General features: G+C 68.9%; 47 protein-coding genes. 31 read left to right on the top strand and 16 right to left on the bottom strand.

Annotated features, from left to right (window positions below):
* Positions 1-46 precede the first annotated feature (46 nt).
* Positions 47-997 (bottom strand): phenylacetic acid degradation operon negative regulatory protein PaaX, encoded by a 951-nt coding sequence (paaX, locus tag C665_RS03205; protein ID WP_197068745.1) that lies wholly within the window; start codon positions 995-997, stop codon positions 47-49.
* A gap of 473 nt (positions 998-1,470) precedes the next feature.
* On the opposite strand from paaX, the gene paaN reads away from it, so the two are divergent.
* The 13 genes from paaN to C665_RS03135 all read left to right on the top strand — a co-directional run bounded on the left by paaN (position 1,471) and on the right by C665_RS03135 (position 16,027).
* The gene (gene paaN / locus C665_RS03195) at positions 1,471-3,138 is read left to right on the top strand and encodes a phenylacetic acid degradation protein PaaN (protein ID WP_004299889.1); all 1,668 of its coding nucleotides are present in this window, start codon (positions 1,471-1,473) and stop codon (positions 3,136-3,138) included.
* A 10-nt stretch (positions 3,139-3,148) separates the two neighbouring features.
* A complete protein-coding gene (gene paaG / locus C665_RS03190) occupies positions 3,149-3,943 on the top strand; it encodes a 2-(1,2-epoxy-1,2-dihydrophenyl)acetyl-CoA isomerase PaaG (RefSeq protein ID WP_004299887.1) in 795 nt (264 codons plus the stop codon).
* Positions 3,940-5,499 carry a 3-hydroxyacyl-CoA dehydrogenase PaaH gene (gene paaH / locus C665_RS03185; RefSeq protein ID WP_004299885.1) on the top strand — a complete coding sequence of 520 codons (1,560 nt, stop codon included), beginning with the start codon at positions 3,940-3,942 and terminating at the stop codon, positions 5,497-5,499. Before paaG ends, paaH begins: the two co-directional genes overlap by 4 nt.
* The gene (paaI, locus tag C665_RS03180) at positions 5,492-5,959 is read left to right on the top strand and encodes a hydroxyphenylacetyl-CoA thioesterase PaaI (protein ID WP_004299883.1); all 468 of its coding nucleotides are present in this window, start codon (positions 5,492-5,494) and stop codon (positions 5,957-5,959) included. The genes paaH and paaI overlap by 8 nt, the downstream gene beginning before the upstream one ends.
* A 51-nt stretch (positions 5,960-6,010) precedes the next feature.
* A complete protein-coding gene (gene paaK, locus C665_RS03175) occupies positions 6,011-7,336 on the top strand; it encodes a phenylacetate--CoA ligase PaaK (RefSeq protein ID WP_004299881.1) in 1,326 nt (441 codons plus the stop codon).
* 10 nt (positions 7,337-7,346) lie between these two features.
* Entirely contained in the window at positions 7,347-8,552 is a 1,206-nt protein-coding gene (pcaF, locus tag C665_RS03170; RefSeq protein WP_004299880.1) for a 3-oxoadipyl-CoA thiolase, read from the top strand.
* Between the two features lie 15 nt (positions 8,553-8,567).
* Positions 8,568-9,353 carry an enoyl-CoA hydratase/isomerase family protein gene (locus tag C665_RS03165; RefSeq protein WP_004299879.1) on the top strand — a complete coding sequence of 262 codons (786 nt, stop codon included), beginning with the start codon at positions 8,568-8,570 and terminating at the stop codon, positions 9,351-9,353.
* A 116-nt stretch (positions 9,354-9,469) separates the two neighbouring features.
* On the top strand, positions 9,470-10,477 hold the full coding sequence (paaA, locus tag C665_RS03160; protein WP_004299878.1) for a 1,2-phenylacetyl-CoA epoxidase subunit PaaA: 1,008 nt from the start codon (positions 9,470-9,472) through the stop codon (positions 10,475-10,477).
* Entirely contained in the window at positions 10,474-10,770 is a 297-nt protein-coding gene (gene paaB / locus C665_RS03155) for a 1,2-phenylacetyl-CoA epoxidase subunit PaaB (protein ID WP_004299876.1), read from the top strand. The genes paaA and paaB overlap by 4 nt, the downstream gene beginning before the upstream one ends.
* Positions 10,770-11,552 carry a 1,2-phenylacetyl-CoA epoxidase subunit PaaC gene (gene paaC / locus C665_RS03150; protein WP_004299874.1) on the top strand — a complete coding sequence of 261 codons (783 nt, stop codon included), beginning with the start codon at positions 10,770-10,772 and terminating at the stop codon, positions 11,550-11,552. The genes paaB and paaC overlap by 1 nt, the downstream gene beginning before the upstream one ends.
* A gap of 11 nt (positions 11,553-11,563) precedes the next feature.
* Positions 11,564-12,076 (top strand): 1,2-phenylacetyl-CoA epoxidase subunit PaaD, encoded by a 513-nt coding sequence (gene paaD, locus C665_RS03145; protein WP_004299873.1) that lies wholly within the window; start codon positions 11,564-11,566, stop codon positions 12,074-12,076.
* Between the two features lie 19 nt (positions 12,077-12,095).
* Positions 12,096-13,193, top strand: a complete 1,098-nt coding sequence (locus C665_RS03140; protein WP_004299872.1) for a 2Fe-2S iron-sulfur cluster-binding protein — start codon at positions 12,096-12,098, stop codon at positions 13,191-13,193.
* A 173-nt stretch (positions 13,194-13,366) separates the two neighbouring features.
* A complete protein-coding gene (locus tag C665_RS03135; RefSeq protein WP_004299871.1) occupies positions 13,367-16,027 on the top strand; it encodes a bifunctional acetate--CoA ligase family protein/GNAT family N-acetyltransferase in 2,661 nt (886 codons plus the stop codon).
* A 27-nt stretch (positions 16,028-16,054) separates the two neighbouring features.
* On the opposite strand, the gene C665_RS03130 is transcribed toward C665_RS03135, so the two are convergent.
* Complete coding sequence (locus C665_RS03130) at positions 16,055-16,777, bottom strand: 16S rRNA (uracil(1498)-N(3))-methyltransferase (protein ID WP_004299870.1); 723 nt, start codon at positions 16,775-16,777, stop codon at positions 16,055-16,057.
* A gap of 70 nt (positions 16,778-16,847) precedes the next feature.
* On the opposite strand from C665_RS03130, the gene C665_RS03125 reads away from it, so the two are divergent.
* The 5 genes from C665_RS03125 to C665_RS03105 all read left to right on the top strand — a co-directional run bounded on the left by C665_RS03125 (position 16,848) and on the right by C665_RS03105 (position 23,503).
* A complete protein-coding gene (locus tag C665_RS03125; RefSeq protein ID WP_004299867.1) occupies positions 16,848-17,657 on the top strand; it encodes an inositol monophosphatase family protein in 810 nt (269 codons plus the stop codon).
* Positions 17,658-17,727: 70 nt separating this feature from the next.
* Complete coding sequence (locus C665_RS03120; protein ID WP_004299865.1) at positions 17,728-18,603, top strand: phosphoribulokinase; 876 nt, start codon at positions 17,728-17,730, stop codon at positions 18,601-18,603.
* 445 nt (positions 18,604-19,048) lie between these two features.
* The gene (gene tkt, locus C665_RS03115) at positions 19,049-21,076 is read left to right on the top strand and encodes a transketolase (protein WP_004299863.1); all 2,028 of its coding nucleotides are present in this window, start codon (positions 19,049-19,051) and stop codon (positions 21,074-21,076) included.
* A 137-nt stretch (positions 21,077-21,213) separates the two neighbouring features.
* Complete coding sequence (gene gap, locus C665_RS03110; RefSeq protein WP_004299859.1) at positions 21,214-22,242, top strand: type I glyceraldehyde-3-phosphate dehydrogenase; 1,029 nt, start codon at positions 21,214-21,216, stop codon at positions 22,240-22,242.
* 76 nt (positions 22,243-22,318) lie between these two features.
* Positions 22,319-23,503 (top strand): phosphoglycerate kinase, encoded by a 1,185-nt coding sequence (locus C665_RS03105; protein ID WP_004299857.1) that lies wholly within the window; start codon positions 22,319-22,321, stop codon positions 23,501-23,503.
* Positions 23,504-23,856: 353 nt separating this feature from the next.
* On the opposite strand, the gene C665_RS03100 is transcribed toward C665_RS03105, so the two are convergent.
* From C665_RS03100 to C665_RS03085, 4 genes are all read right to left on the bottom strand, one after another.
* A complete protein-coding gene (locus tag C665_RS03100; protein ID WP_004299855.1) occupies positions 23,857-24,594 on the bottom strand; it encodes a fumarate reductase iron-sulfur subunit in 738 nt (245 codons plus the stop codon).
* Positions 24,591-26,594, bottom strand: a complete 2,004-nt coding sequence (locus C665_RS03095; RefSeq protein WP_004299853.1) for a fumarate reductase flavoprotein subunit — start codon at positions 26,592-26,594, stop codon at positions 24,591-24,593. The genes C665_RS03100 and C665_RS03095 overlap by 4 nt, the downstream gene beginning before the upstream one ends.
* Positions 26,591-27,355 carry a fumarate reductase cytochrome b subunit gene (locus C665_RS03090; RefSeq protein WP_004299852.1) on the bottom strand — a complete coding sequence of 255 codons (765 nt, stop codon included), beginning with the start codon at positions 27,353-27,355 and terminating at the stop codon, positions 26,591-26,593. Before C665_RS03090 ends, C665_RS03095 begins: the two co-directional genes overlap by 4 nt.
* A 186-nt stretch (positions 27,356-27,541) precedes the next feature.
* A complete protein-coding gene (locus C665_RS03085; protein WP_051021670.1) occupies positions 27,542-28,660 on the bottom strand; it encodes an SGNH/GDSL hydrolase family protein in 1,119 nt (372 codons plus the stop codon).
* A 177-nt stretch (positions 28,661-28,837) separates the two neighbouring features.
* Between C665_RS03085 and pyk the strand changes: the two genes are divergently transcribed.
* The 3 genes from pyk (at position 28,838) to C665_RS03070 (ending at position 32,899) form a co-directional block, all read left to right on the top strand.
* The gene (gene pyk / locus C665_RS03080) at positions 28,838-30,292 is read left to right on the top strand and encodes a pyruvate kinase (protein ID WP_004299849.1); all 1,455 of its coding nucleotides are present in this window, start codon (positions 28,838-28,840) and stop codon (positions 30,290-30,292) included.
* Between the two features lie 107 nt (positions 30,293-30,399).
* Complete coding sequence (fba, locus tag C665_RS03075; RefSeq protein WP_004299846.1) at positions 30,400-31,464, top strand: class II fructose-bisphosphate aldolase; 1,065 nt, start codon at positions 30,400-30,402, stop codon at positions 31,462-31,464.
* 133 nt (positions 31,465-31,597) lie between these two features.
* Positions 31,598-32,899, top strand: coding sequence for a DUF3422 family protein (locus C665_RS03070; protein WP_004299844.1), 1,302 nt, complete (start codon positions 31,598-31,600; stop codon positions 32,897-32,899).
* A 25-nt stretch (positions 32,900-32,924) separates the two neighbouring features.
* Here C665_RS03070 and C665_RS03065 read toward each other — a convergent pair whose 3' ends face one another.
* Complete coding sequence (locus C665_RS03065) at positions 32,925-34,031, bottom strand: Acg family FMN-binding oxidoreductase (RefSeq protein ID WP_004299842.1); 1,107 nt, start codon at positions 34,029-34,031, stop codon at positions 32,925-32,927.
* Between the two features lie 185 nt (positions 34,032-34,216).
* On the opposite strand from C665_RS03065, the gene C665_RS03060 reads away from it, so the two are divergent.
* On the top strand, positions 34,217-34,879 hold the full coding sequence (locus C665_RS03060; RefSeq protein WP_004299840.1) for a dioxygenase family protein: 663 nt from the start codon (positions 34,217-34,219) through the stop codon (positions 34,877-34,879).
* A gap of 115 nt (positions 34,880-34,994) precedes the next feature.
* On the opposite strand, the gene C665_RS03055 is transcribed toward C665_RS03060, so the two are convergent.
* On the bottom strand, positions 34,995-35,540 hold the full coding sequence (locus tag C665_RS03055; RefSeq protein WP_004299838.1) for a hypothetical protein: 546 nt from the start codon (positions 35,538-35,540) through the stop codon (positions 34,995-34,997).
* Between the two features lie 887 nt (positions 35,541-36,427).
* Here C665_RS03055 and C665_RS03050 point away from each other — a divergent pair.
* The 3 genes from C665_RS03050 (at position 36,428) to C665_RS03040 (ending at position 40,675) form a co-directional block, all read left to right on the top strand.
* Entirely contained in the window at positions 36,428-37,363 is a 936-nt protein-coding gene (locus C665_RS03050; RefSeq protein ID WP_004299836.1) for a phosphoribosylaminoimidazolesuccinocarboxamide synthase, read from the top strand.
* A gap of 301 nt (positions 37,364-37,664) precedes the next feature.
* The gene (locus tag C665_RS03045) at positions 37,665-38,438 is read left to right on the top strand and encodes a DUF2189 domain-containing protein (protein WP_004299834.1); all 774 of its coding nucleotides are present in this window, start codon (positions 37,665-37,667) and stop codon (positions 38,436-38,438) included.
* A 110-nt stretch (positions 38,439-38,548) separates the two neighbouring features.
* Entirely contained in the window at positions 38,549-40,675 is a 2,127-nt protein-coding gene (locus C665_RS03040) for a M3 family metallopeptidase (protein ID WP_004299833.1), read from the top strand.
* Positions 40,676-40,770: 95 nt separating this feature from the next.
* Here the strand turns inward: C665_RS03040 and C665_RS03035 are convergent, their stop codons facing one another.
* The 4 genes from C665_RS03035 to C665_RS03020 all read right to left on the bottom strand — a co-directional run bounded on the left by C665_RS03035 (position 40,771) and on the right by C665_RS03020 (position 46,070).
* Complete coding sequence (locus C665_RS03035) at positions 40,771-41,475, bottom strand: hypothetical protein (protein ID WP_004299832.1); 705 nt, start codon at positions 41,473-41,475, stop codon at positions 40,771-40,773.
* Between the two features lie 236 nt (positions 41,476-41,711).
* Positions 41,712-42,509, bottom strand: coding sequence for an IS21-like element helper ATPase IstB (istB, locus tag C665_RS03030; protein WP_004299831.1), 798 nt, complete (start codon positions 42,507-42,509; stop codon positions 41,712-41,714).
* The gene (gene istA, locus C665_RS03025; RefSeq protein WP_157277007.1) at positions 42,502-43,992 is read right to left on the bottom strand and encodes an IS21 family transposase; all 1,491 of its coding nucleotides are present in this window, start codon (positions 43,990-43,992) and stop codon (positions 42,502-42,504) included. The genes istB and istA overlap by 8 nt, the downstream gene beginning before the upstream one ends.
* A gap of 110 nt (positions 43,993-44,102) precedes the next feature.
* Complete coding sequence (locus C665_RS03020; RefSeq protein ID WP_051021668.1) at positions 44,103-46,070, bottom strand: histidine kinase dimerization/phospho-acceptor domain-containing protein; 1,968 nt, start codon at positions 46,068-46,070, stop codon at positions 44,103-44,105.
* A gap of 226 nt (positions 46,071-46,296) precedes the next feature.
* On the opposite strand from C665_RS03020, the gene C665_RS03015 reads away from it, so the two are divergent.
* The 6 genes from C665_RS03015 (at position 46,297) to C665_RS02990 (ending at position 49,889) form a co-directional block, all read left to right on the top strand.
* The gene (locus tag C665_RS03015; RefSeq protein ID WP_211207572.1) at positions 46,297-46,872 is read left to right on the top strand and encodes a YidH family protein; all 576 of its coding nucleotides are present in this window, start codon (positions 46,297-46,299) and stop codon (positions 46,870-46,872) included.
* A gap of 8 nt (positions 46,873-46,880) precedes the next feature.
* Positions 46,881-47,615 carry a hypothetical protein gene (locus tag C665_RS03010; protein ID WP_004299823.1) on the top strand — a complete coding sequence of 245 codons (735 nt, stop codon included), beginning with the start codon at positions 46,881-46,883 and terminating at the stop codon, positions 47,613-47,615.
* A gap of 32 nt (positions 47,616-47,647) precedes the next feature.
* On the top strand, positions 47,648-48,025 hold the full coding sequence (locus C665_RS03005) for a hypothetical protein (protein WP_004299822.1): 378 nt from the start codon (positions 47,648-47,650) through the stop codon (positions 48,023-48,025).
* 69 nt (positions 48,026-48,094) lie between these two features.
* A complete protein-coding gene (gene xth / locus C665_RS03000) occupies positions 48,095-48,859 on the top strand; it encodes an exodeoxyribonuclease III (RefSeq protein ID WP_004299821.1) in 765 nt (254 codons plus the stop codon).
* Between the two features lie 4 nt (positions 48,860-48,863).
* Complete coding sequence (locus C665_RS02995; RefSeq protein ID WP_004299820.1) at positions 48,864-49,550, top strand: Crp/Fnr family transcriptional regulator; 687 nt, start codon at positions 48,864-48,866, stop codon at positions 49,548-49,550.
* Positions 49,551-49,697: 147 nt separating this feature from the next.
* Positions 49,698-49,889 (top strand): YgaP family membrane protein, encoded by a 192-nt coding sequence (locus C665_RS02990; RefSeq protein ID WP_004299818.1) that lies wholly within the window; start codon positions 49,698-49,700, stop codon positions 49,887-49,889.
* A 67-nt stretch (positions 49,890-49,956) separates the two neighbouring features.
* On the opposite strand, the gene rsmA is transcribed toward C665_RS02990, so the two are convergent.
* From rsmA to C665_RS02970, 4 genes are all read right to left on the bottom strand, one after another.
* Positions 49,957-50,775 (bottom strand): 16S rRNA (adenine(1518)-N(6)/adenine(1519)-N(6))-dimethyltransferase RsmA, encoded by an 819-nt coding sequence (rsmA, locus tag C665_RS02985; RefSeq protein ID WP_004299816.1) that lies wholly within the window; start codon positions 50,773-50,775, stop codon positions 49,957-49,959.
* 43 nt (positions 50,776-50,818) lie between these two features.
* Positions 50,819-51,835: a 4-hydroxythreonine-4-phosphate dehydrogenase PdxA gene (gene pdxA / locus C665_RS02980; RefSeq protein WP_004299814.1), complete on the bottom strand. Its 1,017-nt coding sequence runs from the start codon at positions 51,833-51,835 to the stop codon at positions 50,819-50,821.
* Positions 51,832-53,148, bottom strand: coding sequence for a peptidylprolyl isomerase (locus C665_RS02975; RefSeq protein WP_004299811.1), 1,317 nt, complete (start codon positions 53,146-53,148; stop codon positions 51,832-51,834). Before C665_RS02975 ends, pdxA begins: the two co-directional genes overlap by 4 nt.
* 30 nt (positions 53,149-53,178) lie before the next feature.
* The coding region (locus C665_RS02970) for an LPS-assembly protein LptD (protein ID WP_004299810.1) at positions 53,179-55,463 on the bottom strand (2,285 nt) is incomplete at its 5' end.

Below are 55,463 nucleotides of genomic sequence, written 5' to 3'. Positions count from 1 at the left end.
CACCCCGGTCGCCGCGCGCCGACCGGCGGGAAGAGGCTGGCGGCGCTCAGGCGGCGCCGCGCAGCGGGTCGGCGTCCTGGAAGCGCGCGAGAAGGCGGGGCGACGCCTCGGGCGTGCGGCCGTCGGCGAGGCGGAGGTGAGCGTCGATATGGCGCTCGGACGGCACCAGCAGCCGACGGTAGAGTTCGCGGCACAGCAGCCGCGCACGCTGCCCCGGCCAGTCGCTCGCCAGCAGCACGTCGGGCAATCCGGGATCGCGCAGCAGCAGGCGGCGGTAGTCGTGGATCAGCAGCATCCGCATGAGGAAGGCGTTCTCATCCCCGGACTCGCTGGCGCCATCGCGGAGCTGGGCCAGCACGGGCTGGTAGCAGTCGACGAATTCGCGGTAGGTCTGCGCCAGGCGCTCGAGATTCCATGCCGCATGCACCAGGTCGGCGTCGCTGGCCGCCGCACCCAGGGCCGCATCCGCAGCCATCAGGGGCTTGAGCCGCGGCAGCAGCCCACCCAACCCCTCCCCGACGAGCGCGTCGAAGGCGGTGATGAGGTCCGCGCTCGGATGCACGAAGCAGTCCCCGTCGAGGGCGCCGAAGCCCTGCCAGAACAGCGCCCTGCGCAGGCGTTCGCGGTCCTTGGCCGCAAGCTCGCCGACGGCGAGGATCAGCCGCCAGCGACGATCCCAGCCCTGCGCAGCGGAAGCGTAGATGCGGCGCGACGCCTCCTCGATACGCTGCAGACCGGAAGGCGTCAGCATATAGTCCGTACGGCGGCCGCAAGGCTCGCTGACCAGCCATTCATCGCGCGCAAGCCGAAACACCGATGTGCGGACGAGACGCTCGTTGAGCCCAAGCGGCTCGAGCAAGCGGATCAGGCTGCCCAGCCAGATGCGTCCGCCTCGGGGCAGCACGGCGTCGCCGAAGACGGAAATGATCAGCGACCCGGCCTGCACGCGATCTTGCTTGCGGAACGCTTCAAGGCGATCTTGGATGGAAGTGGTCACGGACGAGCTTGTTCGCGCTGCGGTTGGGGGCCAGAAGTCTATCGATTCCGGGCAGATGCGCCTAGCGCCGGAGCGCGCTTTCGAGGCCGCCGCACTCGCGTACGCAAGGCTCGAGGACGAGCGCCACGCCGATTCCGCGGGCACGAAGCCTGGATGCGTGCGGGCGAGTGCGCGGGAGGGCAAGGCAGCAAGGAGATTAATACGATACTAATACTACATTTTTATATGTATTTTTGTATCACATAAAGCCCAAAGCAGCGGACGCCATGGGTTTTTCGACTGGCTACGGCTGCCGGAACACCCCGACAATTTTCACATATACCACTGTTTATAAACGACTTCCTTATATTTAAACGTGTTTCGCCTATCAAAACTTGAGGTGATCACCCCCTCAAGAATAGATACCTAGTATTGACATTTATCAAATCGATTTGTATCGTTTGAAGCACAAGACCACCCACTCGGAGAGACCCATGCCCCACCCCTTGCTCGAAAAGCACCGCGCCACCCTCGAAAGCGCCCTCGACGCCATCGCCACGCGCGGCTATTGGTCTGCCTTCCCCGAGATGCCGAGCCCCAAGCTCTATGGCGAGGCGGCGCCGGACGAGGGCAAGCGCGCCTTCGAGGCGCACCTGGGCAAGCCGTTCGAGCTCGGGCAGCCGGGCCAGACGGGCTGGCATGGCGGCGAGAGCTCGCCCTATGGCGTGGCGCTCGATGTGCGCTATCCGGTGTGCGACCCGGAGACGCTGATCGCCGCCGGGCTCGAGGCGATGAAGGGCTGGCAGGCGGTGGGCGCCGACGGCCGCACCGGCATCTGCCTGGAAATCCTCCAGCGCCTGAACAAGCAGAGCTTTGAGATCGCCCACGCGGTCATGATGACCACCGGCCAGGGCTGGATGATGGCCTTCCAGGCCGGCGGCCCGCACGCCCAGGATCGCGGCCTCGAGGCCGTGACCTACGCCTGGCGCGAGCAGAGCTTCGTGCCGGCCGAGACCACCTGGGAGAAGCCCCAGGGCAAGAACCCGGCGCTGGTCATGAAGAAGCACTTCCAGATCGTCGGCCGCGGCGTGGGCCTGGTGATCGGCTGCGGCACCTTCCCGACCTGGAACACCTACCCGGGCCTGTTCGCCGCGCTCGCCACCGGCAACGCGGTCATCGTCAAGGCGCACAGCAATGCCATCCTGCCGGCGGCGATCACCGTGCGCACGATCCGCACCGTGCTCGCCGAGAACGGCATCGACCCCAACCTGGTGAGCCTGTGCGTGGCCACCCAGCGCAGCGTCACCCAGGCGCTCGCCACCCACCCGGCGGTGCAGTCGGTCGACTTCACCGGCAGCAACGTGTTCGGCCAGTGGCTGATCGACAACTGCCGCCAGGCCCAGGTCTATGCAGAGCTCGCCGGCGTGAACAACATCGTCATCGACTCGACGGACTCCTACAAGGCGATGCTGGGCAACCTCGCCTTCACGCTCTCGCTGTATTCCGGCCAGATGTGCACCACCTCGCAGGCGATCTTCGTGCCCGCGGGCGGGATCGACACCGAGGACGGCCACAAGAGCTACGACGAGGTCTGCGCCGACCTCGCCCGTGCGGTCGAGCGCTTCCTGTCCAAACCCGAGGTCGCCCACGCCGTGCTCGGCGCGATCCAGTCCGCCGACACCGCCGAACGCATCGACATCGCCAACAGCGGCGCGCTGGGCAAGGTCGTGCTGGCCTCGCAGAAGCTCGACAACCCCGAGTTCCCGGGCGCCAAGGTGCGCACCCCGGTGCTGCTCGCCTGCGACGCCGCCGACGAGAAGGCCTACATGGAAGAGCGCTTCGGCCCGATCAGCTTCATCGTCAAGGTCGCCGACACCGCCGCAGGGATCGCGCTCTCCGAGCGTGTGGTCAGGACCCACGGCGCGCTCACCGTCGGGCTCTACTCCACGAGGCAGGACGTCATCGACGCGATGACCGAAGCCACCTGGCGCGGCAAGGTCGCGCTGTCGATCAACCTCACCGGCGGCGTGTTCGTGAACCAGTCGGCGGCCTTCTCCGATTACCACGGCACCGGCGGCAACCCGTCGGCCAACGCCTCGTATTCGGATTCCGCCTTCGTCGCCAACCGCTTCCGCGTCGTCCAGCGCCGCTACCACGTCTGAGGATCCGTCCGTGGAATACAACAACATCCAGTTTGCAGTGGAGGCGGGCGTCGCCCGCCTGACGCTGAACCGCCCCGACAAGCTCAACAGCTTCACCGGCGAGATGCACGCCGAGCTGCGCGACGCGCTCGACCGCGTCCACGCCGACAAGGCCGCGCGCGTGCTGGTGCTCACCGGCGCCGGCCGCGCCTTCTGCGCCGGCCAGGATCTGGCCGATCCCGACATGGCGTCGGTGGGCGGCAAGATGCCCGACATCGGCAACGTCGTCGAAAAGAACTACAAGCCGCTCGTGCTGCGCCTGCAGAACCTGCGCGTGCCCACCATCGCCGCGGTCAACGGCATCGCCGCCGGCGCCGGCGCCAGCGTGGCGCTCGCCTGCGATCTGGTGGTGGCGGCGAAGTCGGCCTCCTTCCTGCAGGCCTTCAGCAAGATCGGACTCGTACCCGACACCGGCGGCACCTGGTTCCTGCCGCAGCGCGTCGGCATGGCGCGCGCGATGGGCCTGGCGATGCTCGCCGACAAGCTGCCCGCCGAGAAGGCCGCCGACTGGGGCCTGATCTGGGCGGCGTACGACGATGCCGAGTTCGCTGCAAAGGTGGACGCGCTCGCCGCGCAGCTCGCCGCCATGCCGACCAAGGCCCTGGTGCGCACCCGCCAGGCCATGCACGCCGCGGCCGGCCATACGCTGGAGCAGCAGCTCTCCTTCGAGGGCGGCTTCATGCGCGAGCTGGGCTGGAGCCCCGACTACGCCGAAGGCGTCGCCGCCTTCATGGAAAAGCGCGCACCGAAGTTCACCGGGGAATGAGCGTGACCGACACCCAGATCTCCAAGTCCGCCGCGCAGCCGCTGCCCGCCTCGGCTGTCGTCGCCGTGGTCGGCACCGGCGCCATGGGCGCCGGCATCGCCCAGGTGGCGGCCGCGGCCGGCCACGTGGTCAAGCTGCTCGACAACCGTCCGGGCGCCGCCGCCAAGGCGATCGAAGGCATCCGTGCCCAGTTCGGCAAGCTCGCCGACAAGGGCAAGATGAGCACCGAAGCCGCGCAGGCGGCCGCTGAACGCCTGATCGCCGTCGACCAGCTGGCCGAGCTCGCCGACGCCGCACTGGTGGTCGAGGCCATCGTCGAGAACCTCGAAGCCAAGCAGAAGCTGTACGGCGACCTGGAGAACATCGTCGGCGCCGACTGCATCTTCGGCACCAACACCTCGTCGATCTCGGTGACCTCGATCGGCGCCGCCCTGCAGCGCCCCGAACGCCTGGCCGGCCTGCACTTCTTCAACCCGGCGCCGCTGATGAAGCTGGTCGAGATCGTCTCCGGCCTCGCCACCGCGCGCGTGGTCGCCGACACCCTGTTCGCCACCGCCGCGGCCTGGGGCAAGACGCCGGTGCATGCGCGCTCGACGCCGGGCTTCATCGTCAACCGCGTCGCCCGTCCCTACTACGCCGAGGCGCTGCGCATCCTCAACGAAGGCGGTGGCGACTGCGCCACACTCGACGCGATCATGCGCGACGCCGGCGGTTTCCGCATGGGGCCGTTCGAGCTGATGGACATGATCGGCCACGACGTCAATTTCGCCGTCACACGCTCGGTGTGGAACGCCTTCTACAACGATGCGCGCTTCACGCCCTCGCTGATCCAGCAGGAGCTGGTCGACGCCGGCTTTTTCGGTCGCAAGTCGGGCCGCGGCTTCTACGACTACCGCGAGGGCGCCGCGCGCCCCGCACCCCAGGTCGCGGTGGCGCAGCACGCACCGGACGAGATCGTGCTGCACGGCCATTCGGCCGCCGTGCATGCGCTCGCCGACCGCCTCTTCGAGCGCAACATCCCCCATACCTGGGGCGAAGCCAACGACGGTCGCATCGCCGAGACGGGGGGCGCGGTGATCTTCGTCACCGACGGCCGCACCGCCACGCAACGCGCCACCGAGATGGGCATCGCCAACGTGGTGCTGATCGACCTCGCACTGGACTACGCCACCGCCGGCCGCATCGCGGTCGGCGCCGCGATCAACTGCTTCGCGCCCGCGGTCGGCGCCGCGATCAGCCTGCTGCAGGCGGCCGGCTTCGAGGTCTGCCGCCTGGGCGACACCCCGGGACTGGCAGTGATGCGCACCGTCGCGATGCTCGCCAACGAAGCGGCCGACGCGGTCAACCAGGGGGTGTGCGATGCCGCCGGCGCCGATGCGGCGATGAAGCTCGGCGTCAATTACCCGCGCGGACCGCTGGAATGGGCCGACCGCGTCGGCCTGCCGGCGATCTGCGCCGTACTCGCCAACCTCGCCCGCTTCTACGGCGAGGACCGCTATCGCGTGTCCCCGCTGATCCAGCAGCGCGTGTTCGCCGGAAAGAAGATCCATGACTGATGCGCAGCCCATCCCGACCGATCCGCAGGCCCTGGCCGAGGCCGTGACCGCGGCGATGTGGTCGCGCGACCGTACCGCCCAGGCGCTCGGCATGCGCATCGAGCACGTCGGTCCCGGCCGCTCCAGGGTCAGCATGACGGTGCGCGGCGACATGGTGAACGGCCACCACATCTGCCACGGCGGCCTCATCTTCACCCTGGCCGACACCGCCTTCGCCTACGCCTGCAACGCCTACAACCGCAACACCGTGGCGTCCGGATGCAACATCGACTTCGTCGCCACCGGGCGCGAAGGCGACACCTTGCAGGCCGAGGCCGTGGAGCGCACGCTGGCCGGTCGCACCGGCGTCTATGACGTCACCGTGCGCGACAGCGCAGGCAACACCATCGCCCTGTTCCGGGGCAAGAGCTACCGTATCTCCGGCGAGGTGATCGCCGGACTCGCCGCAGAGAATGCCTAGACGGGTCCGCGCGGCCCCAAGCACACGTAGAGAGACAGAGGAGACCACACCATGCCCGTGAAGAGCCCCCGCCCCGGCGACCTCGACCCGATCGAGACCGCCAGCCGCGACGAAATTTCCGCCCTGCAGCTGCAGCGCCTGCAGTGGTCGGTGCGCCACACCTACGACAACGTCGCGCCCTACCGCAAGCGCTGCGAGGAAGCGGGCGTGCATCCCGACGACCTCCAGTCGCTGGCCGACCTCGCGAAGTTCCCCTTCATGACGAAGACGGACCTGCGCGACAACTACCCCTTCGGCCTGTTCGCCGTGCCGCGCGACAAGGTCGCCCGCCTGCACGCCTCCAGCGGCACCACCGGCAAGTCGGTCGTCGTCGGCTACACGAAGCGCGACCTCGACAACTGGGCCGACGTGGTCGCCCGCTCGCTGCGCGCGGCCGGCGTGCGTGCCGGCGACATGGTGCACAACGCCTACGGCTACGGCATGTTCACCGGCGGCCTCGGCGCCCACTACGGCATCGAGCGTGCCGGCTGCACGGCGGTGCCGATGTCCGGCGGCCAGACCGAGAAGCAGGTGCAGCAGATCATGGACTTCCGCCCCGACGCGATCATGGTCACGCCGTCCTACTCGCTGGTGATCGCCGAGGAGTTCGAGCGCCTGAACATCAAGCCCGAGGACATCTCGCTGAAGATCGGCATCTTCGGCGCCGAGCCCTGGGGCGAAGGCATGCGCAGCGAGATCGAGCGCAAGCTCGGCATCGACGCCATCGACATCTACGGCCTCACCGAGGTCATGGGCCCGGGCGTGGCCAGCGAGTGCATCGAGACCAAGGACGGCCCGGTGATCTGGGAAGACCACTTCTATCCCGAGATCATCGATCCCGACACCGGCGAAGTGCTGCCCGACGGCGAGGAAGGCGAGCTCGTGTTCACCTCGCTCACCAAGGAAGCCTTCCCGGTCATCCGCTACCGCACCCGCGACCTCACCCGCCTGCTGCCGCCGACCGCGCGCTCGTTCCGCCGCATCGGCAAGATCACCGGGCGCTCGGACGACATGCTGATCGTGCGCGGCGTGAACGTGTTCCCGACCCAGATCGAGGAGCAGATCATGCGCGACCGCCGCCTGTCGGGGAACTACCAGATCGTGCTCACGCGCGACGGCCATCTCGACAACGTCGAGATCCGCGTCGAGGTCCAGCGCGAACTCTCCGGCAAGCTCAGCCGCACCGAGACCGAGAACATCGCACGCGAGCTGCAGCACCACATCAAGACCATCATCGGCATCTCCACCAAGGTGAACGTGATGGAGTTCGAAGCCATTCCGCGCACGCTGACCGGCAAGGCCCGCCGCGTCATCGACCAGCGCCCGAAGCAACTGTAAGGAGCTGGCCATGACTCAAGCATTCATCTGCGACGCCATCCGCACCCCCATCGGCCGCTACGGCGGCACCCTGGCCTCCGTGCGTGCCGACGACCTCGGCGCCGTGCCGCTCAAGGCCCTGATGACCCGCAACCCCCAGGTCGACTGGACCGCGGTCGAAGACATCATCTACGGCTGCGCCAACCAGGCCGGCGAGGACAACCGCAACGTCGCGCGCATGTCCGGCCTGCTCGCCGGGCTGCCGATCGAGGTGCCCGGCACCACGGTCAACCGCCTGTGCGGCTCGGGCATGGACGCCATCGGCCTGGCCGCGCGCTCGATCAAGTCGGGCGAGACCGAGCTGATGATCGCCGGCGGCGTCGAGAGCATGTCGCGCGCGCCCTTCGTGATGGGCAAGGCCGAGTCGGCCTTCTCGCGCAGCGCCGCGATCTACGACACCACCATCGGCTGGCGCTTCATCAACCCGCTGATGAAGAAGCTGTACGAGACGCACTCGATGCCGCAGACCGCGGACAACGTCGCCGCCGACTTCGACATCTCGCGCGCCGATCAGGACGCCTTCGCGCTGCGCTCGCAGCAGCGCTGGGCCGCCGCCCACGCCGCCGGTCGCTTCAAGGACGAGCTGGTGCCGGTGGTGATCCCGCGCAAGAAGGGCGACCCGATCGTCTTCGACACCGACGAGCATCCGCGCCCCGAAACCACGCTGGAGATGCTGGCCAAGCTCAAGGGCGTCAATGGCCCCGAGCTCAGCGTCACCGCCGGCAACGCCTCGGGCGTCAATGACGGCGCCTGCGCGCTGCTGCTGGCCTCCGACGCCGCCGCCGCGAAGCATGGCCTGACCCCGCGCGCCCGCGTCGTCGCCATGGCCACCGCCGGCGTGGCGCCGCGCATCATGGGCTTCGGCCCCGCGCCCGCGGTGCGCAAGGTGCTCGCCAAGGCGGGCCTCACGCTCGATCAGATGGATGTGATCGAACTCAACGAGGCTTTCGCGGCACAAGGCCTCGCCGTGCTGCGCGACCTCGGCCTCGCCGACGACGAAGAACGCGTGAACCCCAATGGCGGCGCCATCGCCCTGGGCCACCCGCTGGGCATGAGCGGCGCCCGCCTGGTCACCACGGCGGCCTACGAGCTGCAGCGCCGCAATGGCCGCTACGCGCTGTGCACGATGTGCATCGGCGTCGGCCAGGGCATCGCGATGATCATCGAGCGCGTCTGAGGCACGGGACAGTCCATGAACTACGAAACCCTCGCCATCGAGCGCCGCGGCGCCGTCGCGACGATCTGGATGGATCGGCCGGCAGTGTTCAACGCCTTCAACGAGCAGCTCATCGCCGAGCTGGCGGCCGCCTGCGCCGAACTCGACGCCGATGCCGGCGTGCGCGTGGTGGTGCTGGCCGGGCGTGGCAAGCACTTCTCGGCCGGTGCCGACCTCAACTGGATGCGCCGCGCCTCGGACAGCACCGAGGCGGAGAACCTCGCCGACTCGCGCAAGTTCGCCGCCATGCTGCGCACGCTGTCGGGGATGTCGAAGCCGACCATCGCGCGCGTGCAGGGCGCGGCGCTCGGTGGCGGCACCGGCCTCACCGCCGCCTGCGACATGGCGATCGCCGCGGACGATGCCAGCTTCGCGACCTCCGAGGTCAAGTTCGGCATCATCCCCGCGGTGATCAGCCCCTACGTGCTGCGCGCCATCGGCCCGCGCCACGCCCTGCGCTACTTCCAGAGCGCCGAACGCTTCGGCGCCGCCGAGGCCAAGGCCATGGGCCTGGTCGGCGAGGTCGTCACGCTGGATGAACTCGACGCCGCGGTCGATCGCCTCGTGCAGGCCCTGCTCGCCTGCGGCCCGCAGGCCCAGCTTGCCGCCAAGCAGCTGATCGCCGCGCTGGCCGGGCGTCCGATCGACGACGCCGTCGCCGAGGAGACCGCCGGCCGCATCGCGCGCCAGCGCGCCACCGCCGAAGCCCGCGAAGGCTTCACGGCCTTCTTCGAGAAGCGCTCGCCGGCGTGGATGCAATGAACACCCGCCGCGCCCCGGGCGTGGCGGACCTTTGAGGAGGAGGCGGGGTCACAGCCATGCGCACCCCGCGTTCCGTGCCGGTATTTCCCGGTGCGGTGTTTGCTAGGAGGAAACACATGTACACCCAGGCAATGGACATTCCGGACGATTCCGGAAAGAAACTCGCAGCGGTCTCCAATGCGACGAGCGAGCAGGAAGCCGCCTTCGAGGCCCGCATCGACGCCGACGGGCGCATCGAGCCGCAGGACTGGATGCCCGAGGCCTACCGCAAGACGCTGGTGCGCCAGATCAGCCAGCACGCCCACAGCGAGATCGTCGGCATGCTGCCGGAGGGCAACTGGATCTCGCGCGCGCCCAGCCTCAAGCGCAAGGCCATCCTGATCGCCAAGGTCCAGGACGAGGGCGGCCACGGCCTCTACCTGTACTCCGCCGCCGAGACGCTGGGCACCAGCCGCGACCAGATGCTCGAAGGCCTGCACTCGGGCAAGGCCAAGTACAGCTCGATCTTCAATTACCCGACGCTCAACTGGGCCGACGTCGGCGTGATCGGCTGGCTGGTCGATGGCGCGGCGATCATGAACCAGGTCCCGCTGTGCCGCTGCTCCTACGGCCCCTACGCGCGCGCCATGGTGCGCGTGTGCAAGGAGGAATCCTTCCACCAGCGCCAGGGCTACGAGGCCCTGCTGGTGATGATGAAGGGCACCGACGAGCAGCGCGCGATGGTGCAGGACGCGGTCAACCGCTACTGGTGGAAGTGCCTGGCCATGTTCGGGCCGCCGGATGCCGACAGCCCGCACAGCGCGCAAGGCATGCGCTGGGGCATCAAGCGCATCAGCAACGACGACCTGCGCCAGAAGTTCATCGACGCCACCGTGCCGCAGGCCAAGGTGCTGGGCGTGACCCTGCCCGACCCCGACCTCAAGTGGAACGAGGCGCGCGGCCACTACGACTACGGCCAGATCGACTGGGCCGAGTTCTGGAACACCGTCGAAGGCAACGGACCGTGCAACAAGGAACGCCTGGCCACCCGGGTCAAGGCACACAACGATGGCCAGTGGGTCCGCGACGCGGCCCAGGCCTATGCCCGCAAGCAAAAAGAACGCGCACTGAAGGAGGCAGCATGAACACCCCCGCACTCAAGGATTGGCCCCTCTGGGAAGTCTTCGTCCGCAGCAAGCAAGGCCTCGAGCACAAGCACTGCGGCAGCCTGCACGCGGCCGACGCCGCCCAGGCCCTGCACATGGCGCGCGACGTGTACACCCGCCGCCAGGAAGGCGTGAGCATCTGGGTGGTGCCCTCGGTCGCCATCACCGCCAGCAACCCGGACGACAAGGGCGAGCTCTTCGACCCCGCGGCCGACAAGATCTACCGCCATCCGACCTTCTACGAGATCCCTGAAGAAGTGGGGCACATGTAATGAGCACGCCGATCGACTACCTGCTGCACCTGGCCGACAACGCCGTCGTGCTCGGCCAGCGCAACGCCGAATGGTGCGGGCACGGCCCCATCCTGGAAGAAGACATGGCGCTGGCCAACGTCAGCCTCGACCTCATCGGCCAGGCGCGCCTGCTGTACCAGCGCGCCGCCGAGCTGAAGGGCGGCGACGCCACCGAGGACAAGCTGGCCTATTTCCGCGGCCCGCACGAGTTCCGCAACTACACGCTGCTGGAGCTCCCGCACCACGGCGCGCTGGTCGGCTACGCCGCGGCCGACCGCGACTACGCCACCACGATCGTGCGCAACTTCCTGTATTCGGCGCTGATGGTGCACGTGTGGGACGGCCTGCAGCAGTCCGCCGACGCCAGCCTCGCCGCGATCGCCGCCAAGTCGCTGAAGGAAACCAGCTACCACCTGCACCACTCGCGTGACTGGCTGGTGCGCATGGGCGACGGCACCGAGGAGTCGCACGCCCGCGCGCAGGCGGCGGTGAACCACCTCATGCCCTACACCGAGGAGTTCTGGACCACCAGCCCGGCCGAAGGCGCCGCGGTGGCGGCCAAGATCGGCATCGACGTATGGGCGCTGCGCCCGGCCTGGGACGCGCTCGTCAACGAGGCGCTGGCCGAAGCCACCCTGACCCGCCCGAACTTCCACGGTTACGTGACCGAGGGCAAGATCGGCCTGCACTCCGAGCATCTGAGCTACCTGCTCGGCGAGATGCAGGGTCTGGCCCGCGCCCACCCGGGCGCCACCTGGTAAGGGCGAAGGCCATGAGCAGCGTCGTGGACAAGGTCTGGGCCACCCTGGAGCCCCTGACGGACCCGGAGATCCCGGTGGTGACCCTGCGCGAGCTGGGCATCCTGCGGGATGTGCGGGAGACGGCGGAGGGCATCGAGGTGGTCATCACCCCGACCTACAGCGGCTGCCCCGCCATGGGGCAGATCGAGGACGACGTGCGTGCGAGCCTGGAACAGGCCGGCATCGCGGCGCGGGTGATCACCCAGCTCGCGCCGGCCTGGACCACCGACTGGATGAGCGACGAGGCCAAGGAAAAGCTGCGCGCCTATGGCATCGCCCCGCCCCACCGCACCTGCGGCAGCAGCGGCGGCGCCGAGGTCAGCGTGCTGAAGTTCGTGCGCCGGCAGCCGACCGCGGCGGTCGCCTGTCCGCAGTGCGGCTCCACCCACACCGTCGTCACCTCCGAGTTCGGCTCCACGGCCTGCAAGGCGCTGTACAAGTGCCTCGACTGCCAGGAGCCCTTCGACTATTTCAAACCCTATTAAGAGCCGGAGCCCAGACGCCATGTCAGCCCCCCGTTTCCAAGAACTCGCCATCAAGCGCGTGAGCCCCGAGGCCGCCGGCGCGGTGGCGATCACCTTCGCCATCCCCGAGGCCGAGCGCGAGCGCTTCGCCTTCGAGCCGGGCCAGTTCCTCACCCTGCGCGCCACCATCGATGGCCAGGACGTGCGCCGCAACTACTCGATCAGCAGCCCGCGCAGCCGCCTGGCACGCGCGGGCGAGCTCGAGATCGGCATCCGCCCGGTGGAAGGCGGCCTGTTCTCGAACTGGGCCACGCGCGCCGTCAAGGCCGGCGACACCCTGCAGGTGATGCCGCCCGACGGCCGCTTCGTGGTCAAGAAGAAGCGCGCCATCCACCGCGTCGGCTTCGCCGCCGGCTCGGGCATCACCCCGATCCTGTCGATCGCCGCGAGCACGCTGGAAGAACAGCCGGACTCGAAGTTCACGCTGATCTACGGCAACCGTCGCATGTCCACGGTGATGTTCAACGAGGACCTGCAGGACCTCAAGGACCGCTACCGCGACCGCCTGACCATGATCCACGTGCTGTCGCGCCAGGCCCAGGAAGTGGACCTGCTGCAGGGGCGCATCGACGGTCCCAAGGTGCGCGCGATCATCGACGCCCTGCTGCCGGTGGGCAGCATGGACGAGGTCTTCATCTGCGGCCCCGACGAGATGATCACCGCCACCGAGACCGCGCTGGTCGAGGCCGGCGTGCCCGCCGACCGTATCCGCACCGAGCGCTTCACCGCCAACCTGCCCGCCGGCGCCCACCCGGTCGGCGCCTCGAGCACCGCCGAGGCCGTCGCGGCCGCGACCAAGGACATCACCATGGTCCTGGTGCTCGACGGCAAGGAGCACGAGATCGCGATCGGCCCCGACGAGCACCTGCTCGACGCCGGCCTCAATGCCGGCCTCGACCTCCCTTTCTCGTGCAAGGCCGGCGTGTGCTGCACCTGCCGCGCCAAGGTGACGGAGGGCGAAGTCGTGATGGACAAGAACTTCACCCTCGAGGCCGACGAAGTCGCGCAGGGCTACGTGCTGAGCTGCCAGGCGCGCGCCACCACCAAGCGCCTCAAGATCAGCTTCGACGAGCGCTGACACGATCTGCGGGCCGACGGCGTCCGCGCGCGCAGCAGCTTCCGACGGCCGTCTCGACGGCCGTTTTCCTTCGCGGACGGAGACGCGGCCGCGCGCCCCTGACGCAGGTCAACGCCGAAAGGGCGGCGGCCTGCTATCCCTTTAGACCTCATCCACTTTCCAGCGCGAAGATCATGGCCGGCTCCCACGCTCTCAGCACCGCCTTCGAACCGTCCTCGATCGCCGTCATCGGCGCGTCCGACGCACCCGGGTCCGTCGGCCGCGTCATCTTCCGCAACCTGGTCGAAGGCGGCTATCGCGGCACCCTGTACGCGGTCAACCCGAAGTACGGCAGCATCCAGGACCATCCCTGCCACCGCTCGGTCGAGGACATCGGCCGACCGGTCGATCTCGCCATCATCGCCACCCCCGCGCGCATGCTGCACAGCGTCACCGCGCAGTGCGGGCGCAGCGGCGTACGCAACGCGGTCATCATCAGCGCCAGCGGGAACGCACTCGAGCGCCGCATCGTCGAGACCGCGCGCGAGACCCGGCTGCGCCTGATCGGGCCCGGCAGCCTGGGCATCGCACGCCCCGGCAGCGGGATCAATGCCGCGCTCACCCGCATCGCCGTCAAGCCCGGCGAGATCGCCCTGATCTCGCAGTCGGGCGCGATGTGCTCGGTCGTGCTCGACTGGGCGTTGACCAACGACGTCGGCTTCTCTTCGGTCATCTCGCTCGGCGGCACGGTGGACATCGACTACGGGGAAACGCTGGAGTACCTGATCCACGACACGCAGACGCGCTACATCCTGCTGCACGTCGATCACATCCGCAACGCCCGCCAGTTCATGAGCGCACTGCGCTCGGCCGCGCGCGTCAAGCCGATCATCCTGCTCAAGGCCGGCCGCCACGGTCGCAGCGACAACAACGCCGCCGACGCGGACAACGCCGGCCTCGCCGACGTGGTCTTCGACGCGGCGATGCGCCGCGCCGGCGTGGTGCGGGTGCAGAACATCGACCAGCTCTTCTTCGCCGCCAAGGCCTTGTCCTGCGGCTTTCGACCGCGCGAGGACAGCCTCGCCATCGTCTCCAACGGCAGCGGCCCGGCCGATCTCGCCGCCGACCGCGCCAAGGACCTCGGCACCGGACTCGTCGGGCTGGGCTCGCCGACGGTCGCCACGCTCGAGCGCCTCGGCGGACGCGAGCGGCACTCCCACAACCCGCTCGACCTCGGCGGTGACGCCAGCGCGCAGCTGTACCGCGACGCCATCCTCGCCCTCTCCGAGGACGCCGCGGTTTCCAACGTGCTGGTGATCCTCTCGCCGCACGCGCTCGTCGATCCGGTCGAGGTGGCGCAGGACATCATCGACCTCGCCGCCCAGGTGCGGCTCCAGCTGTGCTGCTGCTGGATGGGCGGCGGCCAGGTCGCCGAGGCGCGCGCGCTGCTCGCCCGGGCCGGGCTGCCGGTGTTCAGTTCGCCCGAGGCGGCGATCGAGCTGTTCCACAACATCTCGCGCTTCCACCACAACCAGACCCTGCTGCTGCAGACCGCCGGCGGCGGCAGCGCCGCCGCCTACCGCCGCACGGGTGGTGCGCGCGTGCTGATCGAGACCCTGCTCAACCAGCGTCGCCATATCCTCTCGGCGATGGAGTCCAAGGCGCTGCTGCGCAGCTTCGGCATCCCGGTCACGCACACCACCGTCGCCCGCGACGCCACCGAGGCATTGTTCGTCGCCGAGCAGGCGGGTTTTCCGGTGGCGATGAAGGTCGACGCTCCCGAGCTGGCGAGCAAGTCCGAATCCGGCGGCGTGCGCCTCAACCTCAACACCGCCGAGTCGGTGTGGAGCGCCTTCCACGACATCGTCGACGCGGTGCGCCTGCGCCACCCCGAGGTGCAGATCAACGGCGTGTCGATAGAGCCCTATCTGTACCGGCCGCAGGCGCGCGCCTTCCGCATCCAGGTGCATCGCGACGCAATCTTCGGTCCGGTGATCAGCCTCGGCGCGCAGGACGCCTCCGCGCCGCGCACCTTCGCGCTGCCACCGCTGAACCCCGTGCTGGCCCGCGACCTCATCGACTCGGCCATCCCGGCGGCCGCACAGGGCCCGCGCAGCCAGGGCGGCGCGCTCAACCGCGCCGCCATCGAGCAGGTGCTGGTGTCGGTGTCCGACCTCGTGTGCGAGCTGCCCTGGGTGCGCGAGCTCGCGATCGACCCCTTGTTCATCGACGGCGACGGCGCCATCGCGGCCGATGCCCGCGTCGTCATCGACCAGGGCCTTCCCGCCGGCAGCGACCGCTACGCGCACATGGCGATCCACCCCTATCCGCTGCACCTCGTCCAGGACTGGAAGGTCGGCGACGGTCGTGCCGTGCGTACGCGTCCGGTGCGCCCGGAGGATGCCAACCTGGTGCTGGGCTTCTTCGACGGACTGAGCGCCGAGACCCGCTTCATGCGCTTCATGGAAGAGCTGCAGGAGCTCAGCCCGGCGCTGGTCGCGCGCTTCACGCAGATCGACTACGACCGCGAGATGGCGCTGATCGCCACCACCATCGACGACGCCGGCGCCGAGCACATGGTGGGCAGCGCCCGCTATTCCCTCGCCGCCGACGGCGAATCGGTCGAGTTCGCCCTGGTCGTGGCCGACGACTGGCAACGCCACGGACTGGGCCGCCGCCTCATGGGTGCCCTCATCGAGGTCGCGCGCGGCAAGGGCTATCGCAACATCTTCGGCGACGTGCTGGGCAAGAACGCCAAGATGCTGCGCCTGATGCACGGCCTCGGCTTCCTGGTGCAGCCCCACCCGGAAGAGAGCGCGTTGCGCCGGGTGGTGAAGGTGCTGCATGGCAAGTAGCGCGTCCGCAGCGGCGCAGACGGCCGCTCAATAATCGCCCCAGCGCGCCTGCAGCGCCGCCACGGCGGCGAGGCCCGCGGTCTCGGTGCGCAGCACGCGCGGCCCGAGCCGCACGCGCCGGCAACCGGCGGCGTCGAAGGCCGCCATCTCGCCCTCGCTCCAGCCACCCTCCGGCCCGACCAGCAGGTGCACCTCGTCCTTCGGCTCGGGTTCGTCGGCAAAGCCCTTGGCCCCGCCGGGCGCAAGCACGTAGCCGGGCGCAGCGCGATGCGCGCCCAGCCAGTGTGCGAGCGGCTGCAGGGGGCGGATCTCGGGGACGCGGTTGCGCCCGCACTGCTCGCAGGCCGCGACCGCGACCTGCTGCCAGTGCGCGACGCGCTTGTCGGCACGCTCGGCCGCCAGACGCAGCACCGAGCGCTCGGCCTGGACCGGCTGGATCGCATGCACGCCGAGCTCCACCGCCTTCTGCACCACCCAGTCCATCTTGTCGCCCGAGGCCAGCGCCTGCACCAGCACGATGCGCAAGGGCGACTCGCGTTCGACCGCACGCGCCTCGCCGAGCCGAGCGAACACCGCCTTGCCGCGCACGGCCAGGCGCGCATCGACCTCTCCGCCGCTGCCGTCGAACAGCACCACCGCCTCGCCATCGCGCAGGCGCAACACCCGCAGCGCATGGTGGGCGAGCGCCTCGGGGAGCGCCACCTCGCCGCCCGCGGGCAGGCGATCCGGAAAGTGGAATCGTGAAATCATCGTAAGATTATAGGCCCAGCTCCCCTCGCCCCCAGCCCCTCTCCCGCCGCCCGCCGGCAAGGAGCCCGCCATGCCCACCGCCGCCCACCGCCTCGCCCGTGCCCGCGCCCTCGAATCGATGGTGCGCGACATCGCGCGCGCCGAGATCCTTCCGCGCTACCTGAAGTCCGCGCGCAACCGCAAGGCCGACGGTTCGCTGTTCACCGAGGCCGACATGGCCTCGCAGCAGCGCTTCAGCGAGGCCCTGCCCGCCTTCCTGCCCGGCGCCGTGCTCGGCGAGGAGATGACCGCGGCCGAGCAGGCCGCGCTGTGGAAGGAAGGCGCGCGCGGCCTGTGGTGCATCGACCCGATCGACGGCACCACCAACTTCGCCAACGGCATCCCCCTGTTCGCGGTGTCGATCGCCTATCTGATCGACCACGAGCCGGTGATCGGCGTGGTGTACAACCCGATCACCGACGAATCCTTCTACGCCGCCCGCGGCGCCGGCGCCTTCCTCAACGGCACCGAGCTGCCGCTGCGCGCAGGCGCCACCGAGTTGCGCGACGCCGTCGCCGGCGTCGACTTCAAGCGCATCAGCCACCACCTCGGCGACGAGCTCGCGGTGCGTCCGCCCTACTACTCGCAGCGCAACTTCGGCTCCAGCGCCCTCGAATGGTGCTTTGTCGCCGCCGGCCGGCTCGACGTCTACCTGCACGGCGGGCAGATGCTGTGGGACTACGCCGCCGGCCGCCTGATCCTCGCCGAAGCCGGCGGCATCGCCGAGGCGCTCGACGGCGGCGTGCTGATGTCCGGCCCGGCGATCAAGCGCGGCGTCATCGCCGCCACCAGCCCGGCGCTGTTCGCCGAATGGTCGGCCTGGGTCAAGGCGCGCTCCTGATGGCTCGCACCGCGCTTTATTGCGGTGCAGAATCCGTGTCGAAACCGACTCGCCAGCGGCGGAACCCATCATGTCCATGAAGCACCCGATCATCGCCGTCACCGGCTCGTCCGGCGCCGGCACCACCACGGTCAAGCACACCTTCGAAGCGATCTTCCACCGCGAGAACGTCAACGCCGCCATCGTCGAGGGCGACAGCTTCCACCGCCACACCCGCGCCGAGATGAAGACGCTGATCGAGGAAGCCGAGCGTGCGGGCCTGCGCGGGATCAGCCACTTCGGGCCGGAAGCCAACCTGCTCTCCGAGCTCGAGAGCCTCTTCCGCGCCTACGGCGAGGCCGCCACCGGCCGCCGCCGCTACTACATCCACAACGAAGCCGAGGCGATGCGCTGGAACCTGCCGCTCGGCACCTTCACCGAGTGGGAAGATCTCCCGGTCGGCACCGACTGCCTGTTCTACGAGGGCCTGCACGGCGCACTCGTCACCGACGAGGCCGACATCGCCAGCCACGTCGACCTGCTGATCGGCGTCGTGCCCATCATCAACCTCGAGTGGATCCAGAAGCTGCACCGCGACACCAAGCTGCGCGGCTACACCGCCGAGGCCGTGCAGGACACCATCCTGCGCCGCATGCACGACTATGTGCACTACATCGTCCCGCAGTTCGCCCGCACCCACATCAACTTCCAGCGCGTGCCGGTCGTCGATACCTCCAACCCCTTCATCGCGCGCGACGTGCCCACCCAGGACGAGTCCATGGTGGTGATCCGCTTCAAGGACCCGCGCGGAGTCGACTTCCCCTACCTGCTGCGCATGATCCACGACGCCTTCATGAGCCGCGCCAACACCATCGTGATCCCCGGCGGCAAGCTCGACCTCGCCATGCAGCTGATCCTCACCCCGCTGATCTGGAAGCTGATGGAACGCCGCCGCCAGTGGGTGTGAGGCGCGACGGAATTCCCCGGCAGCCTGCCTCGGCAGCACACCGACCAGCCCCCCAGCCCCACTCCGCGCGAGGTCGCGGGGTCGGGGTGGTGTGGGCCAACTTCAGGAGCGCCGAGGTGGAGGGCGTCGCGGGGGAAACAAGGCGACGCATGTTTGAGGAGCGCAGCGACGAGTTTGCGTCGCCGCCCCCGCGGCGGCCTCCGCCGAGGGCAGCCCGGAGCGCAGCGAAGGGCCGCGAGTGCAGGCGGCGCACACCATCCCGACCCCGCGACCGAATCGACGCCGCCCCTCCTCGGACCCCGTGACCGATTCCAAGCCGCGCCCACCGCCCCGCGAAAGCCCCTCGCCCGGCGCAACATTGCCGCAACGCAACATTGGCATCCCCGGGGTCTTTTAAGGGATAATTCCGAACTTTCCCGATGGCGGCCTCCGGCCCGAAAACAGCATGCAGTCGACCCGCAACGTCCAGCCCCCGGTCTTCAACCCCATCACCGGCGCCATCCGCGCCCTCGCGATGGACGCGGTGCAGCAGGCCAACTCCGGCCATCCCGGCGCGCCGATGGGCATGGCCGAGATCGCCGAGGTGCTGTGGCGCCACCACCTGCGCCACAATCCGGCCAACCCCAAGTGGGCCGACCGCGACCGCTTCGTGCTCTCCAACGGCCACGGCTCGATGCTGATCTACGCGCTGCTCCACCTCACCGGCTATGACCTGCCGATCGAGGAGCTCAAGCGTTTCCGCCAGCTCCACAGCAAGACCCCCGGCCACCCCGAATACGGCTACGCCCCCGGCATCGAGACCACCACCGGTCCGCTCGGCCAGGGCATCACCAACGCCGTCGGCATGGCGCTCGCCGAGAAGATCCTCGCCGCCGAGTTCAACCGCCCCGGCCACGAGGTGGTCGACCACCACACCTATGTCTTCCTCGGCGACGGCTGCCTGATGGAAGGCATCTCGCACGAAGCCTGCTCGCTCGCCGGCACCTGGGGCCTGGGCAAGCTGGTCGCGTTCTACGACGACAACAACATCTCCATCGACGGCCATGTCGACGGCTGGTTCACCGACGACACCCCGAAGAGGTTCGAAGCCTACGGATGGCAGGTCATCCGCGACGTCCAGGGCCATGACCCGGTCGCCATCGAGGCCGCCCTCCAGCAGGCCAAGGCCAACACCGCCCAGCCCACGCTGATCTGCTGCAAGACCATCATCGGCGCCGGCGCGCCCAACAAGCAGGACAGCCACGACGTGCATGGCGCCCCGCTCGGTGCCGCCGAGATCGAGGCCGCGCGCGCCCACATCGGCTGGAACCACCCGCCCTTCCACATCCCGGCCGACGTCTACGCGGCCTGGGACGCGCGCACCAAGGGCGCCTCGCTCGAGGCGCAATGGAACGCCGCCTTCGCCGCCTACCGCGCCGCCCACCCCGAGCTCGCCGCCGAGTTCGAACGCCGCATGGCCGGCGAGCTGCCCGCCGACTGGGACGCCCACGTCGCCGCGGTGCTCGCCAAGGTCGTCGACAAGGCCGAGACCATCGCCACCCGCAAGGCCAGCCAGAACGCCATCGAGGCCTACGCACCCAGGCTGCCCGAACTCCTCGGCGGCTCGGCCGACCTCGCCGGCTCCAACCTCACGCTGTGGTCGGGCGCGAAGGGCGTCAGCAAGACCAGCGGCGGCAACTACGTCTATTACGGCGTGCGTGAATTCGGCATGGCGGCGATCGCCAACGGCATCAGCCTGCACGGCGGTCTCATCCCCTACACCGCCACCTTCCTGATGTTCAGCGAGTACGCGCGCAACGCCCTGCGCATGGCCGCACTGATGAAGGTGCGCCAGATCTTCGTGTTCACGCACGATTCGATCGGCCTCGGCGAGGACGGCCCCACCCACCAACCGGTGGAACAGACCGCCACGCTGCGCCTGATCCCCAACATGGACGTGTGGCGTCCCTGCGACACCACCGAGTCGGCCGTGGCGTGGGCGAACGCGATCGAGCGCAAGGATGGCCCGACCAGCCTGTGCTTCTCGCGCCAGAACCTTCCCTTCCAGGCACGCACTTCCGATCAGGTCGCGGCGATCCGCAAGGGTGGCTACGTGCTGTCGGAGGCCCCGGCCAGCGTGAATGGCGGCAAGCCGCAGGCGGTGATCCTCGCCACCGGCTCCGAGGTCGCGCTCGCCGTGGCCGCGCAGAAAACCCTCGCCGAGCAGGGTGTCGCGGTGCGCGTGGTGTCCATGCCCTCGACCAACGTCTTCGACCGCCAGGACGCGGCGTACAAGGCGAGCGTGCTGCCCGCCGGCCTGCCGCGCGTCGCGGTCGAGGCCGGCACGACCGACGGCTGGTACAAGTACGTCGGGCTCGAAGGCCGCGTGATCGGCATCGACCGCTTCGGCGAGTCGGCCCCGGCGGGCGAGCTCTTCAAGTATTTCGGCATCACCGCGGAGGCGGTGGTGCAGGCAGTGAAGTCGGTGCTCTGACGAGACCCTGGCGCGGGAGCGGTTCCGGAAACGGATCGCTCCCGCTGCACATCAGGACACGGTCCCGCACGGACCGGCAGGGCATCGGCAAACACAAATCACGCGGTTTTCCACCGTTATCTCAGGGAGAAGCAAGGATGAGCATCAAGGTCGCCATCAACGGTTTCGGTCGTATCGGTCGCTGCACGCTGCGCGCCATCTACGAGCAGGGCCTGCAGAACGAGTTCGAAGTGGTCGCCATCAACGCCTCGGGCGATCTGGCCACCAACGCCCACCTGCTCAAGTACGACACCACCCACGGCCGCTTCGCCACCTCGGTCGAGACCGAGGGCGAGAACGTCATCATCATCGACGGCAAGAAGATCCCCTTCTACTCCACCAAGGACCCCAAGGGCGTGAACTGGGGCAGCCACGGCGTGGACGTGCTGCTCGAATGCACCGGCGCCTACACCACCAAGGCCAAGGCCCAGGCCCTGCTCGACCAGGGCGCCCGCCGCGTGCTGATCTCCGCCCCGGGCGGCGACGACGTCGACACCACCATCGTCATGGGCGTGAACGAGGAAGTGCTGCGCGGCGACATGACCGTGGTCTCCAACGCCTCGTGCACCACCAACTGCCTGGCCCCGGTCGCCAAGATCCTGGCCGACAGCGTCGGCATCAAGCAGGGCCTGATGACCACCATCCACGCCTACACCAACGACCAGGTGACCGTGGACGTGCGCCACAAGGACCTGCGCCGCGCCCGCGCCGCCGCCGCCAACATCATCCCGACCAAGACCGGTGCCGCCAAGGCCGTCGGCCTGGTGCTGCCGCAACTGGTCGGCAAGGTCGATGGCTTCGCCCTGCGCGTGCCCACGATCAACGTCTCGCTGGTCGACCTCACCTTCACCGCCGAGCGCGCCACCACCAAGGAAGAGATCAACGCGCTGATGACCGCCGCGGCCAACGGCCCGCTCAAGGGCATTCTGGCGGTCAACACCGAGCCGCTGGTGTCCTCCGACTTCAACCACACCACCGTGTCCTCCACCTTCGACGCCACCCAGACCCGCGTCATCCAGGGCGAGGACGGCTCGGTGCTGGTCAAGGTGCTGGCCTGGTACGACAACGAGTGGGGCTACTCCTGCCGCATGCTCGACGCCGCGCGCGCCTTCTGCAACGCCAAGTAAGCGCCAGGCGACACACGGACATCCAGTCGAACCGACGCCCTGCCCCGCAGGGCGTTTTTCCGGGAACGAGCGAATCATGCAAGTCAAGAAACTCACCGAACTCGACGTGCGCGGCAAGAAGGTCTTCATCCGCGCCGACCTCAACGTGCCGCAGGACGACGCCGGCAACATCACCGAGGACACCCGCATCCGCGCCTCGCTGCCCTCGATCCAGTACTGCCTGGACAACGGCGCCGCGGTGATGGTCACCTCCCACCTCGGCCGCCCCACCGAAGGCACGGTCGGCCCCGACGACACCCTGGCCCCGGTCGCGGTGCGCCTCGGCCAGCTGCTGCACCGCCCGGTGCGCCTGGTGTCCGACTGGGTCGAGGGCGGCTTCGAGGTCAAGCCGGGCGAGGTCGTCCTGCTCGAGAACTGCCGCTGCAACAAGGGCGAGAAGAAGGACAACGAAGAGCTGGCCAGGAAGATGGCCGCGCTCTGCGACGTCTATGTCAATGACGCCTTCGGCACCGCCCACCGCGCCGAGGCCACCACCCACGGCATCGCCCGCTTCGCCCCGGTGGCCTGCGCCGGCATCCTGATGGGCGCCGAGATCGACGCGCTCGGCAAGGCCCTGCAATCCCCGCAGCGCCCGCTGGTGGCGATCGTGGGCGGCTCCAAGGTCTCGTCCAAGCTCACCATCCTGAAGTCGCTCGCCCACAAGGTGGACCAGCTCATCGTCGGCGGCGGCATCGCCAACACCTTCCTGCTCGCCTCCGGCAAGCGCATCGGCGAGTCGCTCGCCGAGCCCGAGCTGGTCAAGGAAGCGCAGGCGATCATGGACATGATGAAGGCGCGTGGCGCCGAGGTGCCGCTGCCGGTCGACGTCGTCGTCGCCGACGAGGTCTCCGCGCTGGCGCGTGCCAACCGCATTCCGGTGGAAGAGGTCGGCGCGCACGACCGCATCCTCGACGTCGGCCCGAAGACGGCCGCCAAGCTCTCCGAGATCATCGCCAACGCCGGCACCATCGTGTGGAACGGCCCGGTCGGCGTGTTCGAGCTGCCCCAGTTCGCCGGCGGCACCAAGATGATGGCCTCGGCGATCGCGCACTCCGAGGCCTTCTCGATCGCGGGTGGCGGCGACACCCTGGCGGCGATCGCCAAGTTCCACATCGCCGAGGACGTGGGCTACATCTCCACCGGCGGCGGCGCCTTCCTCGAGTTCCTCGAAGGCAAGACCTTGCCCGCGATCGCGGCGCTGGAAGCGCGCGTCAAGGACTGAGCCCCGATCCGGCACCGCCCGATCGCGACTTGCGTCGCGCCTGCAAGACCCGCGGCGTCTCAGGTGGGGTGCAGGAGCGACGCCAGTCGCGATTGCGGCGCCCGGAGTTCAGGCCGCGCTGGCCTATTGCGCCGGATCGCGACTGGCGTCGCTCCTACAAGCAATTCCAGGCGCTGGCCGGAGCGCGACGGTTGTCGTGGGAGCGACGCAAGTCGCGATCGGGCGCTCCGGCGGGCGACGCACGGCCTGCAAATACCGCGTGGCCGGGATCGCGACTGGCGTCGCTCCTGCAAGACCGGCGGCGTCTCGGGTGGGGTGTAGGAGCGACGCGAGTCGCGATTGCGGCGCTCGATTCATCCCCGCCGCAGCCAGCGTACCCCTTGCCCGGCCATCTTGCGGCGCAGCCAGGCGAGCTGGGTCTGCAGGGGCAGCTCCTTGGGACAGAGGTCGTTGCAGGCAAGCAGGCTCATGCAGCCGAAGATGCCCTCGTCGTTGCCGACGAGCTCGTAGAAGTCGGCGTCGTCGCGCGTATCCGCCGAGTCGAGGCGGAAGCGCGCGATCTTCACGAGACCGACCGCGCCGACGAAGCCCTCGCGCATCTGCGCGGTGGCGCAGGCGGCGATGCAGCAGCCGCATTCGATGCAGCGGTCGAGCTCGTAGACCGCCTCGGCCAGCGCCGGCTCCATGCGCGCCTCCAGGCGATCGAGATCGGGCTCCGCGTCGAGATGCACCCAGGTCTGCAGGCGCTCGGCGAGCTCGCGCATCCAGCTCCCGGTATCCACCGACAGGTCCGCCACGAGGCGGAACACCGGCAGCGGATAGAGGCTGAACGCCGCCGGCAGCGTGCTCGTCAGCGTGCGGCAGGCCAGCCCGGGGCGGCCGTCGATCACCATCGCGCACGCCCCGCACACGCCGGCGCGGCACACGAAGTCGAAGTTGAGGTCGGGCGCCTGCGTGTCGCGGATCGCGTTGAGCGCGATGAAGAGAGTCATGCCCGGCCGCTCGTCGAGCTCGTAGTCGACCAGGCGCGGCACGCTCCGGGGGTCGCGCGGGTTGTGGCGGAAGATCGAGATCTTCAGGCGGCGGCTCATCGCGGCGCTCCCTCTTCGATGTCGGCGATGCGTTCGTTGTCGCCTCGATAGCGTTCGGGCAGGCGTGCGCGGAAATCCAGCAGCGCGGCCTGCAGCGGGGCACCCCCCGCGCCTTCGAGACGGGCACGGATGGACTCGAGCTCGGCCTCGCGCAGCGCGGTGGCCGGATGCTCGACGATGTTGCGCGTGCCATAGCCGCGGAATCCGGGCGGCAGCTCCATGCTCTCGACCCGGATCGGCTCGTATTCCAGCACCGGCGTGGCGGCGCCCACCGGCCACCAGGCCAGCGTGCGCCGCAGCCAGTCGCGGTCGTTGCGTGCCGGGTAGTCTTCGCGCGCGTGCGCACCGCGGCTCTCGCGGCGCTCGAGCGCGCCCTGCGCGGCGCACAGCGCCAACGCCAGCATGCGCGGCAGCCGGTAGGCGGCCACCAGCTCCGGATTGGCGTCGAGGTGGCGGCTGGCGATGCCGACCCGCTGCGCGCGCGCGTGCAGGTCGACCAGCGTGGCGACCGCCGTGCGCAGCCCCGCCTCGTTACGGAACAGGCCGACGTGCTCGGTCATGGTCGCCTCCATCCCGCGCCGCAGCGAGGCGACGTTGTCCGCGCCCGGCGCGGGCGCCGGACGCGCCGTGATCGCCTCCAGGGCAGCGCGCTCGCGGCCGACGAAGTCGCGCGCCAGCCCGGGCGAGAACTGCAGCGCGCCGGCGTGCGACTCGACGAAGTCGGCGACGTGCTCGCCCACCAGCATGCCCGCCACCACCGTCTCGGCGAGCGAGTTGCCGCCCAGGCGGTTGAAGCCGTGCAGGTCCCAGCACGCCGCCTCGCCCACCGCGAACAGGCCGCGCAGCGCGGGCGACTCGCCGCGGTGGTCGGTGCGGATGCCGCCCATCGAGTAGTGCTGGGTCGGCCGCACCGGGATCCAGTCGCGCGCCGGGTCGATGCCGAGGAAGTGGCGGCAGATGTCCTTCACCTCGCGCAGCTTGTGGTCGATATGGGCGGCGCCGAGCACCGCGATGTCCAGCCACAGGTGCTCGCCGGCGGCCGACTTGACGCCCTTGCCGCGGCGCATGTGCTCGGCCATGCGCCGCGAGACCACGTCACGCGAGGCGAGCTCGGCCTTCTCCGGCTCGTAGTCGGGCATGAAGCGGTGGCCGTCGACGTCGCGCAGCAGGCCGCCGTCGCCGCGGCAGCCCTCGGTGACGAGAATGCCGGCGGGCACGATCGCGGTGGGGTGGAACTGCACCGCCTCCATGTTGCCCAGGCGCGCCACCCCGGTCTCGAGCGCGATCGCAGCCCCCATGCCCTCGTTGATGATCGCGTTGGTGGAGATGCCCCAGATGCGGCCGAAGCCGCCCGTGGCGATCACCGTGGCGGCGGCCAGGATGGCGTACAGCTCGCCCGTCTCCAGGTCGCGCACCACCGCGCCCTGGCAGCGCCCGCCGTCGTGGATCAGCGCCACCGCCTCGCTGCGGTCGCGCACCGGGATGCCCTCGGCGACCGCGCGGTCGCCGAGCGCGTAGAGCATGGTGTGGCCGGTGCCGTCGGCGGTGTAGCAGGTGCGCCACTTGCGCGTGCCGCCGAAGTCGCGCGCGGTGATGAGGCCGTGGGCCTCGTCGCGTTCGGTCAGCGTGACACGCTCACCGTTGATGACCACCTCGTGGGCGCCGCGCTGCACGCGGTTCCAGGGCACGCCCCAGGCCGCGAGCTCGCGCACCGCCTTGGGCGCCATGTGGGCGAACATGCGCGCGACGAGCTGGTCGCAGCCCCAGTCCGAGCCGCGCACGGTGTCGCCGAAGTGCACGTCCTCGTTGTCGCCCATGCCCTTGAAGGCGTTGCCCAGGCTCGCCTGCATGCCGCCCTGCGCCGCCACCGAGTGCGAGCGCTTGGCCGGCACCAGCGACAGCACCTCGACCCGCAGCCGGCGCCTTGCCGCGCCCACCGCGGTGCGCAGGCCGGCCAGGCCGCCGCCCACCACCAGCACGTCGGTGTATTCGATCCTCATCGCGCCTCCTCCACCGCAGTCGGGCTGCGCTGCCAGGTCGGCACGTAGCGCTCGCCGGCGCGTGGCGCATGCTCGATGCCCATGCGGATCTCCGCCAACAGCGTGGTCAGCCCCAGCGTGAGCAGGAAGGCGATCAGGCCCCACATCGCCAGCTTCAGCCGGCGCCGCGTCGTACGCGCGTCGCGGCCCTCGAACCAGCCCCACTTCACCGCCAGGCGGTACAGGCCCACGCTGCCATGCACCTCGACTGCGAACAGCAAGGCGAGATAGAGCGGCCAGAAGCCGCCGGTCCACACGCGATCGGCGGACTCGTAAGGGCCGATGAGGTCGGGATGCATGAACATGGCGTACAGATGCACCGGCGCGAGGAAGAACATCGCGAAGCCGGTCGCCACCTGCACGAACCACAGCATCGTGTCGCCATGGCGCAGACGGCTGCCGTGGCGCGCGGCGATGCGGTACTGGCGCCAGTCGGCGGGAAACCTGCGCAGCGCCAGCAGCGCATGCAGGGCGAACAGGAGCGCGATCGAAGCGACGAAGGCCGTCACCAGCCACGCCTGCGGACGCGGCAGGAAGAAGTAGCCCTCGAAGAAACGCGCCACCGCCCACGCGAAGTCCGCGCTGATCAGGATCGCGGACACGAAGCCCATGTGCAGCCACATGAAGAGGGCGAGGGCGAGGCCGGACAGGCTCTGGAGCAGATCCAGGCGTGCCGGCCAGGGCGAGGCGGCCGAAGCTGCGCAAGGTCGCGGGAGCGTCATGAATATGCGATGTGCAGGACAGGCAGCACACTATACAACGGATGCCGCAGTGCACAACCCAGATCGCCGCGCCCGACGCCGCGCAAAGTCTCATTCAGTGGATTAAGTCACGCCCCCCGTTGCCGCAATGCAACAGCCCGAAAGGCGAAGCGCGCCGCCGCGCACGAAGCTGCGCGCTCCCGACGTCTACAGCGGCCTGGTCAGCCGCAGGCGACGAAAGACGCCGAGGAACAACGCGCCCACCACGAGCAGCGCCGGCAGCGGGGGCTCGGGCACGAAGGCGGTGCGCACCTCGCGGTACATCTCGTCCGCGAGGATCACGTGGGCGGCCGCCGACGGATGCACCACGTCCCAGAACAGATGCTCGTCCGGATTCGAGCAGATCGTCGGCGCGGGCGCACCGGGCGTCGGCGCGATGTACAGCCCCTGCAGGCAGGCCGTGTCGATGTCGGTGAAGCCGTTCGCCGCGGGATCGCGGACGACCTCGTCGAGCAGCCCGAACGCATCGAAGCGCAGCACCTCGAGTGCGGGGATGCCGGCGAAGGACTGCAAGGCCTGGTCGATCGCCTGGTTGAACGCGATGCTGTACTGGCGGGCGATTCCCTGGGCCTGCGCACCGAAGGCGGCCACCACCGGCAGCGCGCCGATGTCCGGCACCGTGGGCACGAGGAGCTGGCGCGCGCCCAGGCCGACCAGCCCGCCGATCACGCCGGCCACATCGCCGACCGCCTCGGCCAGCCGCGCACCGGCCGCGGCGGGGCCGCTCAGCTGGGCGAGCCGGAGCACGTCCTGCAGGTCGTTCGCACCGGCCCAGACCAGATACAGCGCCGACGCGTCCGCAGCGCCACCGGCGAGCCCGTCGCGGTAGCCCTGGAACTGTCCGGTCAGGCTGAAGGACGCGAAGTTGGCGGGCCACACGAGCGGCGGCAGGCCGTCGGGGCCGACATCGAAGGAGTGGTAGCGCGAGCGCGCCCCGCCTACCGCATGGTTCGTGCCGCCCGGCAGCGCCGCCGGAGCGAGCTCCCCGGGAAGGCCGAGCCTGTCCCAAAGGCGCTCCGCGTATACCGGGCCATTGGTGAAGGTTCCCTGCTCATAGGGGGGCGACACCGGGATCGGCAAGCCGAAGGTCACCGGATTCGACGGATTCGAAGTCCAGGCATACAGGTTGCCGTTGTCCGAGAGGCTGTCGCCGAACACGTACAGGCTGGACGGCACGGCCGCCGCGCTTGCGGACAGCATGCACAACACGACGCTCGACACCGCCATCGCGGCTGTGCGACGGCTCGGTTTGCCGGGTAGGGCCATGACGCTCCTCCAGTGGGTGGCGAGGCTGGCTCCGGTACCCGGGCGCCATCCGCGAACAGACTTCATCCAATATATGCCATGCAGGCCGATCCGCAAGCCTCGCGTACGGTGCGCGCGAAGTCGCCGTCGCGGCCGCGCTGCTAGAATGCGGGCACGCCACCGACCGGAGCAGCCCGGATGTCCCGCCACACCAAGATCGTCGCCACCCTCGGCCCCGCCTCGTCCGACCTCCTCACCCTCGAGCGCATGGTGCACGCCGGCCTCGACGTGGTGCGGATGAACTTCTCCCATGGCAAGCCCGAGGACCACGTCGCCCGCGCCGAGACCATCCGCGACGCCTCCGCGCGCGCCGGCCGCCCGATCGGCATCCTCGCCGACCTGCAGGGCCCCAAGATCCGCGTCGGCAAGTTCGAGGAAGGCCGCGTGACGCTGACCCGCGACGCGCCCTTCATCCTCGACGCCCGCTGCGAGCTCGGCAACGTCCAGCGCGTCGGCCTCGACTACAAGGACCTGCCCAAGGACGTGAAGCCGGGCGACGTGCTGCTGCTCGACGACGGCCGCCTCAAGCTCACCGTGCAGCGCGTGCTCGGCCACGAGATCCACACCACGGTGAAGGTGGGCGGCGAGCTGTCCAACAACAAGGGCATCAACCGCCAGGGCGGCGGGCTCACCGCGCCCGCGCTCACCGCCAAGGACATGGACGACATCCGCACCGCCGCGCTGATCGGCGTGGACTTCGTCGCGGTGTCCTTCCCCAAGAGCGCGGCCGACATGTACATGGCGCGCCAGCTCATGCGCGCCGCCGGCTGTTCGGCGCTGCTGATCGCCAAGATCGAGCGCACCGAGGCGGTGGCCAACCTCGACGAGATCCTCGACGCCTCCGACGGGATCATGGTGGCGCGCGGCGACCTCGCGGTGGAGGTGGGCGACGCCGCGGTGCCGGCGCTGCAGAAGAAGATGATCCGCGCCGCGCGCGACCGCAACAAGCTCACCATCACCGCCACGCAGATGATGGAATCCATGATCACCAGCCCGGTGCCCACCCGCGCCGAGGTCTCGGACGTGGCCAACGCGGTGCTCGACGGCACCGACGCGGTGATGCTGTCGGCCGAGACCGCCGCCGGCAAGTACCCGGTGGAGGTGGTCGAGGCCATGAGCCGGGTCTGCCTGGAGGCGGAGAAGTCCTACGACACCGGGCTCGACCGCGAGATGCTCGACCGCGTGTTCACCCGCATCGACCAGTCGATCGCGATGGCGGCAATCTGGACCGCCTACCATCTCAAGGTCAAGGCGATCGCCTCGCTCACCCAGACCGGCTCGACCGCGCTGTGGATGAGCCGCCTGATCGCCGGCGTGCCGATCTACGCGCTCACCCCCGAGGTCTCGGCGCGCAACCAGATGACGCTCTACCGCGAGGTCCATCCGCTGCTGATGAGCCAGACCCACCAGGACCGCGACGTGCTGCTGTGGGAGGCGGAGCAGGTCCTGCTCGAGCAGGGCGTGGTCGATTACGGCGACCTCATCGTGCTCACCATCGGCGAGCCGATCGGCAGCGCGGGTGGCACCAACACGCTCAAGATCGTGCGCGTGGGCGAACACCACCGCCCCGGCACGCTCGACGACCCCGTCTGAATACCCGTCCGCGACGGGAGACACGGTCAGCGTCCCCGCGCACACGCTAAAATAGAACTTTCGATCGTCCGGCCGCCCCGCCCGGCGGCCTTTTCCGGAGAGATTCCATGCCCCTCGTTTCCATGCGCCAGCTGCTCGACCACGCCGCCGAACACAGCTATGGCCTGCCCGCCTTCAACGTGAACAACCTCGAACAGGTGCAGGCGATCATGGAAGCGGCCGCCGAGTGCGACGCCCCGGTGATCATGCAGGCCTCGGCCGGCGCGCGCAAATACGCGGGCGAAGCCTTCCTGCGCCACCTCATCGATGCCGCGATCGAGGCCTATCCGCACATCCCGGTCGTCATGCACCAGGATCACGGCCAGTCGCCGGCGATCTGCATGGGTGCGATCCGCTCGGGCTTCTCGAGCGTGATGATGGACGGGTCGCTGCTGGAAGACGGCAAGACGCCCTCCTCCTACGAATACAACGTCGCCGTCACCCGCGAGGTGGTCAAGTTCTCGCACGCGATCGGCGTCAGCGTCGAGGCCGAGCTTGGCTGCCTCGGCTCGCTCGAGACCGGTCAGGCCGGCGAGGAAGACGGCGTCGGCGCCGAGGGCACGCTCGACCACAGCCAGATGCTCACCGACCCCGACCAGGCCGCCGACTTCGTCAAGCAGACCGACTGCGACGCGCTCGCCATCGCCATCGGCACCAGCCACGGCGCCTACAAGTTCACCCGCAAGCCCACCGGCGACATCCTCGCCATCGAGCGCGTCAAGGCCATCCATGCCCGCATCCCCAACACCCATCTGGTGATGCACGGCTCCTCCTCGGTGCCGCAGGAGCTCCTCGAGATCATCCGCCAGTACGGCGGCGACATGAAGGAGACCTACGGCGTGCCGGTCGAGGAGATCGTCCAGGGCATCAAGTACGGCGTGCGCAAGATCAACATCGACACCGACATCCGCCTCGCCATGACCGGGGCGATCCGCAAGTTCATGTTCGAGAACCCGTCGAAGTTCGACCCGCGCGAGTACAACAAGCCCGCGCGCGAGGCCGCCAAGCTGGTCTGCAAGGCGCGCTACGAAGCCTTCGGCTGCGCCGGCATGGCCTCGAAGATCAAGCCCGTCGCGCTCGACAAGATCGCGGCGCGTTACAAGGCCGGCGAGCTGAGCCAGATCGTGCGCTGAACCAGCGCGGAGCACATGCTTGAAGCGACGACCGCGCCAGCTGGCGCGGTCGTCGCTTCAAGCGGCCGTGGATCCATTGTCTTCGATCGCGTCGCCCTCATCCAACCCGCCGCCGACTGCTCTGCGAGCCACCATGTCCTCCCTCTTCGAACAGCACCCCCTGCGCCAGACGCTCAGCGACGAGGTGCACGCGCGCCCGCCGGTGCCGCTGGACACCCCGGAATTCGTCACCTACCTCGCCTTCCTGCACCACGAAGGCAGCGCCGGGCGCGAGGCGGACCACCTCGCGGCGCTGGCCGGGCAGCTCGGCCAGCCCGCGCCGGACATCGACTCGGGCCACGTGCTGCTCGAGGCCGAGGGTTTCCGGCTGAAGTGGGAGCGCCACAACGAGTTCTCCAGCTACTGCTTCTTCCGCCGCATCGAGCCCGACGACAGCCCCGACGACTACGCCCTGCTGCACGTGCCCGCGGCGTGGCGCAAGGCCATCCCCGGCCTGCTGATCGCCGCCACCCACATCGAGCTGCGCGACGTCGGCGAGGTGCCGCTGGAGACGGTGCTGCACCAGCAGTCACGCCACGGCCAGGCGCTGGTCGCCTCCGGCGTCTCGGACGGCGCCGGCTGGGTGCTCACCGACTTCCACCTGCACGACGGCTTCTCGCACTTCCTGCTGCTCGACAAGGGCTTCACCCCGCGCCAGGCCGGCCGCATCGCCCAGCGCCTGGTCGAGATCGAGACCTACCGCGTCATGGCGCTGCTCGCCTTCCCGGTGGCCAAGGACACCGGCCGCCTGGTCTCGCGCGCCGAGGACGAGCTCGCCGACCTCATGGACGGCATGGGCCGGTCGCGCAGCGCCGAGGACGACCGCGCGGTGCTCGCCCGCCTGTCGCGCCTGGCCGCCGAGGTCGAGCGCTCGGTGGCGCGCACCACCTTCCGCTTCGGCGCCGCCGCGGCCTACTACCGCCTGGTGCGCCAGCGCATCGACGACCTGCGCGAACAGCGCCTGCCCGGCTTCTCCCCGATCGGCGAGTTCATGGACCGCCGCCTCGTCCCCGCGATCGACACCTGTGCCTCGATCGCGCGCCGCCAGGACGACCTCTCCGGCCGCATCGCACGCAACTCGCAGCTGCTGCGCACCCGCGTCGACATCGAGATCGAGCGCCAGAACCAGGAGCTGCTCGCGCAGATGAACCGCCGCGCCAAGATCCAGCTCCACCTTCAGGAGACCGTGGAAGGGCTGTCGGTGGTGGCGATCACCTACTACGCCTCGCAGCTGGTGAACTACGTCGCCAAGGGCGCAAAGCACCTGATCGAGCCGCTGACGCCGGAGGTGCTCACCGCGGTGTCGATCCCGGTCATCGCCGGCATCGTCTTCATGGGGCTGCGGCGGATGCGCAAGCTGCTGGGCACGGAAGAGGACGGCCAGGCCCACCCTTGAGGTGGCCGGCGGCGGGCGCCGCCCCTCACAGCAGCACGGCGTCGAGCGGACGGCGCAGGGATCGGGGCATCGCCGGCCCCCTGCCGAAACGGATCACCAGATCCGGCCGGCCGTTCGTGATGCCCAGGTCGGCGGCAAAGGCGGGGCGCAGCGTGGCGAGCTCGACCGGCTGGTTGAGATGCGCCGTGCGGACGCCGATCGCGGTCGCCTGCAGCGCAAAGCGCTGGAAGCAACGCCCCGCCTCGATCCAGTGCGCGCGATCGTCGCGCTCCGAGACGAACACCGCGATCCCCGCAGCACTGCGGATCTGCCGCGCGTACTTGTCGTTCTCGGCCGCCGCGGTGAAGAAGGCATCGAACAGCAGGCCGCCCAGCCAGGCGGGGGCCGCGGGATTTCCGGACGCCCCTGCGAACAGGCCGTCGCCGGTGCGCGCCGCATCGCTGCCGTTGAAGCGGATCCACGCCTTCAGCTCGCGCACGAACGCCGGGTCCCGCATCTGCGCCGTGTTCCCGGCGACGACGAACTCCAGGACGCGTTCCAACGCCTGCGCCCCGGTGAGCAGGCGCACGCTCACGCCCCTGCCCGAGCCGGCCGCCTCGAGCCGCCGCAGCTCCTCGTTCGAAAGCGGCCGCGAGTCGAACTCGCCGCGGGTCGATTGACGCTGCGGAATGGCCTCGAACAGGGCGGTTCGTCGGCTCGGCGCGGGCGCCAGCGCGCAGTTCAGGACCTCGGCGGCCTCCCCGTCGAAGGCGGCCTCGCAGTGGAAGCCCATCGCCGGCGCCGCCTGCACGATGTTCTCGGCAGCGCAGCCCAGGCTGACGAAGAGGTGGTGATCGTCGGGATCCACCACCGGGCAGCGCCGCGAGTAGTCGGGGAGAATGGAAACCGACCGCTCCGCCAGCGCGAACTTCCAGCACTGCGTGTTGTGGCTGGACGGCGCAAGGGTGGCGTAGCGCACGAGCTCGCGCAGTGCCGCACGCGTGTCCCGCTGCGCCGGCTCGCCATGGCGCCACGTCGTACCCGCTGCTGCCTCGTAGACCGCCACGCTCTGCCGATGGGAAAGGACGCCGGCCCCGCCCACCACCCCCAGCCCGGCCAGCGCCGCGGCGCCGATGAACCGTCTTCGCTCCATGCCCCGCCTCCGTCCGACCACCCAATCTCCAAGGCAGTCTGGACGCGCCTGCGGGCAGGCGCGAGACCGCCTGCGCCGCCTGCGCCCCCACCGCCCGCCAAGCCCGACGCGCGCGTCCGGGCACGCGCGGAACCGCGCCCCACCGCGACGGTCTTCACGGCATGTCCACAGCCGGAGCCGCAAGCATGTCGCACCATTCCGGACTCCGCCGCCGCCTCGTCCTCGGCGGCAGCGCCACCCTGCTCTCCGCGCCGCTCGCCGCGGCGCAGCGCGTGCTGACGCCGAGCCAGATGCCCGGCCCCTTCTACCCGGTCACCCCGCCGCTGCACAAGGACAACGACCTCACCCGGGTCGAAGGCCGCAGCGGTCGTGCCGCCGGGCAGATCGCCGACCTGTCGGGCCGCGTGCTCGACCTCGACGGCCGCCCGCTGGCCGGCCTGCGCGTGGAGATCTGGCAATGCGACGCCAACGGCCGCTACCGCCACCCGCGCGATCGCGCCGAAGTGGAGGAGGACCCGGACTTCCAGGGCTTCGGCCACACCGTCACCGACGCCGACGGGCGCTACCGCTTCCGCACCATCCGCCCGGTGCCCTATCCCGGCCGCACGCCGCACATCCACGCCGCGGTGTTCCAGGAAGGCGGGCGTCCCTTCGTCACCCAGATCTATGTCGCCGGCGAACCGCTCAACCAGCGCGACGGCCTCTTCATGCGCGTGCCCGAGGCGCTGCGCCCGCTGCTGCTGGCGGACTTCGTCGCGGCGGACGATCCTATCGCCACGCTGGCGGCGGAGTTCGACTTCGTGCTGGCGCCGGCGCTGGCGGGACTGTTCGAGGCGAGCACGGCCTGAGGCTCTCCGGGAGACCCGCAGGCCGGGCCGTTCGCGGTCTTTCGTCCTCGTGCTACGAGCACACGCGACATTCACCGTGACGACGTCGCGGTCCGGTGCCAAGGTCTCGGCGCGCCTACAGCTTCACGATGGACAGCGGCGTACCCGACACAAGTTCCACACCGCCAGCCCTGACCTGCAGCGTCGGCCCGCCGCTGACGACGTACTGCTTGTGCCCGCTCCAGCCCGCATAGCATCCCGCCTTCGAGACGCGCGACCTGTCATGGGTGAAGATTCCCTGCAAACCCGCGATCGCATCTTCGGTCGACATCTCGTCGAGCGGCCGGCCCTTGATCGTGATCGGCCGCTTTGCGCCCAGGGCCTGGGCCACGTCCTCGGTGATGCCATGCGATCCGGCGAGCATTTCGCCATTGATGAGCCAATTGCCGAGCATCACCTGCGGGAAGAGGATGTTCTTGAAGACATCGAAGACCGCCCCGGCCGTCGTGATGTGCTCCTTGTGGTCCAGCGCCACCGTGGCCTGAATGGTGAACCAGACCGCGCCCGTGCTTCTGGAGAAGGTCTGGGCGGGCTCGGTCAAGCCCCAGTACAGCGGACTCAGCATTCCGAGCGAGATCTCCAGCGGCCAGATCGTATCGTTCCTGATGTCGAAACCTGCCATGGCGAAGCTCCCTGTTTCTGGCGTTTGATGATTCCAGCGCTCCTTCTGCATCGACGCCGACTGATGCGGCCGGGAATGCACCCGCAGTTTGGCGGATGGATGGGACCAAGCAAATGTCGGCGCTGGCGGAACGGCATGAGCCGTGACCAATGCGTTTCCAATTGAACCTGGCCGGCTACCAGCTGACACTCTCGGGCTCGCTCCATTCTGGTCTTCGCATCCAGCACATCAACCACCACAACCTTGTTGCTTGCATCAAGAAGCGCCTTGAGTTGAAGTGTCCTTATCACCCGCGCGCCAGGAATGGACGTTGGCGTGGGAGCATGAGGGCGACCACTCCTTGGTGTCGTTGGCGCTTCGACGTTCCAGTCCTTGTCCTCAAAAGAATAGCCCGCTATCGGCTGCGGCAACTCGGGGAATGGCACTTGGCCGAAAACGAGAACCGGGAATAGGCCAGTGAGGAACAAAACGAGTGTTCAAATAATGACCGCCTCCAACCGAAAGGAAAGGCCCAACGTGTTTTAGCCCGCAAATCTGCTGGCTTGCACGGAACCCTGCGGCATGCCCAGTCGCCCCCCCAGGACGCCCACCGCCCCCCGTACTCGTCGGAACGAGCCGCCCGCCCCGCCGCGGTAGGCCTTGCGCTTGCTCGACGAGATGCGGGAACGCGTTCGGCCCTAGCATTGCAGCTTGCGAACCGGACAGCAATACGTTTATTGGGTACGCGTTCGTGCGCTTCCCCGCGCTACGCCATCCTCGCGAGATGGGCGCCGCTGCGGTCGAAGACGCCGGTCCGTGTCCCACACGGTGCTGTCACGGGAGGAGCTCAGCGCGTTGCCGCGCCCTCCCCTATAATCCCGGCTTTGCCAGCAACCCGAGGCCCCACCGTGGCGACGCCCATTTTCGAGACTTCCATCCAGAGCCTGCCGCTGCTCGGCCGCGGCAAGGTGCGCGACATCTATGCCGTCGATGCCGACAAGCTGCTCATCGTGACCAGCGATCGCCTGTCGGCCTTCGACGTGGTCCTGCCCGACCCGATTCCCGACAAGGGCCGCGTGCTGGTGGCGCTGGCGAACTTCTGGTTCGACCGGCTCGGCCACATTCTGCCCAACCAGCTCACCGGCATCGACCCCGAAACCGTCGTCGCCGAAAACGAGCGCGAACAGGTGCGCGGGCGCGCGCTGGTGGTCAAGCGCCTGAAGCCGCTGCCGATCGAGGCGGTGGTGCGCGGCTACGTGATCGGCTCGGGCTGGAAGGACTACCAGGCCACCGGCGCGATCTGCGGCATCGCGCTGCCGGCGGGCCTGCAGCAGGCGGCGAAGCTGCCGGCGCCGATCTTCACGCCCTCGTCCAAGGCCGACATGGGCGAGCACGACGAGAACATCTCCTTCGCGCAGGCGCAGGCGCGCTGCGAGGCGCTGATGAAGGACGCGCTGGCCGGCACCGGCAAGACCGGCGCCCAGCTCGCCGACGAGGCGCGCGCCGCGGCGATCGCGCTGTATTCCGAGGCGGCCGAGTTCGCCGCGACCCGCGGCATCCTGATCGCCGACACCAAGTTCGAGTTCGGCATCGACGCCGCCGGCACGCTGCACCTGATCGACGAGGCGCTGACCCCCGACTCCTCGCGCTTCTGGCCGGCGGACGGCTACCGCGAGGGCATCAGCCCGCCCTCCTTCGACAAGCAGTACGTGCGCGACTACCTGGAGACGCTGGACTGGAACAAGGCGCCGCCGGCACCGAAGCTGCCCGCCGAGGTCATCGAGCACACCGCGGCCAAATACCGCGAGGCCTACGAACGCCTGACCGGCCGCAAGCTGGACTGAGCGCCGCGGGCGCACAGGACGTCGACAAGGGGCGCCCCACGGGGTGCCCCTTGTTCCTTTCTGCGTCCATCCGAATCGGCCGCAGGTTTCACGAACCCGAGCCGCCCGCTGCTGGGGACCGCGCCGCGCGCAGCATAGCCACGCCCTATCTGGATAAAGAATAGCTCTCATTCGCGAACTCTTCGCGCCTGTCCTATTCTAAGAACACGACCGCCCGAGGCATCACGCGCACTTTTCCATGCGCGTCGATCCCATCCACGGACGACACGTCAAACATAACGAAGAACCTGCGGAGACGATCATGGACAAGCCCTACGACTCGCTGGATCAACATTTCAACCTGCCCCAGATCCGCTCCGTCGGCGCGGAGCGGCCGCTGCAGTGGCTGCGCATGGGCTGGAACGACATGCGCGAGAACCTCGCCGCAAGCCTCTCCTACGGCGTGATCCTGGCTGCGATCGGCTACCTGATCCTGTCCTACGCGGCGGACAAGCCCTATCTGTTCATGGCGGCGATCTCGGGCTTCATGCTGGTCGGCCCGATCGCGGCTGCGGGTCTGTACGAGATTTCGCGTCACCACGAGAAGGGAGAGAAGGTCTCCTTCGCCGCATCGGTACGGGGGCTCGTCCGCAGTGCCGACGGTCTCGCGATGTTCGGCGCCTTCCTCGCCATCGCACTGATCGCCTGGGAGCGCATCTCGGCCATCCTCTTCGCGCTGTTCTATCGGGGCGAGGTCAGCAACGTGACGAACTTCGTCAGCGGCATCCTGGGGTCGGGCGACAACCTGTACTTCCTCGCCGCCTACGTCGTCGTCGGCGCCGTGCTGGCGATCGTCGTGTTCTCGCTCTCCGCGATCGCGATTCCGATGGTGCTGGACCGCGACACCGACACCATCACTGCGGCGATGACCAGCCTGCGCGCGGTGCAGACCAATTTCGACACGATGATGCTGTGGGCCTTGCTGATCGTCGTCCTGGTCGGCATCGGCTTCGCCACCATGATGATCGGCATGGCCGTCCTGCTGCCGCTGGTGGGTCACGCCACCTGGCACGCCTATCGCGACGTGGTCCGCTGAGAACACGCAGTTCAGGCGGCGGCGGGCGTCGTACGCGGCGCCCGCCGTCTTTTTTGCGGCAGAATAGCCGCCTTGCCCGGCGAGGCCGGAACGAACAGACAAGGTCGAAGATGCACGACAGCACGTCCATTTCCACGTCCATTTCCATTTCCACTCCGAACGCCAATCCCCTGCTCGACTTCGCCGGCATGCCGCGCTTCGCCGACATCCGGCCCGAGCACGTCGAGCCCGCGATCCGCGGCCTCATCGACGAGAATCGTGCGCTCATCGAACGTCTCACCGCCGACCCCGCGACCCCGAGCTGGGACGGCTTCGTCGCACCGATGGAAGAGGCCGGCGAGCGCCTCGGCCGCGCCTGGGGCGTGGTCGGCCACCTGCACAGCGTGTTCGACGTGCCCGAGTGGCGCGAGGCCTACAACGCGATGCTGCCCGAGATCTCGCGCTTCTATGCCGAGGTCGGGCAAGACCTCGCGCTGTTCGAGAAGTACAAGGCGCTGCACGACAGCGCCGAGTTCGCCACCCTGTCGCCGGTGCGCCAGCGCATCCTCGAGCACGCGCTGCGCGACTTCCGCCTCTCCGGCGCCGAGCTGCCCGACGCGCAGAAGCCGCGCTTCCAGGAGATCCAGGAAGAGCAATCCCAGCTCGCCGCCAAGTTCTCCGAGAACCTGCTCGACGCCACCAACGCCCACGCCGAGTGGATCACCGATGAATCCGGCCTATCCGGCATCCCCGACGACGCACGCCAGGCCGCCCGCGCCGCCGCCGAGGCCGAGGCCGAGGGCAAGGAAGGCTGGAAGTTCACCCTGCAGATGCCCTCCTACCTGCCGGTGATGCAGTACGCCGACGATCGCGAGCTGCGCGCGCGCATGTACCGCGCCTACGCCACCCGCGCCTCCGAGCTCGGCAACCCGGAACTCGACAACGGCCCGCTGATCGGCCGCATCCTCGCGCTGCGCGACGAAGAAGCGCGCATGCTCGGCTATCGCAACTTCGCCGAGGTGTCGCTGGTGCCCAAGATGGCCGACACGCCGGAGCAGGTGCTCGGCTTCCTGCGCGACCTCGCCGCCAAGGCCAAGCCCTTCGCCGAGAAGGACCTGGAAGAACTCAAGGCCTTCGCCAAGGCCGAGCTGGGCCTCGACACCCTCGAACCCTGGGACGTGGCCTACGCCTCCGAGAAATTGCGCGAGAAGCGCTACGCCTACTCCGACCAGGAGGTGAAGCAGTACTTCCCCGAGCCCAAGGTGCTCGACGGCCTGTTCGGCGTGATCCGCGCGCTGTACCGCGTCGACATCCTGCCCGACGAGGCGCCGAGCTGGGACCCGGACGTGCGCTTCTTCCGCATCGAGAAGGAAGGCGCGAACGGTCCGGAACTCGTCGGCCACTTCTACCTCGACCTGCATGCGCGCAGCACCAAGCGCGGCGGCGCGTGGATGGATTCGGCACGCAGCCGCCACCGCAACACCTGGGGCAGCGACACGCCGGTGGCCTACCTGGTGTGCAACTTCCCCGGCCCGGTGGGTGGCAAACCGGCCACCTTCACCCACGACGACGTGCTCACCCTCTTCCACGAGTGCGGCCACGGCCTGCACCACCTGCTCACCCAGGTGGACGAACTCGCGGTGTCCGGCATTCACGGCGTGGAGTGGGACGCGGTCGAGCTGCCCAGCCAGTTCATGGAGAACTTCTGCTGGGAGTGGGACGTGCTGCAGGGCATGACCGCGCACGTCGATACCGGCGAGCCGCTGCCGCGCGCGCTGTACGACAAGATGATCGCCGCCAAGAACTTCCAGAGCGGCATGCAGACCGTGCGCCAGCTCGAGTTCTCGATGTTCGACCTGCGCCTGCACGGCGAGGTGGAGGCCTCTGCCGGCCCGGTCGCAATCGAACGCGTGATGGCCCTGCTCGACGAGGTGCGCCGCGAAGTCGCAGTGATGATCCCGCCCGCCTGGCACCGCTTCCCGCACAGCTTCTCGCACATCTTCGCCGGCGGCTACGCGGCGGGCTATTACAGCTACAAGTGGGCCGAGGTACTGTCGGCCGACGCCTTCGCCGCCTTCGAGGAAGCCGGCGCCGGCAAGGGCAGCCTGCTCGACCCCGAGACCGGCGAGCGCTTCTGGCGCGAGATCCTGGCGGTGGGCGGCAGCCGCCCGGCGCTGGAATCCTTCAAGGCCTTCCGCGGCCGCGAGCCCAGGGTCGACGCGCTGCTGCGCCACAGCGGCATGGTGGCGCAGGCCTGACGCAAACTGGCTACTGAACGTGCAAGCGGCGTCGCGATCACAGCGACGCCGCTTGGCTGACTGGCAGCCCGTGCAGGCTGCCGGCCGGCAGGCCCTTACTGGCGGGCCATCGCCATGCGGATGACGTCCGCCGGATCGAGCAGGTGATCCAGGTCTTCCGCGGCCTCGTCGATCGCGAGCTGCACGCCCTTCACCTTGCCGTTGAAGGAATTGTTGCCAGGCTTGTAGTCCGGCGATACCGCCGAGCCGCCGTCCTTGCCGACATCCAGACCGTCGTCGGCCGAGAAGATCATCGCCAGCGTTGCGCCGACTTCACCTTCGCCGTCCTTCTGGCCATCGACGTACAGCGTCACCTTGCCGCCCTTGCCGAGGCCGCCACCGGCGTAGGCGAACTCCATGCGCACCTGATGCTCGCCCGGAGCCATGACCGAAGCGCCTTCGATCATGAAGTGCTTGAAGCCGCCCCAGTTGTAGCAGTACTTGAGCTTGCCGCCCTTGGCATACAGGCTCCAGCCGCCGATATCGGCGCCCTGCGCGATGATGACGCCCTCTGCCCCGCCTTGCGGGACCACGATCGCTGCGGTGACGGAGTGCGACTTGTTCTTGAGGTTGAGGACGCAGTTCTCGCCCAGGTGGCTCATGCCACCGGCCAGGAGCTGGGTCTTGCCCTTCACCAGCGTCGGCCGGCCGGCGGTGTCCGGATTTATCTTCTCGAACATCCGGTCATCGATCGGCAGCACCTTGTTGCGCGTCGCCTCGATGATCCACAGGCGCTGCAGTTCGCGCAGCTTGTCCGGCATCTCCTTCGACAGGTCCTTGGACTGCGCCCAGTCCGTGGTGGTGTCGTAGAGCTCCCAGACGTGTCGGCGCGCGTCTAAAACTACCCAGCGGTGCGCGTTGAATTTTACCCAGGCACTTTAGCTGCTCGTCATGGAGCAGCCGATGTTCAGTGTAGTCGAGTTGCTGACCGCGAGTGTGCGCAGAGAAGCCCGCGAAGGGCGTAGCCCGAAGCGGGCTTCTCTGCGCGGGCGCCGGGTCAGAACGGCTCGTCCTCGGTAAGGGTGTCGCGCTTGGATTGCTCACGGTCCTTGATCCGCGAGCGCGCGCTGGCCGAGCTCTGACGGAAGCGATAGGACTCGTTGCCCGTCTCGACGATGTGGCAGTGATGGGTCAGCCGGTCGAGCAGTGCCGTGGTCATCTTTGCGTCGCCGAACACGCTCGCCCATTCACCGAAGCTCAGGTTAGTCGTGATCATCACGCTGGTGTGCTCGTACAGCTTCGAGAGCAGGTGAAACAGCAGCGCTCCGCCGCTCTGGCTGAACGGCAGGTAGCCCAGCTCATCGAGAATCACCAGATCCATGCGCAGCAGCGAGAAGGCGAGCTTGCCGGCTTTGCCGGCCGCCTTCTCCTGCTCGAGCAGATTGACCAGATCAACGGTCGAGTAAAAGCGCACCCGCTTGCCGTGCCGGGTGATCCCGGACACGCCCAGCGCCGTGGCCAGGTGCGACTTGCCTGTGCCGGTGCCGCCGATGAACACGACGTTGTGGGCCTGCGCGGTGAAGTCGAGCGTGGCGAGTTCCTGAATCAGTGCCCGCTCCACCTTCGACTGCTCGAAGTCGAACCCGGCCAGATCTCGATGCACCGGGAACCGGGCCGCCTGCAGTTGATAGCGGATCGAGCGCAGGTGACGGTCGGTATGCTCGGCCTCGAGCAGGTGCTCGAGCAGCCAGCCCGAACTCTGACACCCGAGATCACTCGTGGACACCAACTCCGCCCAGGCGTCGGCCATCCCGTACAGGCGCAGGGCCTTCAGTTCGGCAAGCACATCACGCATGGCTCACCTCCGCACGCAGCCGGTCGTAACGCTGCGGGTCTGCCACCGGTGTTTCGCTGAGGGTCAGTACCGTGTCGACGGTCGGCGTGGCAGGGGCTGACTTCAGGCGGTTGAGCACGTTCTCGATGTGCTCGGGGCTGGGGCGGCCCGCTTCGAGCGCCAACTCCACCGCCACGATCACCGCCCCCAGGCCATGCTGAGGCACGGCGGCGAGCACCTTCGCCATGACCCGATCTCCCCCTTCGCGCTTGAGCAGCAACGCGCGCAGCGCTTGCAATGGCGCAGGCATGTCGGCGAAGGGCGCGCCATTCCTGAGCGCGCCCGGCTTGCGCTCGATCAGCGACACATAGTGCTGCCAGTCGTAGCGCGCTTCGTTGCGCGCAAAGCTGCGCACGTGACGGGCCACGACGGTGTCGTGCGCGACGAGCTCGATCTGCTCGGGATACACCCGGATGCCGACCATCTGACCAACCAGTTCGCAGGGGGCCGAGTAACGGCAGCGCTCGAACGTAACCAGGCAGGTGCTCGAGACCTTGCCCAGCGTCTCCACGTAGCCGTCGAAGGGCGTGATCATCGGCATCAGGCTGGGCTGCTCCTGCTCGAGCATCTCCGCCAGGCTGAGGTCGTACTCCGGATGTTTGAGCTCCTGCCACAGGCTGCGACACTTCGCCAGCAACCACAGGTTCAGCTCGGTGAAGGAACCAAAGCGCGTCTCGGCCGCCTCTTGCCAGATCCGCCGTCGGCTGTCCTGCACGTTCTTCTCGACGACGCCTTTCTCCCAACCGCTGGCAACATTGCAGAAGTCCGCTTCGAACAGGTAGTGCGAGGCCATCGCCGCAAAGCGTGTATTGACCACCCGCGCCTTGCCTTTCTTCACCCGGTCGACGGCCGTCTTCATGTTGTCGTAGATCCCGCGCCGGGCCACGCCCCCGAGCGCAGCAAACGCCCGCGCGTGCGCATCGAACAGCATCTCGTGGCTCTGCGTCGGATACGCCTGCACGACAAAGGCACGGCTGTAGCACAGCTTCAGGTGCGCCACGAGCACCTTGCGCCACACCCCACCGATGACCAGATGCTCCTCGCTCCAGTCGAACTGGTGCGCCTCTCCCGGCTCGAACTGCAGCGGAACGAAGGCCTTCGTGACCGAGGCACCGCCTTCGGCCCTCCAGCGCCGGATGAACTCGGTGACGCGGCTGTAATCGCCGTCGAACCCCTGCACCTGCAACTGACCAAACAGCTTCAGCGCCGTGCGCCGGTCCCGTTGCGGGCGCCGCGCATCGGTCTCCAACATCTTGACCAACTGCGCCACGTACGGCGCGATCTTGGTGTCGCCGACCTTGCGTCGGTACTTCGGCTCAACCCCCTCGGGCGCCTTCAGCCACTTGCGGATCGTCTTGCGCGTCAGCCCCGTGCGACGCTCGATCTCCGAGAGCGTGAGCCCCTCCCGGTAGTACAGCCTTCTGACCTTCCCCAGCAGATTCATGGTGATCATCTCCTTTGTTCCCCGCTCCTCGACGGAAGCGGCGGAGGTTAATCACCTGGGTACTTTTCAGCGCGCAGACCCCCCGAAATCTGGGTAGTTTTCAGTGCGCGTCAACAGTGCATGGCCTCGATGCCGTTCATGATCAGGTTGATGAGGACCTGCTGGATCTGCGCCCGATCGACCTCGATGCAGCCCTCGGCAAGCAGATCGAGCTCGAACCGCACATCGTTCATGACCAGTTCGCTATGCATCAGGCCCATGACGTCCCGCACCAGTTGCGCGATCTCCACGCGCTGGCGCTCGGTGGGCCGGCGGCGCAGCATCGCACGCAGGGATTCGATGACCTGAGCGGCACGCTTGTCGTCGGCCACGATGTCCTCGAGGATCGCCTCGCCTTCCTCGGCGGGCAAGGCACCGGCCCGGAGCATTCGCAGCCCGGCCTGCGCATTGCTCAGGATGGCGGTGAGCGGCTGGCTCAGTTCGTGCGCCAGCGATGAAGTCATCACCGCGATCTGCGCGACGCGATCGGCGTGCCAGCGTTGCGCACGCAGGCTCTCGAGCTCGAGCTCGTCACGGCGACGAAGCGTGATGTCCTGCAGCGTGCCGAAGACACGCGGCCCGGACGCCGGGCCGCCCGCGACCCGCTCGAAATGGTTCTCGACGATACGCTCTTCCCCACCTGCGCCCAGGATGCGGTGCTGGATGCGTTGGCGGGCGGGGGTCCCCGACAGGCAGGCTTCGAGCGCCTGCGTCAGCACGGCCCTCTCGTCTTCGGGGACCCTTTCCATGAAGGTCTTGAACGATCGCGCTTTCGAGCCGAGGATCAGGTCGGTCTGCGGCGAGGTCCAGACCGCATCGGTCTGCACATCCCACTCCCAACTGCCGAGCCCTGCGATGCGCTGCGCCTCGCGCAGGCCTTCTTCACTGCGCCGCAGGGCGTCGAAGACGCTTTTTCGTGCCAGCGCACTGACGAAGACGCCTCCCAGTGCCTGAATGCGCTCGACGAGCACCGGCGACCAGCGTATCTCTCCGGTGTTGCTGATCACCGCAAAAACGTGCCGCACGACACCGCCCACGACGTAGGGAACGTAAAGACCCGAGCGCGTCCCCTTCATCTCGAGATAGCGACGATCGACCTCGGCCTCGATGGGGATTTCGTCCCAGCGGTGGAAGCAATAAAGACGGCGCTGATTCACGACTATGTCATACAACCAGGGGCAGGCGCGGCCATAGGGAATCACTTGCTTTTCCGCCGGAACGATGCCCTCCGCATGGTTCAGATGGGTAAGGCGGAGATGCCCGGGCGTGTCCACCGTGGCGAAGAATCCTGCCTGATCGGCTCCGGTGAAATCGAGCACCTCCTTGAGGGCCCGCTCGATCTCCTCGTCGATCTGATCCGACCACGCTCCGGCGAAGCGCGCGCAGGCATCGGCGATCACCCTTTCGAAGCGCAGCGAGTCGACCTGCTTCTCCTCGAGGACCTGATGCCGCAGCGCGCCGGCAAGCGTTTCCCCGAGCAGGCACAGGCGGCCGATGGTCTCGTCGGTCCAGCCCGGGTCGTCACAACTGCACCCCAGCCCGAGCACGAACTCGACCACGCCTGCATGCGAGATGGGAACGAACTGGGCGGACCGGACTTGCCATCCGCACAGGCCGGCACGATCGAGCGCCACCGCCGGCGGCAATCGATCGATCGACGGAATGCTCACCACTCGCCCCCCGACAACGACCTCGTCGAAAAGCCACGGGAAGATCGCCCCCGCATCCGGCGTGCTCAACGGCAGGTCCGCGCCGCCCCGCTGCACGCAGTCGCGGATCAGCACACGGCGGTCGGCATGCGCCACGACGCACAGGATGCCCCGATCCGCGTCGAAGAACTCGACGATTCGCTGCAGGGCATTGCGGACCTGTTCATCGAGCTCCGCGGACTGGGCGCGCACGAGGCTGGAGGAGAGCGCCGACGCCAAAGCCAGGAAGCTGAAATTGTCCGCGAAAGCGGCATTTGTGCGCACTTGCTCTTCGGCGCCCACACTGCCGCCCCCGTTGTTCGGCGAGCCTGCGTCCGTCCCGTTCAACATCGATGCCAAGACCCCCTAAGAAACCGACCCGACTGACGAACCCGCCGGCAACAGCGGTGATGGACAGACGCCCGGACCCGACTAAGCCCAAGGTCCAATGCCCTCCATGTCCCGCTGCGCGTAAGGTGCGAGCAATCCGAACCGCGGGCCTCTCAAGTCCGCGACAGGTTCGATCGCCCCCAAGTAACCCGCAAGGCCCGCTTTTATCACAAGCAGATGGCCCCCTGTGCAGGAGTCCGATGTGACAGACGACGACAAGCGACCAGCGGGCGACGAACCGGCCTCGAGCCGCAAGACGCCGCCACACCACCCGTCCCTGATGGGAAAGCTCAGCGGCATGTTTCCGGGTCCCGGCCCCGGCCGCCCCCAGGCCAGCGAAACCAAGGCGGCCAAGGCGCTCGCGCACGAGCTCAAGTCGTCCAACGAGCTCGCCGAAGACCGCACCCTCCTCGCCATCAAGCGCACGGTGATGGGCGCCGATCGCACGCTGATGGCCTGGCTGCGCACCGCATTGTCGATGATCAGCTTCGGCTTCACCATCTACAAGGTGCTCGAGGGGCTCAAGGGCGGCGACGTCAATTTGGTCCCCCAGCAATATGAACCGCGCACCGTTGGCCTCTTCCTCGTCGGGCTCGGCACGCTGGCGATGGTCATGGGCACCGTCGAGTACTGGTTTTCAATCAAGGGCATGCGGCCGGTCGCGGCGGTCGCCATCTGGAAGCGCCCCTCCTTCGTCATGGCGCTCATCATCTCCCTCGTGGGCCTGGGGGTGTTCGTGAGCATCATCGCGAACCTGCTCTGAGAACTGGCATGGAAGCCGCCAAGCTCCTCGAAACGGGCCTCGCGGCGCTGCTGCTCGCGGCCGCCTTCCTCGTCGGCGAGCGCACCCGCATTCTCGGCCGGCTGCTCGGGCCGCGCAGCTTCACCTCGTTCGGCGGCGGAATGGCGGCCGCCTACGTGTTCCTCCACGTCATGCCGGAACTGCACGGCGCGCGCCATGCGTTCACGGAAGCGGCCGCCAGGGCGCTGCCCTACGAAGGCAAGGCGATCTACTACCTGGCCCTGGCCGGATTCCTGAGCTTCTACGGCATCCGGCACTTCCATACGCGCCAGTCGAGCGCGCGCGAGGGCAAGCCGGATCGCCTGGACTTCCAGGTCCAGATCGGCGGCTTCGCCGCCTACGCCTGGCTGATGGGCTATCTGCTGCTGCGCGGGCTCGAGGCGCATCACGCCGCCATCGAACTGTACGCGGTCGCCATGAGCTTTCACTGTCTCGCAATCAACCGCGAACTCAGTAATGAATACGGCAACGACTATCGCGGCAGCGGTCGCTTCGTCCTCGCCGGCATGGCGCTCGCCGGCTGGGCAAGCGCGGCGCTGCTCGACCTGCCGGCGAGCCTGATCCCGCTGCTGCTCGCCTTCCTGTCGGGCGCAGTGATCATGAACAGCCTGATCCTGGAACTGCCGACGGAGAAGGACGGCCGGTTCTGGCCCTTCCTGTCGGGCGGTCTCCTCTACGGCCTCATCCTGCTGCCCCTGGGCTGACGGCAAGGACACCTCAATGGAGAACACCCGAAATGGATGACATCTGGATTCGCATCCTCGACAACATGGGCGATCGCGTCAGCGGTCCGCTGAAGTTCCGCCTGCTGCTGCAACCGCTCATGGCGGCGTTCTTCGCCATCAAGGCCGGGCTGCTCGACGCACGGACCGGCAAACCGCCCTACTTCTGGGCGCTGGCAACCCATCCGGAGCACCGGATCGACATGCTGAAGCATGGCTGGAAGGACGTCAGCAAGGTCTTCCTCCTCGCCGTCGTGCTCGATGTCGCCTACCAGATCATCGTGCTGCGCTTCGTGTATCCGGGCGAAGTGATCCTCGTGGCGTTCACGCTGGCGATCCTGCCCTACCTGCTCCTGCGCGGGCTGGTCACCCGCATTGCCAGGAGGCGCTGATCGCGAGCCGGTGACTTGTGACTTGGCGGCTTACAATGGCGGGCCTTGCTTCAATCGCCGGTTCGACAGATGAAGATCGCCACCTGGAACGTCAACTCGCTCAAGGTCCGCCTGCCCCAGGTCCTCGACTGGCTCGCCGCCAACCAGCCCGACGCGCTGTGCCTGCAGGAGCTCAAGCTCGAGGACAAGGCCTTCCCGGTCGCCGAACTCGAGGCCGCCGGCTACCACGCCGTCTTCATCGGCCAGAAGACCTACAACGGCGTCGCCATCCTGAGCCCGCAGCCGATCGCCGAGGCCAGCGTGGTGCGCAACATCCCCGGCTTCGAGGACGAGCAGAAGCGCATCATTGCCGCAACCATCGCCGGTGTGCGCGTGGTGTGCGGCTACTTCCCCAACGGCCAGGCGGTGGGTTCGGACAAGTTCGAGTACAAGCTGCGCTGGCTCGCCGCGCTGACCGAGTGGCTGCGCGCGGAGCTGAAGACGCACGAGCGCCTGGTGCTGGCGGGCGACTTCAACATCGCCCCCGAGGACCGCGACGCCCACCCCGACTGGAAGGACGAGATCCACGTGTCGGCGCCCGAACGCGCCGCCTTCCGCGCGCTGCAGGAGCTCGGCCTGATCGACGCCTTCCGCCTCTTCGAGCAGCCCGAGCGCGCGTTCTCGTGGTGGGACTACCGGATGATGGCCTTCCGGCGCAACTTCGGCCTGCGCATCGACCACCTGCTGGTGTCTCCGGCGTTGCGCGCGGCCTGCCGCAACTGCGTGGTCGACAAGGAACCGCGCCGGCTGGAGCGTCCGTCGGACCACGCGCCGGTGGTGCTGGAACTGGCCTGAAGCGATGAGCGCCAGCACCTCCCCGACCGACGCCGGGCGCCTCGAAGCCCGCTACCCGGTGCTGGCCGAGCTGTCGGCACCGGCGCGCGCCCGCCTGCTGCAAAGCGCGCACTGGATGCACGTGCCCGCGGGCGCGATGCTGTTCGACGACCGCCAGGCCTGCGAGGGCTTTCCCTTCGTGGTCGAGGGCTCGGTGCGGGTGAGCAAGTGCGCGCCGAGCGGGCGCGAGCTGCCGCTCTACCGCGTCGGCCCGGGCGAGACCTGCATCATCTCCTCGTCCTGCCTGCTCGGCCACGAGGACTACAACGCGCGCGGCGTCACCGAGTCCGACACCTTGCTGATGCTGCTGCCGAAGGCGGTGTTCGACGACATGATGGGCGAACGCCCCTTCCGCGACTTCGTCTTCCACCTGTTTGCCGAGCGCATCGCCGACCTGATGCAGTTGATTGAGGAGGTCGCCTTCCGCAAGCTCGACCAGCGCCTGGCGGCGCTGCTGCTCGGCAAGGGCCGCGTGCTGCACGTCACCCACCAGCAGCTCGCCGACGAGCTCGGCAGCGTGCGCGAGATCGTCAGCCGGCTGCTCAAGAGCTTCGCCGAGCAGGGCCTGGTCAAGCTCGCGCGCGAGCAGGTCGAGATCATCGACCCGCCGGGACTGCGCCGCATGGCCGCCGAGGGCAAGGGCGCGGCCTGAGCCACCTACCTCCGGGATCCCGCTCCCGGGCGGACCGGCGTAGCATCCCGGATCGGGTACGGGCTGTGTAACCTCGGTTACAGACCGCAGCCGGCCGGGCGTGGTCCAATCCGGCCACTCACCTCATCCGATCCAAGGAGAACACACATGAAAACGAACGTTGGTGGCGCCGACAAGATCCTTCGCATCGTGGCCGGTATCGCGCTGCTCGCCTGGGCGGTGTTCGGCGGCCCGGTGTGGGCCTGGATCGGCATCGTCCCGCTCGCCACCGGCCTGCTCGGCTGGTGCCCGGCCTACACGATGCTGGGCATGAACACCTGCCCGCTCGGCAAGAAGTAAGCACGCCCCACCCCACGAAAAAGCCGGCGCACCGCCGGCTTTTTCACGCGCCTCTCGACTTGGCGCCTCACCCCTGTCGCCCCGCGCACGCATTCGCGATCGCGACGTACTGCTCCACCGACAGCTTCTCGCCACGCAGCCCGGGGTCGATCCCGAGCGCCTGCAGCCCGGCGTCGTCGATGAACTCGCGCAAGGTGTTGCGCAGGGTCTTGCGGCGCTGGCCGAAGGCGGCGGCGACGATGCGCCCGAGCAAGGCCTCGTCGCGCGCGCCGAGCTGCTCCGCCGGCAGCGGCGCCATGCGCACGATGCTGGACATCACCTTGGGCGCCGGACGGAAGGCGCCCGGCGGCACGTCGAACAGCCGCCCCATGCGGAAGCGGTACTGCAGCATCACCGACAGCCGTCCGTACTCCTCGGTGCCGGGCTCGGCCACCATGCGCATCACCACCTCCTTCTGCAGCATGAAGGTCATGTCCTTGACCTGGTCGGCAAAGCCGGCGAGGTGGAACAGGATGGGGGTGGAGATGTTGTAGGGCAGGTTGCCGACGATGCGCAGCCTGGGCCCGACGCCCCCCTCCTCGCCGGCGCAAAGGCTGCCGAAGTCGAACTTCAGCGCGTCGCCCTCGTGCACCGTGAGCTGCGCCAGCGTGTAGCGCTCGTGCAGGCGGGCGATGAGGTCGCGGTCGATCTCGACCACGTGCAGGTGGCCGATACGCTCGATCAGCGGGTCGGTCATCGCCCCCAGGCCGGGGCCGATCTCGACCATGAGCTCGCCCGGCTGCGGGCGGATGCCGTCGATGATCTTGCGGATGATGTTGGGGTCGGAGAGGAAGTTCTGGCCGAAGCGCTTGCGCGCGCGATGGCCGTCGGTGTCGAAGTCGTGCATGGATTTCCTTTCGCCGGGGCAGCCCGGCCTGGCTGCGCCGCGCTCAGGCGGCGGCGCGCGCCTGCGTCATCGCGATCGCGAGCTCGAGCGCGGCGAACAGGCTGCCGGGATCGGCGCGGCCGCTGCCGGCGAGGTCGAGCGCGGTGCCGTGGTCTACGGAAGTGCGGATGATCGGCAGGCCGAGCGTGACGTTGACGCCGCCGCCGAAGCTGGCGTGCTTGAGCACCGGCAGGCCCTGGTCGTGGTACATCGCCAGCACCGCATCGCCCTGCGCCAGCGTGTGCGGCACGAACAGGGTGTCGGCGGGCAAGGGACCGACGAGCTGCATGCCCTCGGCGCGCAGGCGCTCGAGCACCGGGATGATGACGTCGATCTCCTCGCGCCCCATGTGGCCGCCCTCGCCCGCATGCGGGTTGAGGCCGGCGACCAGGATGCGCGGCGCGGCGAGGCCGAAGTGGCGGCGCAGGTCGGCGTGCAGGATGCGCAGGGTCTCTTCGAGCACCTGCGGCGTGATCGCCGCCGGCACCGCGGCGAGCGGCAGGTGGGTGGTCGCCAGCGCGACGCGCAGGCCGCCGCCCACCAGCATCATCACCACCCGCGGCGTGCCGGTGTGCTCGGCGAGGTATTCGGTGTGGCCGGTGAAGGGCATGGTCTCGTGGGCGCCGAGACCCTCGCAGATCACGCCCTTGTGCACCGGCGCGGTGACCATGGCGGCGAATTCGCCCTGCAGGCAGCCGGCGATCGCGCGGTCGAGCAAGCGCAACACGTAGGCGCCGTTGGCCGGATCGAGCACGCCGGCCCGGGAAGGCGCCGCGAGCGGCAGATGCAGCACCTCGACCGCGCCCTCGGCCGCAGGCCGCGCGGCGTCGAATTCGACCACGCCCACAGCGCTGTCGAGCGCCACGGCTCGCGCACGCATCAACCCGATGTCGGCGAGCACCACCGGGCGCAGCGGCCAGGCGCGCTCGGCCAGGCGCAGGCACAGCTCGGGGCCGACCCCCGCGGGCTCGCCGCTGGTGATGGCGACGAGCCTGCGCCCCGCTTCCGCGGCGACACTCATTCGCGCTCGATACGGTAGTCGACGTAGGTGCTGTCGCGCAGCTGGCGCAACCAGTCCTCGTAGGCCTGCTCGGCCTTGCGTTCGCGCAGGGCCTGACGCGCGGCGGCGCGCTTGCGCTCGTCGGTGACGTCCTGCATGCGGCGCTCCACGAGCTGGATCAGATGCCAGCCGAAAGGCGAGCGCACCGGCGCGCTGACCTCGCCCGGCCGCAGCGCGTTCATCGCGCGCTCGAACTCGGGCACGGTGTCGCCCGGGTTGAGCCAGCCGAGATCGCCGCCGCGGGCGGCGGAGAGGTCGGCCGAACTCGCCTTGGCCAGCTCGGCGAAGTCGGCGCCATTGACCACGCGTTCGCGGATCGCCAGCAGGCGGGCCTCCGCGTCGGCGTCGGAGAGGACCTCGGAGGTCTTGATCAGGATGTGGCGCGCGCGCGTCTGCTCGAGCTTCTGCACCGCCGCCGCACCGCCGCCGCGCGCGTCGACCAGGCGCACGATGTGCAGGCCGGCGGCGCTGCGCAGCACCGGCGAAGTCTCGCCCGGGCGCATGCGGCGCACGGCGTCGGCGAACAGGGCCGGCAGGCGATCGAGCGGGCGCCAGCCCAGGCTGCCGCCCTGCAGGCCGTCGGGCGCGTCGGAGACCTCGGCGGCGACGCGGGCGAAGTCCTCGCCCGAGCGCAGCCGAGCCATCACCTGCTCGGCGCGCCTGGCCACCGCCTCGACCTGCTGCGGCGAGGCGCCCTCGGGCGTGCGCAGCAGGATGTGGGCGACGGCGAACTCCTGGCCGGAGAAGGCGTCCGGGTTGTTGGCGATGAAGTTGTCGATCTCGGCGTCGGTGACGACGATGCGGCTGTCGACCTCGCGTTCGCGCAGGCGGGTGAGCAGGATCTCGCTGCGGATCTCGTCGCGGAAGCGGCTCCACGTGACGCCATCCTTCTCCAGCGTGGCGCGCAACTGGTCGATCGAGAGCTTGTTGTTCGAGGCGATGCGCTCGATCGCGCGGTCGAGCGTGACGTCATCCACGCGCAGCGAGGACTCGCGCGCGAGCTGGAGCTGGGCACGCTCGACGATCAGGCGCTCGAGCAGCTGGCGCTGCAGGACTTCCTCGGGGGGAAGCTGGGCGCCCTGGCGGGCGAGCTGGCGGCGGGTCTGCTCGATGCGCGCGCGCAGCTCGAGGCCGGTGATGACCTCGTTGTTGACGACCGCGACGATGCGGTCGACCTCGACCGCGCGCGGCGCGGAATGCACCGGCAGCGCGAGCGTGGTGGCCGCGAGGCCGATGGCGATTGCGACGCGGGAGCGGAAAAGGAGTCGTTTCATGTGTTTGGAGGTGGAAGCGCGGAACCGGCTTCAGTTGTTGCCGAACACGCGGTTGGCCGAGGAGTCGTTGATCTTGCCATAGCCGGGGACGCTGCGCTTGATCAGGCTGAGCGGATTCGAGCCGATCCCGGCGAGGTCGTTCAGTTCGAGCTGGATGAAGATGGCGTTGGTCACGTCGTCCTCGTCGATCGCGAAGCGATGCACCGCGGTGCGGAACACCCAGCAGCCGCCGTCGTACTCGATACCCGCGACCGCCTCGGTGATGCGGTCGTCCTTGAGCGAGTGGGTGACTCGACCGACGCCGTACCACTGGCGCGCGAGCGGCCACTGGCCGGAGACGTCGATGTCCTCGAGGCCGACGATGTCTTGATCGACACGCAGGTTGGGCGCGTAGCGGTAGCTCAGGTTGAGGGTGCGCGCGAAGCCGGGCTGGTAGCGCACGCTCGCGTTGAGGCGCTCGGTGCGGCTGGTCTCGGTGTTGTACTGGGCGTAGGAATCCACCGTCACCGTGCTGGTGATGCGTCCGCCGAGACCGGCGAGGATTTCGTTGCCGGTGCCGGCGCGGCGCAGTTCGTCCTCGTCGTACAGATAGACTTTCTGGTCGGAGAAGTAGTAGCGCTGGCCGATCAGCGCGCGCAGGCGCTCGACCCCGGTCTCCGCATCGATGAAGCGGGTGGTAAGCGCCGCGGTGAGGTCGTTGGCGTCGCCGATGCGGTCGCTGCCCGAGTAGCGGTTCTCGGCGAAGATCTGCGCGAAACCGACGTCGAAGCGGTTGGTGTCGAAGAGCGGGATGTCCGACTGCTCGCGGCTCGGCACGCGCAGGTAGAACAGCCGCGGCTCGAGCGTCTGCAGGTAGTCGCTGCCGAAATAGCTCGTCTCGCGCTCGAAGAACAGGCCGGAGTCGAGCGAGACGATCGGGACCGAGCGCGTGATCGATTCGGGCTTGCCGGAAGTCGCCGCGACGCGGTCGATGTCGTAGCTGGTGTAATGCACGCCCGCCTTGGGCGTGACGAACCAGGCCGCGCCCTGCATCGGCAGCGACAGCTGCGGATAGGCGACGACGCGCGCGGCCTCGTCGCGATCCCTCTCGCGATGGGCGAAACGGACGAACTCGGTCTCGAGCAGGCCGGCCATGCCGCCGGCGAGGTCGGCGCGCACGGCGTCGAGGCGCAACTGCGGCAGGCGGCGATAGGGCTCGACGTTGCGCACGTCCGGATCCGGGTTCAGCGTCTGGTAGCGCTGCGCCAGCGCGGAGGCGGTCCACCAGCCGCCCGCGTAGATCAGCCGCCCCTCGCGCAGCAGGTTGACCCGCGAGGCCACGCCGATGTTGGAGGACAGGTCCTCGAAGTAGCCGTCGTCGGACACCGCGTTGAGATCGAGCGTGCCGTAGAAGTTGGGGGCGAAGCGCTGCTGGTGCTGGATCGAGCCGAGCCTGCGCTCCTCGCCGGTCACCTTGTCGTTCGGCATCCACTCGAGGCGCGTGGTGCCCTGGGAGTCCTCGCCGAGATAGCGCAACTCGCCGCCGAACTGGACGCCGCGCCGGGTCATGATGCGCGGCGCCAGGGTCGCGTCGTAGTTGGGTGCGATATTCCAGTAGTACGGCTGGGTGAAGTCCACCCCGGTCTTGTTCGACGAGCCGAAGGTGGGCGGCAGCAGCCCCGACTGGCGCTGGCCGCTGAGCGGGAATTCGGCCCAGGGCATCCAGAAGATCGGCGTGTCCATGAACACGATCGAGCTGGCGTGGGCGGTGCCGACCTCGCGGTCGTAGTCGAGCTCGAGCTCGCGCGCCTTGATGTACCAGTCCGGGTCCTGCGGGCTGCAGGTGGTCCAGGTCGCGTTGGCGAGGCGGTACTGGTTCTCGCCCTCCAGGCGCAGCAGATCGGCCTGGCCGCTGCCGGCCACGGTGCGCGGGGCGTCGCCGGCGAGCGCGGGCGGACGCGCACGCGAGAGCTCGTAGGTCGGCGTCTCGAAGCTGCCGACACGGTCGCCCACCACCAGCGTGGCCTTCGGCCCGCGGATCGTGTCGCCACCGCGGCTCAGCACCACGTGCCCCTCGGCGAGCACCTCGTCGGTCGGCTCGCGATAGGTGACGCGGTCGGCGGTGAGCAGGGTGTCGTCGCGCTGCAGCTCGGCCTCGCCCTCGGCGACCAGCTCGATCCCGCGCTCGCCATGGATGCGCAGCGCGCTGACCGCGGTCTCGCCCGGGGCGAGCGCGGGTCGCTCGACGGCGGGGGCAGGCGCGGCGACCACCGGCGGCTTGGCGAGGGCCGCGGGTGCGGGTGCGGGTGCCGGTGCGGGTGCGACGGCCGCGGGTG

The organism is Thauera aminoaromatica S2, assembly GCF_000310185.1.
In the GTDB taxonomy this organism is placed as follows: domain Bacteria; phylum Pseudomonadota; class Gammaproteobacteria; order Burkholderiales; family Rhodocyclaceae; genus Thauera; species Thauera aminoaromatica.
Note: the sequence above shows the minus strand (reverse complement) of the source record. Positions and strands in the feature narration are given on the sequence as shown.

Bases quoted from the DNA above. Each gene is read 5' to 3' on its own strand.
- pyk (WP_004299849.1), top strand. From the start codon at position 28,838: ATGTCCCGCCACACCAAGATCGTCGCCACCCTCGGCCCCGCCTCGTCC.
- C665_RS03005 (WP_004299822.1), top strand. From the start codon at position 47,648: ATGGATGACATCTGGATTCGCATCCTCGACAACATGGGCGATCGCGTC.
- C665_RS03090 (WP_004299852.1), bottom strand. From the start codon at position 27,355: ATGACGCTCCCGCGACCTTGCGCAGCTTCGGCCGCCTCGCCCTGGCCG.
- C665_RS03070 (WP_004299844.1), top strand. From the start codon at position 31,598: ATGTCCTCCCTCTTCGAACAGCACCCCCTGCGCCAGACGCTCAGCGAC.
- C665_RS03100 (WP_004299855.1), bottom strand. From the start codon at position 24,594: ATGAGCCGCCGCCTGAAGATCTCGATCTTCCGCCACAACCCGCGCGAC.
- C665_RS03020 (WP_051021668.1), bottom strand. From the start codon at position 46,070: ATGTTGAACGGGACGGACGCAGGCTCGCCGAACAACGGGGGCGGCAGT.
- C665_RS02995 (WP_004299820.1), top strand. From the start codon at position 48,864: ATGAGCGCCAGCACCTCCCCGACCGACGCCGGGCGCCTCGAAGCCCGC.
- C665_RS03055 (WP_004299838.1), bottom strand. From the start codon at position 35,540: ATGGCAGGTTTCGACATCAGGAACGATACGATCTGGCCGCTGGAGATC.
- istA (WP_157277007.1), bottom strand. From the start codon at position 43,992: ATGAATCTGCTGGGGAAGGTCAGAAGGCTGTACTACCGGGAGGGGCTC.
- C665_RS03010 (WP_004299823.1), top strand. From the start codon at position 46,881: ATGGAAGCCGCCAAGCTCCTCGAAACGGGCCTCGCGGCGCTGCTGCTC.
- C665_RS03060 (WP_004299840.1), top strand. From the start codon at position 34,217: ATGTCGCACCATTCCGGACTCCGCCGCCGCCTCGTCCTCGGCGGCAGC.
- tkt (WP_004299863.1), top strand. From the start codon at position 19,049: ATGCAGTCGACCCGCAACGTCCAGCCCCCGGTCTTCAACCCCATCACC.
- C665_RS03120 (WP_004299865.1), top strand. From the start codon at position 17,728: ATGTCCATGAAGCACCCGATCATCGCCGTCACCGGCTCGTCCGGCGCC.
- C665_RS03045 (WP_004299834.1), top strand. From the start codon at position 37,665: ATGGACAAGCCCTACGACTCGCTGGATCAACATTTCAACCTGCCCCAG.
- gap (WP_004299859.1), top strand. From the start codon at position 21,214: ATGAGCATCAAGGTCGCCATCAACGGTTTCGGTCGTATCGGTCGCTGC.
- paaB (WP_004299876.1), top strand. From the start codon at position 10,474: ATGAACACCCCCGCACTCAAGGATTGGCCCCTCTGGGAAGTCTTCGTC.
- paaD (WP_004299873.1), top strand. From the start codon at position 11,564: ATGAGCAGCGTCGTGGACAAGGTCTGGGCCACCCTGGAGCCCCTGACG.
- C665_RS03085 (WP_051021670.1), bottom strand. From the start codon at position 28,660: ATGGCCCTACCCGGCAAACCGAGCCGTCGCACAGCCGCGATGGCGGTG.
- C665_RS03065 (WP_004299842.1), bottom strand. From the start codon at position 34,031: ATGGAGCGAAGACGGTTCATCGGCGCCGCGGCGCTGGCCGGGCTGGGG.
- C665_RS03040 (WP_004299833.1), top strand. From the start codon at position 38,549: ATGCACGACAGCACGTCCATTTCCACGTCCATTTCCATTTCCACTCCG.
- paaN (WP_004299889.1), top strand. From the start codon at position 1,471: ATGCCCCACCCCTTGCTCGAAAAGCACCGCGCCACCCTCGAAAGCGCC.
- rsmA (WP_004299816.1), bottom strand. From the start codon at position 50,775: ATGCACGACTTCGACACCGACGGCCATCGCGCGCGCAAGCGCTTCGGC.
- C665_RS02990 (WP_004299818.1), top strand. From the start codon at position 49,698: ATGAAAACGAACGTTGGTGGCGCCGACAAGATCCTTCGCATCGTGGCC.
- pcaF (WP_004299880.1), top strand. From the start codon at position 7,347: ATGACTCAAGCATTCATCTGCGACGCCATCCGCACCCCCATCGGCCGC.
- paaI (WP_004299883.1), top strand. From the start codon at position 5,492: ATGACTGATGCGCAGCCCATCCCGACCGATCCGCAGGCCCTGGCCGAG.
- C665_RS02975 (WP_004299811.1), bottom strand. From the start codon at position 53,148: ATGAAACGACTCCTTTTCCGCTCCCGCGTCGCAATCGCCATCGGCCTC.
- C665_RS03095 (WP_004299853.1), bottom strand. From the start codon at position 26,594: ATGAGGATCGAATACACCGACGTGCTGGTGGTGGGCGGCGGCCTGGCC.
- pdxA (WP_004299814.1), bottom strand. From the start codon at position 51,835: ATGAGTGTCGCCGCGGAAGCGGGGCGCAGGCTCGTCGCCATCACCAGC.
- C665_RS03140 (WP_004299872.1), top strand. From the start codon at position 12,096: ATGTCAGCCCCCCGTTTCCAAGAACTCGCCATCAAGCGCGTGAGCCCC.
- C665_RS03105 (WP_004299857.1), top strand. From the start codon at position 22,319: ATGCAAGTCAAGAAACTCACCGAACTCGACGTGCGCGGCAAGAAGGTC.
- istB (WP_004299831.1), bottom strand. From the start codon at position 42,509: ATGCGTGATGTGCTTGCCGAACTGAAGGCCCTGCGCCTGTACGGGATG.
- xth (WP_004299821.1), top strand. From the start codon at position 48,095: ATGAAGATCGCCACCTGGAACGTCAACTCGCTCAAGGTCCGCCTGCCC.
- C665_RS03135 (WP_004299871.1), top strand. From the start codon at position 13,367: ATGGCCGGCTCCCACGCTCTCAGCACCGCCTTCGAACCGTCCTCGATC.
- paaK (WP_004299881.1), top strand. From the start codon at position 6,011: ATGCCCGTGAAGAGCCCCCGCCCCGGCGACCTCGACCCGATCGAGACC.
- C665_RS03130 (WP_004299870.1), bottom strand. From the start codon at position 16,777: ATGATTTCACGATTCCACTTTCCGGATCGCCTGCCCGCGGGCGGCGAG.
- C665_RS03125 (WP_004299867.1), top strand. From the start codon at position 16,848: ATGCCCACCGCCGCCCACCGCCTCGCCCGTGCCCGCGCCCTCGAATCG.
- paaA (WP_004299878.1), top strand. From the start codon at position 9,470: ATGTACACCCAGGCAATGGACATTCCGGACGATTCCGGAAAGAAACTC.
- C665_RS03165 (WP_004299879.1), top strand. From the start codon at position 8,568: ATGAACTACGAAACCCTCGCCATCGAGCGCCGCGGCGCCGTCGCGACG.
- C665_RS03035 (WP_004299832.1), bottom strand. From the start codon at position 41,475: ATGCCGGACAAGCTGCGCGAACTGCAGCGCCTGTGGATCATCGAGGCG.
- fba (WP_004299846.1), top strand. From the start codon at position 30,400: ATGCCCCTCGTTTCCATGCGCCAGCTGCTCGACCACGCCGCCGAACAC.
- paaC (WP_004299874.1), top strand. From the start codon at position 10,770: ATGAGCACGCCGATCGACTACCTGCTGCACCTGGCCGACAACGCCGTC.
- paaH (WP_004299885.1), top strand. From the start codon at position 3,940: ATGAGCGTGACCGACACCCAGATCTCCAAGTCCGCCGCGCAGCCGCTG.